This is a genomic window from Ancylobacter gelatini, from assembly GCF_022601675.1.
Lineage (GTDB): Bacteria > Pseudomonadota > Alphaproteobacteria > Rhizobiales > Xanthobacteraceae > Ancylobacter > Ancylobacter gelatini.
On sequence record NZ_JAKVIL010000001.1, the window covers coordinates 114,698 to 169,690 of the forward strand.

Consider the following 54,993-nt stretch of genomic DNA (forward strand, 5'->3'; position numbering starts at 1 on the left):
TCTCCGACCCCAAGGGCGTCACCAAGGCGGCGAAGGCCTCGATGGCGGTGCATGTGAAGGCGATGCTGGACTTCTTCCACGCCGGCATCCCGACGGTCGACTACGGCAACAATATCCGCCAGATGGCGCTGGAGGAGGGGGTGGCGAACGCCTTCGACTTCCCCGGCTTCGTGCCGGCCTATATCCGCCCGCTGTTCTGCCGGGGCATCGGCCCGTTCCGCTGGGCGGCGCTCTCGGGCGACCCGGAGGACATCTACAAGACCGACGCCAAGGTGAAGGAACTGCTCCCCGATAACACGCACCTGCACAACTGGCTGGACATGGCGCGCGAGCGCATCCACTTCCAGGGTCTGCCGGCGCGCATCTGCTGGGTGGGCCTGGGCGACCGCCACCGGCTCGGCCTCGCCTTCAACGAGATGGTGCGCAACGGCGAACTCAAGGCGCCGATCGTGATCGGCCGCGATCATCTGGATTCCGGCTCGGTCGCCTCGCCCAATCGCGAGACCGAGGCGATGCAGGACGGCTCGGACGCGGTGTCCGACTGGCCGCTGCTCAATGCGCTGCTCAACACCGCCTCCGGCGCGACCTGGGTCTCGCTGCACCATGGCGGCGGCGTCGGCATGGGCTTCTCGCAGCATTCCGGCATGGTGATCTGCTGCGACGGCTCGGCGGATGCCGATGCGCGCCTCGCCCGCGTGCTGTGGAACGACCCGGCGACCGGCGTGATGCGTCACGCCGATGCCGGCTACCAGATCGCCATTGACTGCGCGAAGGAGCACCAGCTCAACCTGCCGGGCATTCTCGGGTGATGCGGGTCCTGCGCGCGAGCGGCCATCGCGTGATGCCCTGGAAGAACGGTGGCGGCTCGACCACGCAGATCGCCGTCGCGCCGGAAGGGGCGGGGCTGGAGGCCTTCGACTGGCGCGTCAGCATGGCGGATGTGGCGGGCGACGGACCGTTCTCGTCGTTTCCCGGCATCGACCGCACGCTGGCGATCCTGAGCGGGGCGGGGATGCGGCTCGACATTGCCGGCCGCGCCTCGCTGGAACTGAAGGCGGCCAGCGCGCCGGCAGCGTTTCCCGCCGACGTGCCGACCGCGGCGACGCTGATCGACGGACCGATCCGCGACCTCAACGTGATGACCCGGCGCGGCGGGTTCGCGCACAAGGTGACGCGGCATGAGGCGCGCGCGGTGGTGAGCGCGCCCGCGGGCGGCTTCACGCTGGTCCTGTCGCGCATGGCGGGGCTGGTGGTTGCGGAGGCTGCGGGCGCGGCTGTGGAACTCGGGCTCGACGACGCCGTGCGGCTCGACGGCCCGGCGACGCTTACACCGGGCGGAGACGGCGCGTTCTTCGTCATCGAGCTGTGGCCGGTTATCGCGAGCGCTCGACTTTAAGGTCTATACAAATCAAGATCGACGCATCGTTCTTGGAGGGAAGAGATGCGCCGCTCGGACAAGCTGAAGCTGGGAACCTTCGTCTATACATTCGGCTACAACCCGGCCGCTTGGCTGCATCCGGGCTGCGACGTCAATGGCGCCAATCACTTCTCCCATCTGCTCAAGGTCGCGCAGATGTCGGAAGCGGCGAAGTTCGACTTCATGTTCCTCGCCGATTCACCGGCCGCCGCCATCGGCGATCCCGAGGGTCTCTCGCGTTCGCCGACCAAGATGAACCGCTTCGAGCCGCTCTCGCTGCTCTCGGCGCTGGCGGTCTCGACCTCGCGGCTCGGGCTGGTGGCCACCGCCTCCACCTCCTATTACGAACCCTTCAACCTCGCGCGTATCTTCGCGTCCATCGACCATCTCAGCGGCGGGCGGGCGTGCTGGAACGTCGTGACCTCCGACCATGACGAGACCGGCTACAACTTCAACCGCGAGGGGCTGGACCCGCATGCGCTGCGCTATGAGCGCGGCAAGGAGTTCGTCGATGTCGTGTTCGGGCTGTGGGACAGCTATGAGCACGACGCGCTCAAGCTCGATCGCGAGAGCGGGGTCTATTACGACAAGGACAAGCTCCACACGCTGAACCACAAAGGCAAGCACTTCCAGGTGCGCGGCCCGCTCAACATCGCCTCCACCCCGCAGGGCCGCCCGGTGATCGCGCAGGCCGGCGGCTCGGAGGCCGGCATCGAGCTGGCGGCGGAGACGGCCGAGGTGGTGTTCTCGCTCGCCTCCAACCTCCAGCGCAGCCAGGCGTTCTACGCGACGCTGAAGGAGCGCATGGCCAAGTTCGGCCGCGCGCCGGACGAATTGAAGGTGATGCCGGGCGTCGTCATCAATGTCGGGCGCACCGAGGACGAAGCGCGCGAGAAGGTGCGCTTCCTCGCCGACAAGCTGCACCCCGATGTCGGCCGGCTGATGCTGGCGGAATTCCTCGAAGCCGACCTCACCGGCGTGCCGCTCGACGCGCCGTTCCCCAAGGACCGGCTGCCGGCGGCGGCCAAGGGCTCCAAGGCGCTGTTCGACGAACTGACCGACTTCGTGATGAAGGGGCATACGGTCGGCGAACTCATTCGCCTGTTCAGCGAGAAGCACACCGGCAACGGCATCACCGGCACGCCGGCGATGGTCGCCGACTTCATGGAAGAGTGGTTCGAGACCCGCGCCGCTGACGGCTTCATCGTGATGTGCCCGACGCTGCCCTCGGCGCTGGAAGACTTCACCGAGCTGGTGGTGCCGGAGCTGCGCCGTCGCGGCCTGTTCCGCGACGAGTACGAGGGCACGACGCTGCGGGACAGTCTCGGCATTCCCGTGCCGGAGAACCGCTACGCGCGGGCGCGCCGTCAGGCCGGGTGAGGGGGCTCAGGCGGCGCGGGCCTTGGCGAGCCAGCCCAGCCCCTCCAGCGTCCCGGCGCGCGGGGTGTATTCGCAGCCGATGAGGCCGTCATAGCCGGCCTCATCGAGCGTGCGGTAGAGGCGCGCGAAATCGATGGTGCCGGTGCCGGGCTCGTGGCGGCCGGGATGGTCGGCGATGTGGATATGGTAGATCAGCTCCACATGGTCGGCGATGAAGGCGAACGGGTCCGAGCCGATCATGGTGGCGTGGAACACGTCGTAGAGCAGGCGCACATTGGGCGCGCCGATCTCGGCGATCGCCCGGACCGCGTCGGCCGGATCCTCGATGAAGTAATCGGCGATGCTGCCGCTGCTGATGGGCTCGATCAGGAGCAGCAGGCCGCGTTCGGCGGTGGCCTTGGCGGCAAGGCGCATATTGGCGATGTAGGTGTCCCACATGCGCGCGGGATCGGCGCCGACCGGTCGCACGCCTGCCATGCAGTGCAGGGCGGGGATGCCGGCCTCTTCCGCATAGTCGAGGCTGGGCGCGAGGCTGGCACGGAAGCGCTCGATCTGATCGGGCAGGGCGGCAAAACCCTTCTCGCCGCGCGAGATTTCGCCGGCGGGAAAGCTCGACTGCACGATCGGCAACCCGCACGCGTCGAGGAGCTGCTTCACGCGGGCGGCCGGCAGCCCGTAGAGCGCTGGATGCTCCACGGCATCGAAGCCGGCCTCGCGGGCGGCCGCGAAGCGCTGTTCCAGCGGCATTTCGTTGAAGAGATAGCCGATATGGCCGCTGAAACCCTTGATCATGGTGCGTCTTTCGCTGGTCGGGCGGCGGGTTGGCTCAGGAGGCGGCGAGCCATGAGGCGAGCTTGCCGTCGCGCCGTTCCAGTCGCTCCAGCAGATAATCGACCTCGGCGCGGGCCTTGGCGGTCAGCGTCGAGCCGGGCTGGCGCTGGGCGTCGCAGCTGAGAATGCCGCGGCGCATCAGCACGTATTTGCGCACGGAAAGGCCGACGCCCTGCTGCTGCTCGTAGCGCAGCAGCGGCAGATGGGCGTCGAACAGGTCGTGCGCCTCGTCACGCCGGCCTTCCTTCTGCAACCGCACCACGGCGGACAGCATTTCCGGGAAGGCATAGCCGGTCATGGCACCATCCGCGCCGCGCTCCATCTCGAAATCGAGGAACAGGCCGCCATTGCCGGTGAGGATGGAAATCTCCCGCATCGAGCCTTCCTTCTGGAAGCCGCGCAGGGCGGTGATCTTCTCCAGACCCGGCCAATCCTCATGCTTGAGCATGACGCAGGACGGGTTCTCGGTGACGATCTGCCGGATCACCTTCGGCGTCATCTGCACGGTGAGGGTGAGCGGATAATCCTGCAGCACGAAGGGGATATCGGCGCCGATGGCCTGCACCGCCTGCCGGAAATAGCCGGTGATCTGCTCGTCGGTGCGCAGCGAGGGCGGGGGCGCGATCATCACGCCCGCCGCGCCGCGCTCCATCACCGCATGGGCGAGCGCGCGCATGGCGGCAAAGCCGGGCGCGGAGACGCCGACGATGACGGGAAGCGCGCCGAAACCGTCGATGAAGCGCGCGGTGATCGCCAGCGATTCGGCGGCGTCGAGCTTGGGCGCCTCGCCCAATATGCCGAGCACGGTGACGCCGTTGGAGCCGGCGGCGAGATAGCGCTCGATCAGCCGGTCGATCGACGCCTCGTCGATGCGGCCGTCGGCGTGGAACGGGGTGGGGGCGATCGGAAAGACGCCGGCGGCGCTGGAATCGAGTTTCATGAGCGGGTTCCTGTGCGTTCGAGGGTCGAGGCCTGCGCGGCGCGGGCGAGGTAGTCGCTCTTGCTGGCCTGCATGTGTTCGATATTGAGCTGCGCGAGTGCCCAGGCATCGCTGCCCCGGAGCAGCGCGATCATGTGATCGTGCTCGCGCAACGAGCGTTGCAGCCCCTCGCCATCGGCGAGATTCGTGGCGCGGACCGGCAGCGAGAGCCGCATGTAGTCCTTGGCGGTGCGGACCAGATAGGGATTGCCGCAACCCTCCAGCATGGCGAGGTGAAAGGCGTCGTTGATCTCATGCAGCCGCCGCAGGTTCGGGGCGGCGGCCTCGCGGCGATACTCGGCCTGGATCGCCTCAAGACGAGCGATCAGCGCCTCGGGCGCGGGCAGCGGGATCATGAGCACGATCTGGCGGGTGAGCATCTCCCGCGCCTCGTAGATCTGGCGCACCTCTTCCGCCGTGAAGGAGCAGACCGTCGCGCCGATATTCGCGACGTGCCGCACCAGCCCGTCGCGCTCCAGCGCGGCCAGCGCCCGGCGGACATAGTGCCGGCTGGTGGCGTAGCGCTCCATCATCGCGTCCTCGACCAGACGCGCGCCGGGCGCGAGCCGGCCGAAGATGATGTCGTCCTCAAGCTGGCGCAGCACGTCCATGGGCGCGTGCGACGCGGCGGGCGGCGAGGCTCTCGTGCGCATGGAAGATTCCGGAGCGTCAGGGTCCATTGGCCTCGCATAGTGGATCCATCGGCATCATTGTCAATAATGATAGACAAAAATGGCGGATAATTGCCTGATATGGCCAAAATTATTGACAATGAGGCGCTCGGTCTCCATCCTGCCTCGTCCGCATGAGCGGGGCGTTTCAAAGGGAGGCCGGGATGGCCAAAGGTTTGAGCAAGGGGCTCACCAGCTATGGCGACGACGGGTTTTCCCTGTTCCTGCGCAAGGCCTTCATCAAGGCCATGGGCTATTCGGACGACGCGCTGAGCCGCCCGATCGTCGGCATCACCAACACCTACAGCGACTACAACCCCTGCCACGGCAATGCGCCCCAGCTCATCGAGGCGGTGAAGCGCGGCGTGATGCTGAGCGGGGCGATGCCGATGGTGTTCCCGACCATCTCCATCCATGAGAGCTTCGCCCACCCCACCTCCATGTTCCTGCGCAACCTGATGGCGATGGACACTGAGGAGATGATCCGCGCGCAGCCCATGGACGCCGTCGTGGTGATCGGCGGCTGCGACAAGACGCTGCCGGCGCAGATCATGGCGGCGGCGAGCGTCGACCTGCCGACCGTGGTGGTGCCGGTCGGCCCCATGGTGGTCGGCCATCACAAGGGCGAGGTGCTCGGCGCCTGCACGGATTGCCGGCGGCTGTGGGCCGCGCACCGGGCGGACACGATCGATGCCGAGGAGATCGAGGTCATCAATGGCCGCCTCGCGCCTTCGGTCGGCACCTGCATGGTGATGGGCACGGCGAGCACCATGGCGTGCATCACCGAGACGCTCGGCCTCTCGCTGCCGATGAGCGCCACCGTTCCCGCGCCCCATGCCGAGCGGATCCGGATCGCCGAGGCCAGCGGGCGGGCGGCGGCGCGGATGGCGGTGGAGGGCGGGCCGCGCCCGAGCGAGCTGCTGACGCCGCGCTCCCTGCGCAATGCGGCGGTGGTGATGCAGGCGATTGGCGGCTCCACCAACGGCGTCATCCACCTCGCCGCCATCGCCAACCGCACGCCGCACGCCTTCGACCTCGCCGAACTCGACGAGATCGGCCGCCGCGTGCCGGTGCTGGTCGACCTCAAGCCGTCCGGCGCCCACTATATGGAGCATTTCCACCATGCCGGCGGCGTGCCGAAGCTGCTGAAGGAGCTTGGCGACCTGGTGGACCTCGACACGCCCACCGTCACCGGCGCCACGCTGCGCGAGATCGCGCTGGCGGCCGAGGACGTGCCGGGACAGGACGTCATCCGCCCGCGCTCGTCGCCGATCAAGGCGGAAGGCTCGATGGCGGTGCTTACCGGCAATCTGGCGCCGGGCGGGGCCATCATCAAGCAGGCCGCCGCCTCGCCGGGACTGCTGACCCATACCGGCCGCGCGGTGGTGTTCCGCTCGGTGCCGGACATGATCGCCCGCATCGACGATCCCGACCTCGATGTCGCGGCCGAGGATGTGCTGGTGCTGCAGAATGCCGGCCCCAAGGGCGCGCCGGGCATGCCCGAAGCCGGCTATCTTCCGATACCGAAGAAGCTGGCGCGGCAGGGCGTCAAGGACATGGTGCGCATTTCCGACGCGCGGATGAGCGGCACGGCCTTCGGCACCATCGTGCTGCATGTGACGCCGGAGGCGGCGGTGGGCGGACCGCTCGGACTGGTGGAGACCGGCGACATGATCCGGCTCGACACGGCGGGGCGGCGGATCGACCTTCTGGTCGACGATAAGGAGCTGGAGCGGCGCCGGGAACTTCTGGATGCGCAGCCGGCGCGCGTGGCGCCGTCGCGGGGCTATGCGCGGCTCTACCAGGCCAGCGTGCTGCAGGCGGATGAGGGGTGCGATTTCGACTTCATGCGCCATCCCTCGCGCCTCCCCGCCGAGGACTGAAAGAAAGCCGCCCGGTGGAAGGCCACCGGGCGGCTTCGGGCTGTCTGCTGTCGTCATCGCGTGCCACCCTTCCGCTGCGAGTGGGTGCCCGGACGCCGGCGCGGCGCGACAGGCGGGGCGGGGCCGCGTGACGGCGTTCACGCCGCCAAGAGTTGCTGCATCAGGTCGACGGCGGCGTCGGGAGCGGTCAGCACCGGCACATCAACCACCGCCCGCACGGCTTCGGCCGCGCGCGAGGTGGAGAAATGCGCGAGCATGATGGCGTCGGAAGTCTTCAGCTCCGGCGCGCGGGCCGCGACCAGCTCGTTATGCGTCGCCGCGTCGCCCTGGCGCAGCAGATCGATCGCCCGGTCGACGACGATGGTGGTGAGCGAGGCGTCGCTCGCCGCCTGCCGCACGAATTCGTCGAACTCCTCGCGCATGGTCACCACGGCCGGGGCGAAGGTGGCAAGCATGCCGATCCGGCGGCCCTGGCTGATGGCCGCGCGGAACATCGCCTCATTCGGCTTGAGCACCGGGATCGGCAATTCGTCGATCAACCGGTCGATGGCCGGGCCGAAGGCGGAGCAGGTGATGAGGATGCCGTCCGCCCCGCTGCGATGGGCGTAGCGGCCGAAGGCGACGAAACGCTCGATCAGATTGTCCGTCAGCTCGGGCTCGCGTGCGCGGTCGACCGACAGGCTGTCGTCGAGCAGGTTCACCGTCTCGGCGGTGGGCCATCGCCGGGCAAAGGCATTGCGGATCGGCTCCATCGCCACCGGCGTGGCGTGAAGCAGGACGATGCGGGGACTGGCGGCCATGAAAACCTCCTGGGATGCGGATCAGGCGGCCGAAGGCGCGCGCACGAGGGAGGAGAGGCCGCCCTTCTCATAGGCGCCCACCGCCTCGTCCGAGCCGAGACTATCGAGGAAGGCCTGCGCCGCCTCCGGGTTGCGGGCATCGGTGAAGATGGCGGCGGAGAAGTCGGTGAAGGCCTGTATCGCCTCCGGGAACGGGCCGACGACATCGACGCCCTCGACCGACATCAGCTCGCTGATCTGCTGCACCGCATATTCCGCCTCGCCGCTGGCGACCTTGGTGGCGGTGAAGCCGGCGGGAATGGTGACGCCCCGTGCCTTCACCTCATCGGCGATACCGAGCTGCTCGATCAGGCGCTGAAAGTAGATGCCGCTGGCGCCGCCCAGCGAATAGGCGACCGACGGCGCGGCCAGCAGCGTGGCCTTCAGCGCCTCGACCGTGGAGATGTCCGGGCGCGGCGCGCCCTTGCGGACCGCGAGGCCCACCATGGCGCGCGCGACCGGAATCCGGGTGTCCCGGCGGACGATATCGTCCTGTACCAGTTGGTCCATCGCGTGGTCGATGGCGAGGATGATGTCGGCACGCTCGCCGCTTTCGACCCGGCGCATCAGGACCGTGGTCGGATCCCAGACGATGCTGGCGCGGATGCCGGTCTGCTGTTCGAAGCTCGGCACGATCCAGCGCTTGAACGCCACCTCGACGGCGAGGGCGCTCATGATGGAGACGGTCTTGGCGTCGGTGCTCATCGGGGTTCCTCCCTCTCCGCGCAGGCCGGTTCCCGGCGGCGCATGTGCGTCGACCGCACCATGTCCGGGGTGAGTTCCGCCAGCGTCCGCAGCCCCATCAGGGCCATGTCGCGATGGATTTCCTCGGCCAGAAGCCGGATCGCGTGCTGCACGCCTTCGGAGCCGCCGAGCGAGGCGGCATAAAGGAAGGGGCGGCCGAGGAAGACGAAATCAGCGCCGAGCGCGAGCGCCTTGAGCACATCGGTGCCGCGACGGATGCCGCCATCAACCATCAGCGTCATGCCCCGGGCTTCGGCGCGCGCATCCTGCAGCGCCTCAATGGGCGCGAGGGCGTAATCCAGCTGCCGCCCGCCGTGATTGGACACGATCACGCCGTCGGCGCCGACCTCGCGGGCCATCGCCACGTCAGCGGCGGCAAGCAGGCCCTTGACCACCAGCTTGCCCTTCCAGCGACGGCGGATCGCCTCGACATGGCGCCAGGCGAGCTGGTCGCGGCTGTTCATGTTGCGCACGAAGTCGCGGGAGAACATCGGGGGGCCCTGCGCGGCGTCCATGTTCTCGAAATGGGGAACGCCGTGCCGCAGGAAGGTGCGGCCCACCGTGCCGAGCAGCCAGCGCGGGTGCAGCGCGCTGTCGAGCGCGACCTTGGGCGTGATGCGCAGGGGCATGCTGAAGCCGCTGCGGGTGTTGTTCTCGCGATTGCCGGGAACCGGCGTGTCGGCCGTGACCACCAGCGTGCCGAAGCCGGCCGCGGCCACGCGGTCGATCATCGCGTCGATGCGCGGCTGGTGGCCGGCGAGATAGGCCTGGAACCAGGCATCGGGGTTCTCGCGGTGGACCTCTTCCAGCTTGATCAGCGAAGAGGCGCTCAGAATCATCGGCACCTGCGTCGCGCGGGCAGCCGAAGCCAGCTCGATATCGGCGCGATAGGCCACCATGGCGGCACCGCCCAGGGGCGCGATGCCGAACGGGCTGGCGTAGGAGGTGCCGAACAGGTCGCGCGTCTGCTGGCGGCCGGCGACGTCCATCAGCGTGCGCGGCACCAGCGCGAGATCGGCATAGGCCTGCCGCGCCTGCCGGACGCCGGAGCCGGTCTCGACCGCGCCGGACACATAGCCGTAGATCATGCGCGGCAGCATGCGCCGCGCCGCCTTTTCGAAATCGTCGAGCGCCAGATAGTTGCGGAACCGGCGCGGCACGCTCGGCGCCGCCGGGCGCACCGCGGCCTGGATGGGCGGCGCCTGGACAGGTGCGGCCTCGGCGGCGCTCTCCCGCGCCTCGGGCGGCAGCGACATGGAACCTGCGTCGCTCATCACTCAAGCCCCGTCGACGTTGTACGCAAGTGATGATTGAAGTTTAGCATGATATCGCAACTACATAATTTGTTGTGATTCTTGTTCTTCTGAAGTTTTCCAAAAGAAAATCACATTCGGCTCGACGAGAGCAGCCAAGGCGTCTCGTTGGCCTCGTTGTGGAAGATGTACATAGCTCGCACAGCTTAATCGCCCTGTCAATGCCGTCAAACATGGGCGGTTTCGGTCATCAACATACTGAAAAATAACAATATATATGATTTCAGTTATGATGTAGAAATTACATAACAATCGAGTTTCAGGGGTGCGTTCTGGCCGTGACGGGGTGCGGTGAGGCGAGGAAGGTGGTGGTGCGGCGGATCGATGCTGCCGTCTGGTGGGCTGTTCGCGGTCGATTATGGGTAATTTTGGTATACGTAATATGGAAAGGGTCGAACAAATACATGGAGTAGCGGCAATGTTCGGGGCGGTTGCCGGGTATTGTAAAATTTACACGCTAAAATAATATCTAAGTTATTGATTTATAAGCATAATAAAATGAATTGCCGCACTTGACGGATGGAATTTGACTGAAATAATGTAAGCGTAATCACAAAAAAGGGTGCTCGTCGCCCACATTCAGGGAGAAGACAATGAAGGGCTGGACAGCGCATCTCCGCGCGTTCGTGGCTGCCGGGGCAATGGGTGTCAGCGCACTCATGGCGTCGAGCGCGGCCTCGGCGGTCGAGATCAAGATCGGCTACATGAAGCATCCGATTCAGGAGGCTTCCATCGCCATCATGGAGAAATGGGCCGCCAAGAACGGCGTGACCATCATCAAGATCCCGATGGCCTACGAGATCTTCATGGAGAAGGTCACGGCCACCCTGACCTCGGGCGGCGACCAGTACGACATCATCTGGCACAATGACGACTGGGGGCAGCTCTGGAAGAACTGGCTGACGCCGACCAATGACGTACCCGGCATGGACACCGTGCTGAAGCAGACCGTCGACGTCGCGTTCCTCAACACCGACGGCAAGCCGACCGTGGTGCCGATGGCCCACACCTTCGGCGTGTTCTACTACCGCACCGACCTCATCGACGAGGCGCACCTGCCTAAGACCTGGGACGAGCTTTCCACCATCTCCCAGAAGCTGCAGCAGGAGGAAAAGGTGAAGTGGGGCTTCGTCGGCTCCATGGCGATGAACCACAGCTGGTTCAGCTGGTTCTGGGCCAACTGGACGAATAATTGCGACGTGCTCGCCCCCGCTTACGAGCGCGACAACAAGGTGCTGGCCGCCAATGGCTGGAAGCCGATGATCGCGGACAAGTGCTCGCAGCAGGTGGTCGAATATTGGTGGGATGCCATCAACAAGACCAAGATCAGCCCGCCGGCGATGATCTCCTACACCCGCAACGACGCCAACGCGATCTTCCAGGCCGGTGATGCCGCGTTCACCGTGGCCGACCTGACCCTTTACGGCCAGTTCAACGACCCCAAGAAGTCCAAGGTCGCCGGCAAGATCAATATCGGCTTCCTCCCGCTTGGTCCGTCCCGCACGGAGCCGGTGGCCTGGAACGACATCTGGGGCTGGGCCATCCCGAAGGGCGTGCCCGCCGAGCGCAAGGAGGCCGCCAAGAAGATGCTCGGCGCCATGCTGCTCGACAAGGAAGGCCAGATCGACCTGTGGAAGGCGACCGGTGGTCCGCCCCCGAACACCGAAGTGTGGAAGACGCTGGCCGAGACCGACCCGCTGTTCCGCCGCGCCGACGAAGTGGTCTTCAAGGTCATGAAGGTCATTGCCGGCGGCTACTACACCCCGGAATGGCCGGCGATCCACAAGGCCTACAATGACGGCGTCGTCGGGGCCCTGAACGGCTCCCGCGAGGATATCCCGAAGAAGCTGGAAGCGGCCGCACCCGCCATCCATGCCGCCGCGGCCCGTACGAACTGACCCTCCTCGAGGCCCAAACTGGGCGGAAGCCGCGAATGGCTTCCGCCTCCCTTTCCGCGCAGGGACAGCAACATATGAGACGCCTTGCCTCGTACTTCGGTGAGAAGGAGCGCTTCATGCTGGCGCTCATCGCGCCGGCCGCCGTCACCATGGCCCTGTTCCAGGTTGTGCCCATCATTCTGGGTGCCAACGCCTCGTTCCGGGACTGGACGCTCTACGACCCCAAGAAGACCTGGGTCGGCCTCAAGCACTATATCGAGGTCATCACCGACCCGGCGTTCTTCGGGCTTGCGATTCCCAATACGCTGCTGTTCCTCGTGCTCAGCGTCTCGCTGTCGCTGACCTTCGGGCTGGGGCTCGCGCTGCTGCTCAACCGCAGCTTCGTCGGCCAGTCGGTCGTGCGCACCATCGTCCTGCTGCCGCTGATGGTCGCCCCGGTGATCGCCTCGATCATGATGCGCTGGATGTTCAACGACCAGTTCGGCATCGTGAACGTGGTGCTGGAAGGCGTCGGCCTGCCGCCCGTGGCCTGGCTCGCCTATCGCTGGACCACCATGATGGTGATCGTCCTTGCCGATGTCTGGCTGTGGACGCCCTGGTTCGCCGTTCTCCTGCTCGCCGGCCTGCAGAGCCTGCCCAAGGAGCCATTCGAGGCGGCCGCCATCGACGCCGCCGGCCCGTGGCGCGTGTTCCGCTCGCTCACCCTGCCGATGCTGCGCCCGGTGATCGTGGTGTGCGTCGTCATCCGCTCGATCGACGCGTTCCGCGTGTTCGATCAGGTCTGGGTCATCTCCGGCGGCGGCCCGGCCCGCACCACCGAGATGTTCAGCATCTACGCCTATGTCGAAGCCTTCCAGCGCATGAATTTCGGCAAGGGTTCCGCGGCCGCGCTGGTTGGCGGCGCCGTGATCGTGGTCTTCGGCCTGGTGCTCTACCGGCTGCTCAACCGTGCCGTGGAGGTATCGAAATGACTGTCGCCACCCTCGACACACGAACCCCCATGCCCCACAAATCCGAGCGCGGCTTCTTCAGCCTGATGGCACCGGGCGCGCGCCGGGCCTTCTTCTACCTCTTCGTCATCGGCGTCGGCTTCATCATCGCCTTCCCGGTGCTGTGGCTGGTCCTGACCTCGCTGCGCCCGGCCTCCGGCATGTTCTACGTGCACCGCGGCACGGAGTTCACCCTCGACAACTTCTTTGAGGTTTTCGAGAACCGCATCGTGATCAAGGCCTATATCAACAGCGCAATCATCGCCACGCTGGCGACCGTGCTCTCGCTCGGCATCACCGTGACCTCGGGCTACATGCTCTCGCGTTTCCGCGGTCCGATCGCCAGCGGCTGGTTCTCGATCATCTATGTGTTCCGCTGCGTTCCCTACATCTCCTGGGTGCTGCCGCTGTACATCCTGACGCAGAATCTGGGTGTCTACGACACCTATCTCGGCCTGCTGCTGCCCCACATCGCCGTACATATCTGCTTCTTCTCGTGGCTGATGAAGGGCTTCTTCGACGGCATCGACCCGTCGATGGAATATGCGGCGCTGATCGATGGCTGCACCCGCTGGGGCGCTTTCGTCCGGGTGGCGCTGCCCTCCGCCGTGCCGGGACTCGCGGCGCTCGCCGTGCTGTGCTGGCTGTGGACCTGGAACGAGTTCCTGTTCGCGCTGCTGCTCACCAGCCACCAGACCCCGGTGCTCACCGTGGTGATGGCGCAGTTCGTCCACGAACTCGGCATCGAGTGGAACCTCATGAGCGCCACCGCCGTCATGGCGCTTGGCCCGGCCCTGCTCATCACCTTCTTCGGCCAGAAATACGTCATCACCGGCCTGAAGATCTGATCACGCGCACCTCGTTGCGAATTCTGGAGTTTTCCGATGGCGGAAGTCGTTCTTAACCAGCTCGTCAAGAGCTATGGCGGCATGGCCGCGGTGCGCAGCATCGATCTGACGATCCCCGATGGCGCGTTCGCCGTTCTGGTCGGCCCGTCCGGCTGCGGCAAGTCCACGACGCTGCGCATGATCGCCGGCCTCGAAGAAATTAGCGGTGGCACGATCAGCATCGGGGGGCGGGTGGTGAACGACCTGCCGCCCAAGGATCGCGACATCGCGATGGTGTTCCAGAACTACGCGCTCTACCAGCACATGACGGTCTACGACAATCTCGCCTTCGGCCTGCGCAACCGCAAGGAAAGCGAGGCCAGGATTGCCGAGAAGATCGCTCATGCCGCCTCGATCCTCAGCATCGAGCCGCTGATGCAGCGCCGTCCCAAGCAGCTTTCCGGCGGCCAGCAGCAGCGCGTGGCGCTCGGGCGCTGCATCGTGCGGCACCCGCAGGTCTTCCTGTTCGACGAACCGCTGTCCAACCTCGATGCCAAGCTGCGCGCGCAGATGCGCATCGAGCTGAAGCGCCTGCGCGAGCGCGTGCCGGCGACCTCGGTCTATGTGACCCACGACCAGGTCGAGGCCATGACCCTCGGAGATATCGTGGTGATCATGAAGGACGGGCTCATCCAGCAGGTCGGCACGCCGCTGCAGGTGTATAACGACCCCGCCAATTTGTTCGTCGCAGGCTTCATCGGCGCGCCGGCCATGAACGTGTTCAAGGGCAAGCTCGACGCGGCGGGCGAGAAGGTGATGGTCGAGGGCGTCGCGCTCTCGGTGGGCGAGCGCAACCGGGCGGCCCTGCGCGGCCATGCCGGCCGCGAGGTCATGGTCGGCATCCGCCCCGAGCACATCGCGCTCGGCTCGCACGGCAACCAGCTCGAAGGCTCGGTCGACGTGATCGAGCAGCTCGGCTCGGAAATGCACCTCGACCTGAAGATGGGCAATGCGGCCTTCACGGTCGCCCGCGTCGCGCCGGACGCACCGATCCGCCTGCACGAGAAGGTGACGGTCTCGATACCCGCCGAGCGCCTGCACTTCTTCGACGCCGACAGCCAGCAGGCGATCCGCCCGGCGTCGCTGAGCGGCGCGCTGGCGGCCTGAGGATGCAGGGGAGTTCGCGTATGCGCGTATTGATGACGGGGGCCGGCGGTCTCATCGGCAAGGAGGCGCGGAGCCAGCTTGCCGGCCGATATCCGCTGCTGCGCCTCACCGACATGGTGGATGTCTCGCCGGCCGGGCCGGGCGAGGAGTGCGTCACCGCCGACATCTGCGATCTGGCGGCGATGGAACAGGCGATGCAGGGCATTGACTGCGTGGTGCATCTCGCCGGCATGTCGGTGGAGCCGGAAAGCAATGCCTGGGAACAGGTGCTGCCGGCGAACATCGTCGGCACCTACAATGTCTTCGAGGCCGCGCGGCGCGCCGGCGTGCGCCGGGTGGTCTATGCCTCCAGCCACCACGCGGTCGGCTATCATCGCCGCGCCCACGTTCTTGATGGATCGGCCCTCCCGCGGCCGGACAGCTTTTACGGCGTCAGCAAGGTGGCCGGCGAGGCGCTCGGGCGGCTCTATGCCGACAAATACGGGCTGAGCGTGGTCAGCCTGCGCATCGGCGCCTATCGGCCCAAGCCCATGGATGTTCGGCACCTGTCGGTGTGGATCAGCCCGCGCGACATGGTGGAATTGCTGCGCTGCTCGATCGAGGCGCCGCTGCTGCATTATGTCGTCGCCTATGGCATGTCCGCCAATACGCGCTCGATCTGGGACAACCGCGACGCGGCTGTTCTCGGCTATCGCGGGCGCGACAATGCCGAGGACTACGCCGAAGAGGTGCTGACCAGCGGGGCCCCGGAACTGGAAGGGGCCAAGCCGTTCCACGGCGGGTGGTATTGCGGCTGGGACCTCGGCGGGCACGGTCTGTTCATCGATTGACACGGCTTCCGCGCTTCCTCCAAGGTCGACGCGAAATTCATGGGGGAACCTCGATTGCGGCCCAAGCGTACGCCTTCAGGTCGAGTTCGCGTGGAGGACATTGCGCGGGCGGTCGGTGTCTCGGGCGCCACGGTTTCGCGTGCGCTGAACGGCACCGGCCCGGTCGCTCCCGAGGTCAAGAGCAGCATCGAGGCGGCGGCGGCGCGGCTTGGCTACGTGCCGCAGGGCGGTGCCCGGGCGGGGCTGTCGCGCCAGCTCCCGGTGATCGGGGCGATCATCCCGCATCTGGAGAACCCCAATTTCGCCGCGGGCGCGGAGGCGATGCAGAACCGCCTGCGCGAGTCGGGTTATGGTTTCGTGCTCGCCAGCAGCGGCTATGACCGCAAGAACGAGCTGGAAAAGGTGATGGCGCTGGTCGCACATGGCGCGCTCGGCATGATGCTGGTCGGTGCCGAGCACGACCCGGAGACCATCCAGTTTCTCAAGCAGCGCAACATTCCCTTCGTCGTCACCTGGGTGCTGTCGACGGAAGTGCCGAGCGTCGGCTTCGACAATGTGGAGGCGGCGGGGCGGATCGCCACCCATCTCCTCGACCTCGGCCATACACGGATCGGCGCCATCGCCGGCATCACCCGCGACAATGACCGCGCGCGCGGTCGCCTCGAAGGCATGCGCCGCGTGCTGGCGGATCGCGGGCTGACACTGGGCCAGGAGGCGCTCATAGAGCGCCCGTACCGCATCGTCGAGGGACAGCTCGCGTTGCGCGCGCTGCTGGGCACGCCCAACCCGCCGACGGCGGTCTATTGCGGCAACGACATGCTGGCCTTCGGCGCGCTCATCGAATGCGCGCGGCAGGGCATTCGCGTGCCGCAGGACATCTCGATCGCCGGCTTCGACGATCTCGACTTCGCCTCGCAGATCCGGCCGGCGCTGACCACGCTGCATGTTCCGGCACGGGAAATCGGCATCCGCACCGCCGAATATCTGCTGGCACGGCTGGCGGGCGAACCGGCGCCGCCGACCATCGAAATTCCCGTCGGCCTGATGGTGCGCGACACGACCGCGCCGCCGCGCAAGGGCTGATCCATCCTTCCTACCGGGTGACCTCTTCCATGTATGCACCGCCTCCCGTCGTCGAGACCGAAATCTTTGCGCGCGTCCCCGAGCATTTCCGCATTCACGGCCGCAGCTCGAAATGGGCGCAGGTCCAGCGCGGCGGCCGGCCGACGCCGGTGTTCCTCGAAGGCCCGTCCTTCGACCGGGCCGGCAATCTCTATGTCGTGGATGTCGCGTGGGGCCGCATTTTCCGCATCTCGCCGGCCGGCGAATTCACGCTGGTCATCGAGTATGACGGCGAGCCGAACGGGCTGAAGATCCACCGCGACGGGCGCATCTTCGTGGCCGATTTCCGCCACGGCATCCTGCTGCTCGACCCCGAGCGCGGCGCGGTCGAGCCGGTGGTGCAGGCCTCCGAGTTCGGGCCGTTCAAGGGAGTGAACGACCTGTTCTTCGCATCCAATGGCGATCTCTATTTCACCGATCAGGGCCTGACCGGCTTTCAGGACCCGAGCGGCCGGCTCTATCGGCTCAAGGCCGATGGGCGACTCGACATGCTGGTGCAGGGCATTCCCAGCCCGAACGGGCTCGTGCTCAATCTCGACGAGGACATCGTGTTCGTGAACGTCACCCGCGACAATGCGGTGTGGCGGGTGCCGATGAACCAGGCCGGCGCGGCGTTCAAGGTCGGCGCCTATATCCGGCTTTCGGGCGGAAACGGTCCCGATGGCCTCGCCATCGACGAGACCGGCGGCCTCGCCATCGCCCATCTTGGCCTCGGCAGCGTCTGGATCGTCAACGCGATTGGGGAGCCGGTGGCGCGGGTGAAATCCTGCGCGGGTCTCGCCACCACGAATCTGGCTTATGGCGGCGATGATCTGCGCTCGCTCTACATCACCGAATCCGAAACCGGGCAGATCCTGAAGGCGAGGGTACCCACGCCCGGACGCCTGATGTATTCGCATAGCTGAACAGGCGCGGGGCATGCGCCCGCCGCGACAGGAGCGAGAGACGATGGTTATCGAGATTGCCGAGATCGAGGTGAAGCCGGGTGCGGAAGCGGCGCTGGAGGCCGCGGTAACGGAAGCGGCACCGCTGTTCAAGCGGGCGAAGGGCTGCCTCAGCCTGAAGCTGGAGCGCGGCATCGAGCGGCCTTCCATCTACCGGCTCGTGGTCGGCTGGGAGACCGTCGAGGACCACATGGTGCATTTCCGCGAATCGGCGGACTTCCAGGAGTGGCGGCGGCTCGCCGGCCCCCATTTCGCCGCGCCGCCGCGCATGGAGCACGTCGCGGTGGCGGTCGAGGGGTTCTGACGCCGAGCCCAGCCGCCGCCGCGCCGGGCGATCCCGGAACGCCGGCGGCCCTTCGGCGCGACGGCCCTTACCGGAACCGCCCCGCAAGCACGCAGAGCAGCTCGAACATGATGGTCGCGCCGGTGAGCGCGGTCAGGCCGGAGGGGTCGAAGGGCGGGGAAACCTCGACCACATCCGCGCCGATGATGTTGAGGCCGTCGAGGAGGCGCACCATCTGTTGCGCCTCACGGGTCGAGACACCGCCGATCTCCGGCGTGCCGGTGCCCGGCGCCTGCGAGGGGTCGATCACGTCGATGTCGAACGAGACATAGGTCGGCCGGTCGCCGACCAGGGCGCGGGCTTCCGCCATCACGTCCTTCACGCCGCGATCAGTGAATTCCTCGATGAACAGAAGCCGGATGCCGGCCTCGCGCGCCCAGTCGTAATTGGTCGCGTCGGAAATCGCGCCGCGCAGGCCGATCTGGATCACGCGCCTGGGGTCGAGCAGACCCTCCTCGATGGCGCGCCGGAACGGGGTGCCGTGAGTGTAGCGGTTGTCGCCGAAAAAACTGTCATAGGTGTCGGTGTGGGCATCGAAATGGATCATGCCCACCGGGCCATCCTTGACGAGGCCGCGCAGGATCGGCAGCGAGACCAGATGGTCGCCGCCGGCCGCCAGCGGGAGCGCGCCGGCGCGGCGGATGCCGTCGAAGAAACCCTCGATTTTCGCGAGCGAATCCATCAGGTCGATGGGGTTGACCGGGGCGTCCCCGCAATCGGCGATGCGTGCGACATCATAGGGCGACAGGCCGGTGACGTGGTGCACGCGGCGCATCAGGCTGGACTGGTTGCGCAATTCGCGCGGCCCGTGGCGTGGCCCCGGCCGATTGGTGGTGCCGCCGTCGAACGGCACGCCGACCAGCGCGATATCCACCTCTTCCGGGCTCGCCTGCGGCAGGCGCATGAAGGTGGGGATGCCGGAAAAGCGCGGCGTGATGCCGGAATCGATGGGCTGGTAACGCTCGATCGGGGTGGTCTTGGTCACGGGGCGTATCCTTCGCGATAGAACCCCCAAGTGGTCGGCGCGAACGCCCGTCCTGTCAATCAGCGGCGCAATATTGTCTATACATATTTGCCGTGTTACTCACCCGGGGTCGTCGTGCGCGGAGCGGGCCCCGATGCCGACTGGCGGGGAACTTGCAACGGACCGCGCGAACCCGCGGGGCGCTTGCGCGCGACCTGCAGGAGCGGACAATGCCCCGCCGCGACGGCGATGGCACTGGCCGGGTGGTGGACACACAGAGACAACCGCATGTTCAGTATCGACGTCGCGCTGAAATCCTTGCCGCTGCTGCTCGGGGCGTCCGTGTGGACGATCGTCTATTCGCTGTCCTCGGTCGCCATCGGCTTCTGCATCGGCACGCTGATGTGCGCGGCCGGGCTCTCGCAGTCGCCCGTGCTGCGCGGCATTGCCGCTTTTTATGTCAGCTTCTTCCGTGGCGTCCCGCTGCTCGTGCAGCTTCTGCTCTCCTATTACTGCCTGCCGCTGATCGGCATCAACGTGCCCTCGTCGGTCGCGGCGGTGGGCACGCTCGCGCTGTGCACCGGCGCCTATATTGCGGAAATCCTGCGCGGCGGCTTTCTCGGCATTCCCGCCGGCCTGATCGAGGCGGCGCGCATGGTCGGCCTGTCGCGCGCGCAGATACTGACGCGCATCGAGGTGCCGATGGCGGTGCGCTTCACGCTGCCCTCGCTGGTGAACGAGACCACGATGATGGTGAAGGCTTCCTCGCTGATCTCGGTGGTCGGCGTGCTGGAGTTGACCCGGCTTGCCCAGAACATCGCCACCTCGACCTTCCAGCCGCTGGAAATCTATCTCACCGCCGGCGTGATCTATTTCGTGATCAATGCCGCTATCACCTTTGTCGGCTCGCTGGTCGAGCGGGGCTTCCGCGCGGAGAAGGCGGCATGACGTTCAACCTCGCCATCCTCACCGACAATTGGCCGCTGCTGCTGGACGGCATGCTGCTGACCATCTTCATCTGGGTGGTGGGCACCGCGATCGGGCTTGCCATCGGGCTGGCGGTGGCGGTGCTCCAGCTCTTCACCAATCGCTGGCTCGCCGCGCCCCTGACCTTCTATGTCGCGGTGATGCGCGGCACGCCGTTCCTGATCCAGCTCTTCGTGATTTATTATGGCGGCCCGTTCTTCGGGCTCGACCTGACGCCGCTGGTCGCCGGTGTCGGCGGGCTGGCGCTCTATGGCGGGGCGTATTTCTCGGAAATCTTCCGCGCCGGCTTCCTGTCGGTGCCGCCCGGCCAGATCGAGGCGGCGCGCATGATGGGTATCTCGCGCCTCGCCATCATCCGCCACGTCCAGCTGCCGCAGATGCTGGTCATCATCCTGCCGGCGCTGGCGAACATGACGGTGCTGCTCTCCAAGGAGACCGCCGTGCTCTCGGTGATCACGGTGAACGAGATGACCTCGGTGGTGCAGTCGATCGGCTCTACAACCTTCGCCTTCGCCGAGACGCTGCTGTTCCTGGCGGTGGTGTACTGGGCCTTCCTGGAAATCGTCACCGCTCTCGCCCGGCGCCTTGAAAAGCGCGTCGGCCGCTTCACGCTGCGCAATCAGCATTGACCTCACATCAACTGACTTCGCAGCAACTGACCTCGCAGCACGGACTTCGCGAAAGGGACCGCCACATGAGCGAACAGACGGCCGCGGGAGGCCGCCCGATCATCGATGTGAAGGGCGTGTGGAAGCGCTTCGGCACGGTGGACGTGCTGAAGGGCATCGACCTGTCGATCCAGAAATCGGAAGTCACCTGCATCATCGGGCCCTCAGGCTCGGGCAAGTCGACCCTGCTGCGCTGCATCGCATTCCTGGAGGAATACAGCGAGGGCGAAATCTATATCGAGGGCGAACTTCTCGGCTTCTCGCTTGAGAACGGAAAGCGCCGGCGTGTCTCGGACGCCGAGGTGGCGCGGGTGCGGCGCAATGTCGGCTTCGTGTTCCAGCAGTTCAATCTATGGCCGCACATGACGGCGCTGGAGAACGTCGCGGCGCCGCTTCGCCTCGCCCGTGGCATACCGCGCGAGGATGCCGCCAAGCGCGCGCGGGCCATGCTCGACAAGGTGGGGCTTTCCGCGCGGGCGGATGCCTATCCCAGCCAGCTCTCCGGCGGCCAGCAGCAGCGCGTCGGCATCGCCCGCGCGCTGGCCATGGAGCCGCATATCATGCTGTTCGACGAGCCGACCTCGGCGCTCGACCCGGAGCTGGTGGGCGAGGTGCTGCAGGTGATGCGCGACCTCGCGCGCGAGGGCATGACCATGGCGGTTGTGACCCACGAGATGGGCTTCGCCGCGCAGGTGGCCGACAAGGTGGTGTTCATCGACCGCGGCGTGATCGCCGTGAGCGGCTCGCCCGAGCAGGTGTTCCGCGACAATGACAATCCGCGGCTGCGCCAGTTCCTGCAGAACTATTTCGAGCGTAACGTCTTCTGGCAGTCGGGCGACGAGACGCCGGCCGACGCGCCGGCCTTGTGATGTCTGCTGTCTGTGAAGTTTGCCTGCGTTTGCGGCATGGCGCGTTGCGCGGCACCCGGAGTTATGTCTAGATTTAATCGACAAGGCGCCGGCTGCCCGTAGAGGCTTCCGAAGCGCACGGATGGGAACAGGAGACCACATAATGAGCATGATTACCCGGCGTTCCGCCGTCACCCGTACCCTCCGGCTCGCCGCGTTCGGCGTCGCGGCCTCGCTGGCCTTTGCCGGCGCCGCCAAGGCCGAGGATCTGCTCGCCAAGGTCAAGGCCAAGGGCGAGCTCACTGTGGGCACCGAGCTGCAGTTCGCGCCGTTCGACTTCGTCGAGGACGGCAAGCAGGCCGGCCTCAACAAGGAACTGTTCGAGCTGATCGGCAAGGAGCTCGGCGTCAAGATCACCTTCCTCGACCTGCCGTGGCCGAGCGTGCTGCCGGGCCTTGAGGCCGGCAAGTTCGACATGGTGGCTGGTCCCGCGACCATCACCAACGCCCGCATGGAGCGCTACCGCTTCTCGACCCCGATCGCCGACGCCACCGTCGCGATCCTGAAGAAGAAGGGCGACGCCTCGATCACCAAGCCGGAAGACATCGCCGGCAAGAAGGTGGGCAGCGCCAAGGCGACGGCCCAGCTTGCCCAGCTCCAGGAATTCGCCAAGACCCTGCCGAGCGCGCCGACCATCCAGGAATATGTCGACTTCAGCCAGTCCTATGCCGATCTCGGCGCCGGCCGCGTCGTCGCGGTGGCGAACTCGCTGCCGAACATCGCCTATCTCGCCAAGCAGAAGCCCGACGTGTTCGAGGTGGTGCAGCCGCCCTTCGGCAAGCCGGTCTATTTCGGCTTCATCGGCACCAAGGCCCCGGAAGCGCAGTCACTGATGGACGCCGTGGACGCGGTGATCATCAAGGCGAAGAACGACGGCACGCTCGGCAAGATGCAGGAGAAGTGGTTCGGCACCGCGATGAAGACCCCCGACCACGTCACCAAGGCCAGCTTCTGAGCTGCGCCCCTGCCGGGCCATGCGCCCGCGCCCAAGGCTCTTCAGTCCCGGAGCGGTCCGCCGCTCCGGGACTTTTTGTTTCCCAAGCGCGGGAGGTTCACCCCTGCGGGGAGAAGCGGGCGACGAGATCGTAGAGATCGCCGCGGAAGATCTGGCGCACATACGTAATGGTGGCGTTGGCGCGCCAGGTGCGGCGCTCCAGGCACAGGCAGGCCGCGCCCTTGGCGACCGAGAGGCCCTCGGCCATCCGCGCCGTGGCGTTGAGCGCGCTGATGCGGTGTTCCGCTTCGGTCCACGGCACGTGGTTGAGCAGCCATGTGCCGGGCGGCACCGTGGAGAAATCCGCGTCGGCGGCTTCCGGCACCACGGAAAGCCCTATCAGCCGCTCTTCGAGCGCGAGCGGGCGACCGCCGGCGAAATGGCGGCAGCGTATGTCCAGCACGTCGGCACCATCGGCGAGAGCGGATTCGAGCGGATCATCGGCGTTCGCCAGACGGCGCCGGCAATGGATCAGCTCATAGCCATAGGTTTCGCCCCGCGCCGGGATCTCGACCTGGATGTCCGGGATCTGCAGCACCGCCGAATGGATGCGCGGCTGGGCGACGAAAGAACCGGCCCGGCGCCGCCGCTCGATGAGGCCCGCTGCGGCGAGGCCGGCAATGACCTTGTTCACGGTCATGCGCGCGCAGCCATATTGCGCCATCAGCTCGTGCTCGAACGGGATGCGGTGGCCGGGCGGCCATTCGCCCGAGAGGATGCGGTTCTCAATATCCGCGCGGATGCGCTGGTGGAGCGTGAGACTCGCCTCAGTGGTCGCCTTGAGTGTCGCGGATGCTGCCACGCCGGAACGCACTCCGATGCATGTGTGTCGCGCCGATGCGCCTCCATGACGCCGGTCCTCGAACTATAATCGCATCGAATCTTTATGTATATACATAATGTTAGCCAATTCGGTGCTCCGACGCGCGGGCGCGCCAATGCCGAGGCTGCGGGCAGGGCAGCCGGCGAGGATGGCGCATGATGGCGAATCGGAGAGTTTGGTGCCGGCGGAGAGGATCGAACTCCCGACCTTCGGTTTACAAAACCGCTGCACTACCGCTGTGCTACGCCGGCCCTGACAGGGAGGTAGCAGCGCCGCGCCGGACCCGCAAGCCGGTAGCGCGCCGGGCGGGCAAAGTCTCTGGCGGAACGGGCAACCGAACGGCGCGGCTTTATTTTCCGGGTCGGACAGATTCAGCCTAATTCCGCCATTGCGCCTTCCGCTGGGTTCTGCGAGACGAGTCAGGCGGTAATGCCGTGCATATGGTGACGCGTTGCCGTTGGGGGGCTGCCGGTGCTGCACCGGCCGCCGATGTGCTCGCATAGGAGGCGGGAGACTATGAAACGACACCTGATCGGACTTGCTGCGCTGCTGACCATCGGCGCCAGCGGCGCCGCATCGGCGCAGACCATGAGCTATGCCGAGGCCGGCGCGCTCATCGCCAAGAGCTGCGGCCCTTCCATCGAGAAATACTGCTCCAAGCTCAACATTGGCAGCGGGCAGGTGCAGCAGTGCCTGCAGGACAACAAGGCCAATGTCCCGGCGCAGTGCTTCACCGACTACACCGCCGTGGTGGCCTCGATCCAGAAGCGCGTGGCGGCACAGCACGGCGCCTACAAGATCTGCGAAGCTGACATCCGCCAGTTCTGCAAGGGCGTGAAGCCGGGCGACGCCAATATCCTCGATTGCCTGCTCGCCTCCGTGAAGGTGGTCAACGCCGCCTGCAAGCAGGTCATCGCCGATGCCGGCTGGCAGTGACGGCGCGCAAAGCACGCTCAAGGGAAGGATGACGACAATGAGCCGTACCGTTCGCTTTGCCGCGCGCCTCGCCGGGGGCATTGCCCTCGCCGCCGTGCTGGCCGGCCCGCTGGCCTCCGGCGCCAGCGCCCAGACCAATCTGAGCAACGCCCAGATCCTTCAGGGTCTGACCATGACCACGGCCGACGAGCCGACCATCACCGCGCAGATCCTGAAGCAGATGGCGCAGACCGCGGTCGCCAACAATATCGCGCTGCCGCTCGACAAGTCCGAGATCGCCAAGCAGCTCGACCAGCTGGCGCAGATCACGGTTCAGATCCAGTTCTCGCTGAACTCGGCGATCATCAAGCCGGAATCCTACGCCACAATCGGCTCTATCGCCGATGCGCTGCACCACCCGATCCTGTGGGGCTATCGCTTCCTGGTTGTCGGCAACACCGACACCACCGGCAACCGCAAGGATAATCTCGAACTCAGCCAGAGGCGTGCCGACGCGGTGATGGAAGCGCTGGTGACCCTCTACAAGGTCGACCCGGCCCGCCTCGAAGCCGTCGGCCTCGGTCAGGAAGCGCTGCAGACGCCGAACGACCCGACCAATCCGGTCAATCGCCGGGTTCAGATCTTCAATATCGGCAAGGAGTGAGCGTATAGCTCTCCCATTGCGGGCCGGGCGTCGAGCGGCGCCCGGCCCTTTTTCGTGACCGAAGCAGAGCGAGTTTTTCAAGATGAGCATCAAGAGAATCGATCCCGGCGCGCGCATGAGTCAGGCCGTCGTCCACGGCTCCATGGCCTATCTGGCCGGCCAGGTGGCGCTGGGCGACGGCGTTGCCGCGCAGACCCAGGCCGTGCTCGACCAGATCGACGCGCTGCTGACGCAGGCGGGGACCGACAAGTCGAAGATCCTCACGGCGACGATCTACCTCGCCGACATCTCCACCTTCGGCGAGATGAACGCGGTGTGGGACAACTGGGTCTCGGCCGGCAATCCCCCGGCCCGCGCCACGGTCGAGGCCAAGCTTGCCACGCCCGACTACAAGGTCGAGATCGTGGTGACCGCCGTCATCTGACGCGCGCGCCCTCCGAACCTTTTCCGCACGAAAAAAGGCCCCGCGATGCTGTCGCGGGGCCTTTTCTGTTGCAGCACCGAACCGCCGCGCCGTGACGCGGCGGTCGGGCAGGGCTCAGTGCCAGTCGTCGATATTGCGGTCCTTGGTCTCCGGCGCGAGCAGGAGGCCGATCACGAAGGTCATCAGCGCGACCACGATCGGGTACCAGAGGCCGTAGTAGATGTCGCCGGTCGCGGCCACCATGGCGAAGGCGGTGGTGGGCAGGAAGCCGCCGAACCAGCCATTGCCGATGTGATACGGCAGCGACATGCCGGTGTAGCGGATGCGGGTTGGGAACAGCTCCACCAGCCAGGCCGCGATCGGGCCGTAGACCATGGTCACGAACAGCACCAGCACGGTGAGCAGCACCACCACCATCGGCGTGTTGATCTGCGCCGGGTCGGCCTTGGCCGGATAGCCGGCGGCGCGGATGGCGCCCGTTATCTCGGCGGTGAAGGCGTCCGACTGGGCCTTGAACGTCGCCGCGTCCAGGCTGGCGCCGGGGAACGAGGAGATCACCTTGTCGCCGACATGAATGGTGGCGACGGTGCCGGCCGGGGCCGCCTCGTTCGAGTAGTTCACCGAGTTACGCGACAGGAACGACTTGGCGATGTCGCACGAGCTCACGAACTTGGAAGTGCCGACCGGGTTGAACTGGAACGAGCATTCGGCCGGATCGGCGACCACGCGCACCGGCGAGGTGGCCTGGGCCTGTTCCAGTGCCGGGTTGGCGAAGTGGGTGATGGCGGCGAAGATCGGGAAATAGGTCAGCGCCGCGATCAGGCAGCCGCCGAGGATGATCGGCTTGCGGCCGATCTTGTCGGAGAGCCAGCCGAAGATGATGAAGAACGGCGTGCCGATGAGCAGCGAGACCGCGATCAGGATGTTCGCGGTGGCGCCATCGACCTTCAGCGTCTGGGTGAGGAAGAACAGCGCATAGAACTGGCCGGTGTACCAGACCACGGCCTGACCGGCGGTGCCGCCGAACAGGGCGATGAGGCCGATCTTGGCATTTTCCCACTTGCCGAAGGCTTCGGTCAGCGGCGCCTTCGAGGTCTTGCCCTCTTCCTTCATCTTCTTGAAGGCGGGCGATTCGTTGAGGGTCAGGCGGATCCAGACCGAAACAGCGAGCAGCAGGATCGACACCAGGAACGGAATGCGCCAGCCCCAGGCGGCAAATTCGGCCTCGCCGAGATAGGTGCGGGTGCCGAGAATCACCAGCAGCGACAGGAACAGGCCCATCGTCGCGGTGGTCTGGATGAACGAGGTGTAGAAGCCGCGGCGGCCCTGAGGTGCGTGCTCGGCCACATAGGTCGCCGCGCCGCCATACTCACCGCCCAGCGCCAGGCCCTGGAACAGGCGCAGCACGACCAGGATGATCGGCGCCGCCATGCCCCAGCTCGCATAGTTGGGCAGGATGCCGACGATGAAGGTCGAGGCGCCCATCAGCAGGATGGTGATGAGGAAGGTGTATTTGCGGCCGACCATGTCGCCGAGGCGGCCGAACACGATGGCGCCGAAGGGTCGCACCGCGAAGCCGGCGGCGAAGGCCATGAGCGCGAAGATGAAGGCGGCGGTGGGATTAACGCCCGAGAAGAACTGCGCGGCGATGATCGCCGAAAGCGAACCGTACAGATAAAAATCGTACCATTCAAAGACGGTACCGAGAGAAGAGGCGATAATGACCTTTCTCTCTTCGCGCGTCATCGGCGCGTGTTGTGCGGCGGAGCCGGCCGTCGTTACGCTCATCGTCGTTTCCCTTCCCCGGAATAGAGTGCGTGCGAATCCATCGGCCCGCATGAGGACATGCGTGCTGATAGCCACGGGCGCCTTCACCGGCGCTCGCTGTTGATGTTCGATCGAGTTTTGGGAGTTCGCTTGGAACGCCTTCCGCTCGGACTGTTTCCTCCCGGAGGTCGCCCGCGCTTATGTGTCGCGGTGTCTTTCCCCGGATGACGGCGCGCGGGACTCGTGAGGTTCCGTCTTAGCCTTGGGGAAGCTTGACGAAATTGCCCGATCTTGACGATTGGCAATTGGTCGTAACCCATAAGACGCCTGAGCGCGGGCAGGGCCGACGCGCGCGCGGAGGCACCCACGCGCCCTTTCGCTCGTGGGGCGGAGCGTTCCGACGGCGTTAAACGTTACGCGGCGTTATTTCGAGGTGGTCTCGGCGGTCTTTGAGGCAATGGCGCGCCGGGCGATGTGCAGCGCAAGCACCGCCGCATTCGAGACGTTGAGGCTGACGATCGCGCCGGGCAGGTCGATTCGCGCCAGCGTGTCACAGGTCTGGCGGGTGAGTTGGCGCAGGCCCTTGCCCTCGGCACCGAGCACCAGCGCGACCGGCGCGCGCAGCGGCGTGTCGACCAGATCGGCCGACCCTTCGCTGTCGAGCCCGACCACCTGCACGCCACTGTTCTTCATCTCCTCCAGCGCGCGGGCGAGATTGCCGACGAAGCAGAACGGCACATGCTCCAGCCCGCCGCTCGCCGCCTTGGCCAGCACGCCGGTCGCCGCCGGGCTGTGGCGCGCGGTGGTCACGATAGCTCCGACCTTCAGCGCGGCGGCCGAGCGCACGATGGCGCCGACATTGTGCGGATCGGTGATCTGGTCGAGCACGAGAATCAGGTCGTTCTCGGCGGCTTCCGCGAGGCTGGGCGAGCGCAGCGGGTCACATTCGACCAGCAGGCCCTGATGCACGGCATCGGGCTCCAGCAGGCGGTCGATCTCGCTCGGCCGCACGATCTCCGGCTGGAAGGGCAGGGGCACGGCTTCCTCGACCAGGCGCTTCATCGCGTTCTCGGTCGCCATCAGGCGGCGCAGCTTGCGGCGCGGGTTGCGCAGGGCCTCCGCCACGCTGTGCCAGCCATAGAGAATCGCCACGTCCTCCGGCCACTCGCCAAAGGGCCGGCCGGCCGGGCGCTCGCGGCGTTGCGACGCGCCGCCGGAGCGGAAGGGACGGGAAGGGCGCTTGGGCGTATGGGGCGGTCGCTCGTTCATGTGCTGGTTAATCTCACGCCGTCGCGCGATTGCAAAGAGCGCCCGCGCAGGGCTCCGGACAGAGCCGCCCACAAAAGTCATCCACATCACCACGGTGGGCGGCGGCGCATGCGGGGTTGACACGTCACGGGCACGTCACCATAAAGCGCGCCGCAACGGGAGCGCCGATGTTGTTCATTCGCGCTTCCCGGTCAGGCAAGACCGGCCGTGCCGAATTCAGGGCGGCCGGGCTGAGCGACGTGCGAGGGGGAGTGTCCCGAGCGGCAAAGGGGGCGGACTGTAAATCCGCTGGCTATGCCTTCGTAGGTTCGAGTCCTACCTCCCCCACCACGTCTCTTTCGATCGGCGGAGCCGGTCGGCGACCGCCTTGCGCGCGACTGCGATCTGTTCCAGAAAGCTCAGGTCCCCGGCGGCGCCGAGACTCTCCGCCTGACGGCTTTCGTGCCGTACCCGGATGCGGGTGTAGCTCAATGGTAGAGCAACAGCCTTCCAAGCTGATGACGAGGGTTCGATTCCCTTCACCCGCTCCAGCCGGCGCACTCCGTCGCCGGTCGGCCGAATCCACCTTGCGGAGCGGCCCGAAACCGCCTATCCACGCCCCGATTTGCGGCCCCCGAAAGTCGCTGAGGGAAGAGAGTTATGGCCAAAGAGAAATTCAACCGTTCGAAGCCTCACTGCAACATTGGCACGATTGGTCACGTTGACCACGGCAAGACGTCGCTGACGGCTGCGATCACGAAGGTTCTGGCGGAAGCCGGCGGCGCGACGTTCACGGCGTACGACCAGATTGACAAGGCGCCGGAAGAGAAGGCGCGCGGCATCACGATCTCGACGGCGCACGTCGAGTACGAGACGCCGAACCGTCACTATGCGCACGTCGACTGCCCCGGCCACGCCGACTATGTGAAGAACATGATCACCGGCGCGGCGCAGATGGACGGCGCGATCCTGGTTGTGTCGGCGGCGGACGGCCCGATGCCGCAGACCCGCGAGCACATCCTGCTCGCCCGTCAGGTCGGCGTTCCGGCTCTGGTGGTGTTCCTGAACAAGTGCGACATGGTCGACGACGAGGAACTGCTGGAGCTGGTGGAACTCGAGGTTCGCGAGCTTCTGTCGAAGTACGACTTCCCGGGCGACGACATTCCGATCATCCGCGGCTCGGCGCTTGTCGCGCTGGAGAACGGCGATGCCAAGCTCGGCCATGACGCGGTGCTGGAACTGATGAAGGCGGTCGACGCCTACATCCCGCAGCCGGAGCGTCCGGTTGACCTGCCGTTCCTGATGCCGATCGAGGACGTGTTCTCGATCTCGGGTCGTGGCACGGTGGTGACGGGCCGCGTCGAGCGCGGGATCATCAAGGTCGGCGAGGAAGTCGAGATCGTCGGCATCCGCCCGACCATCAAGACGACGGTTACCGGCGTCGAGATGTTCCGCAAGCTTCTCGACCAGGGCCAGGCCGGCGACAATGTCGGCATTCTGGTTCGTGGCACGAAGCGCGAGGACGTGGAGCGCGGCCAGGTCGTGTGCAAGCCGGGTTCGGTGAAGCCGCACACGAAGTTCAAGGCCGAGGCGTACATCCTGACGAAGGAAGAGGGCGGCCGCCACACGCCGTTCTTCACCAACTACCGTCCGCAGTTCTACTTCCGCACGACGGACGTGACGGGCATCGTCACGCTTCCCGAAGGCACGGAAATGGTGATGCCGGGCGACAACATCTCGGTTGACGTGGCGCTGATCGTTCCGATCGCGATGGAAGAGAAGCTCCGCTTCGCCATCCGTGAAGGCGGTCGCACCGTCGGCGCCGGCGTCGTCGCCGCCATCATCGAGTGATGGAGGGGCCGGCACGTCCGGCCCTCCGCTGAGGCGAACGATAAGGGAGCGCGCCTACGCGCTCCCTTTTTGTTTGTCCGGTCTGCATGACCAGACGCGGGCGCGCGTAACCCTCGGTGCGCTAGCGTATATCAACCACACGTATTGCGTGTATGGTTGACGGAAATGCGTGTGCATCCGACCTCCCGTTTTCACGTCCTGATGTGGCTTGCCGTCATGCTTGCCACCGCCATCGGCATGGCGCGGCCGGCAGTGGCCGCGTGTCCCGATCGCCCCGCCTGCCGGGGCTGCGGGTGCAAGGGTGGGCCGGGTTATCGCGGACCGGACGGGAAATGCGTCGGCTTCGGCAATCTTGTCCGCGTGTGCGGCGATCCGCCGACGACGCGGTGCGTGTTCGAGAACGCACCCGGGACCGCCGCAAACCGGGACTGCGTCCTCGGCCGTTCACCACCCGTCGTGCTTCCGGACGGTGCGGCCGTCGGGGCGTCGGGCGCCGACGCGAGCGCGGGTGTGGAGTGATCGGCAAGTGCCGATTCCCGCTCTTTACATCTTGGGGTCGCCACACTAGGAAGTGCCTCGCCTGCTTCGCAGGCCATAGGAGTGTAGCTCAACTGGTTAGAGCACCGGTCTCCAAAACCGGGGGTTGGGGGTTCGAGTCCCTCCACTCCTGCCATTCTTACTGATGAATGGCGGGCAGGGCCCATAAATCGTCCTTTGACGCGAGGCGGCTTTGCGGGCTATACGCCCGCATCGCGCGTTCGGGGGAACCTGGGCGTTTGGACGGCAAGGTGTGGGCCTGATCCCGTACTACGGCATTTGCGTGAAGGACGGCGCCGGCGGCGCGGGCCCTCTCGCAATCAGAGGCGTTTCGAGACGAGCATGGCTAAGACGAACCCGGTCGAGTTCTTTCAGCAGGTCCGCGCGGAAGCCCGCAAGGTGTCCTGGCCGACCCGTCGCGAGACGCTGATCACCACGGCGATGGTGTTCGTCATGGTGGTGCTGGCCTCGCTGTTCTTCCTGGTCGCCGACCAGATCCTGAGCTTCGCCGTGGCGCAGCTCCTCCAGATCGGCCGCTGAGGGGGACCAATCGATGCCGATGCGCTGGTACATCGTCCACGCCTATTCCAACTTTGAGAAGAAGGTCGCCGACTCCATCAAGGAGCAGGCCGCGCAGCGCGGGCTCACCGACCTGTTCGAGCAGGTGCTCGTGCCGACCGAGAAGGTCGTCGAGGTGCGCCGCGGCCGCAAGGTCGACGCCGAGCGCAAGTTCTTCCCCGGCTATGTGCTGGTGAAGATGGACCTGACCGACGAGGCCTTCCACCTCATCAAGAACACGCCGAAGGTGACCGGCTTCCTGGGCGCCGACAACAAGCCTATGCCGATCGCCGAGAAGGAGGCCATGCGCATCCTTCAGCAGGTGCAGGAAGGCATCGAGCGGCCCAAGCCCTCGATAACCTTCGAGATCGGCGAAACCGTCAAGGTTTCCGACGGACCGTTCGCCTCGTTCAACGGCATCGTCGAGGAAGTGGACGAATCGCGCTCCCGCCTCAAGGTCGCGGTGTCGATCTTCGGCCGCGCTACCCCGGTCGAGCTGGAATTCGGGCAGGTCGAGAAGGTCTGATCCTTTCCTCCCATCTTGCTTCAAAAGGCGCGGCATGGTCCGCGCCTTTTTCGTTGGTGGACGCGTTAGCCCGATAACACCCGGCGCCCGCCGCGCGGCCCTATCCTGCCTCCCGACCCGCCCGGCACAGGGCGGCAACCGGGAGGAGACGGACATGACCGGCAAGCGCATCCTGATGATCGTCGGCGACTTCGCTGAGGACTACGAGACCATGGTGCCGTACCAGACCCTGTTGGCGGTGGGCCATACCGTCCATGCCGCGTGCCCCGGCAAGAAGGCGGGCGATTCGGTGGCGACCGCGATTCATGATTTCGAGGGCCAGCAGACCTATTCCGAGAAGCGCGGCCACAATTTCGCGCTCAACGCCACTTTCGCCGACATCGACCCGGCGCGATACGACGCGCTCGTCATTCCCGGCGGGCGGGCGCCGGAATATCTCCGGCTCGACGCCAAGGTGATCGAGGCGGTGCGCCACTTCTTTGACGCCGACAAGCCGGTGGCGGCCGTGTGCCATGGCGCGCAGGTGCTCGCCGCCGCGAAGGTGCTGGAGGGCAGGACCTGCTCGGCCTATCCGGCCTGCCGGCCGGAAGTGGAACTGGCGGGCGGCACCTATGCCGACATCGCCATCGATGCGGCCGTGACGGACGGCAACCTGGTGACCGCGCCGGCCTGGCCCGCGCATCCGGCGTGGCTGTCGCAGTTCCTCGCCGTGCTCGGCACCTCGATCAGCCACGGCGCGACCGCGAAGGCGGCCTGACACGCTTCGCCCCAGGCGCCATCGACGCTATGATGGCGCCATGACGCCAGCGCCCGAGCGCTCCGCAGGGGAGGGCTCGGGCCGAACATGGGGAGACGCGGCATGTGCAAGCTCTTCATCGAGGCCGATTCCCGGCTGTGGCAGACGCGGCTGAAATCGGTGCGCCTCAACGGCTATTCCACCAGCGTGCGGCTGGAGAATCTGTACTGGCAGGTGCTCGAGGAAATCGCCGGTCGCGACGGCATGAGCCTGCCGCAGTTGCTGGCGCGGCTTCATGAGGAACTGCTGTTTGCCCATGGCGGGGTGGAGAATTTCGCCTCCTTCCTGCGGGTATGCTGCGGGCGCTATCTGGCGCTCCAGCTCGAAGGTGACGTGCCGCGCGATCTTGGCACGCCGATCCGCGACCTCGATGCCGACGCCATCCTTGCGAGGGAAGCACGACGCAACGGCCGCAAGCGGAGCCTCTCGACGGCCGCGTAACCGCCTTCGCGCTTTCCTTTTCGCCGGATCTGGTGTATGGCCACGGCCGCATCACCCATGTGACGCCCCATCCGCGGGAGGCATGCCCGGTTCGCCAGCCGGGACCTACCATGCCGCACCGCGACCCCTTACACGCGCCGGCCGTGGAATTTCCATGCCGGCGTGCTTGGCGTTTGCGGCCGGCAGCCGCACGCGCCCAAGGAGCCTTTCATGGCGAAGAAGATTACCGGCTATGTGAAACTGCAGGTGCCTGCCGGCTCGGCGAACCCCGCCCCGCCGATCGGCCCCGCGCTCGGCCAGCGCGGCCTGAACATCATGGAGTTCTGCAAGGCGTTCAACGCCCAGACCTCCCAGATGGAAAAGGGCATGCCGATCCCGGTGCTGATCACCGCGTATCAGGACCGTTCCTTCACCTTCGAGCTCAAGACCCCGCCCGTCTCCTACTTCCTGAAGAAGGCGGCCGGCCTCGAGACCAAGAAGAAGCCCGGCTCGGGTTCGAAGACCCCCGGCAAGGGCGGCTTCGTCGGCAAGATCTCGCAGGCGCAGATGCGCGAGATCGCCGAAAAGAAGATGAAGGATCTGAACTGCGAGACCGTCGAATCGGCGGTGCGCATGATCGAAGGCTCCGCCCGTTCGATGGGCCTCGAGGTGGTGGGTTGAGCTGATGGCTAAAATTGCAAAGCGTGTTCGCGACACCCGCGAAGGTATTGACCGCACCAAGCTGTATGGCCTCGACGAGGCGATCGGCCTGGTGAAGGAGCGGGCCACCGCCAAGTTCGACGAGACCATCGAGGTCTCGATCAATCTCGGCGTCGATCCCCGTCACGCCGACCAGATGGTCCGTGGCGTGTGCAACCTGCCGAACGGCTCGGGCCGCACCGTGCGCGTCGCCGTGTTCGCGCGCGGCGCCAAGGCCGACGAGGCCAAGGCCGCCGGTGCCGACATCGTGGGCGCCGAGGACCTGCTCGAAATCGTCCAGGGCGGCACGATCGACTTCGATCGCTGCATCGCGACCCCGGACCTGATGCCGCTGGTCGGCCGTCTCGGCAAGGTGCTCGGCCCGCGCGGCCTGATGCCGAACCCGAAGGTCGGCACCGTGACCATGGACGTCAAGGGTGCCGTGGAAGCTGCCAAGGGCGGCGCGGTCGAGTTCCGCGTCGAGAAGGCCGGCATCATCCATGGCGGCATCGGCAAGGCCTCGTTTCCGGCCGACAAGCTGGCCGAAAACATCCGCGCCTTTGTCGACGCGGTGGTTCGCGCCAAGCCGACCGGCGCCAAGGGCACCTACGTCCAGCGCATCGCCGTTTCCTCGACGATGGGCCCGGGCGTGAAGGTCGAGCCGGGCACGGTCGTCTCGGCGGCGTGATCGCCGGGTGGTGGATTTGTCAAGCCCATGGTGCTATCAGGGGCTGACAAATCTCATGCGACCCACTATATGGACAGTTTCGCGGCCGGCGATGAGTCGGCCGCGTGTTGATTTTGATTCCAGGCTTTCGCCCGTTAATTCGGGTGAAGAGGCCGGTGGGGCTCGCCCTACCGGCTTAATCCTGTCCGAGACTGCCGGTGCTAAGCCGTTACAGGTTCAGCTTAATCCCACTTCGGGGCCAGCATAGACGGGGGACGACCGAGAGAAGGGGCGGGCTTTGCCGCGCCTTGGATTTCGGCTCGAACCAGCGCCTTGGCCGGTTTCGGTCCCAGGGGACAGGATACTAACCGTCGTTTTTCCTTCCCGGAGAAACGGCAAGGCGCAAACCGGCGGGGTGGATTTTCCTCCTCGCCACCGGAGAGCAAGTGAAGTGGATCGAGCACAAAAAGAAGAGCTCGTCACGTCGCTGTCCGAGGTGTTCCAGAACACTTCGGTCGTCGTCGTGGCCCACTATTCCGGCCTCACCGTCGCCCAGCTGCAGACCCTGCGTCGGCAGATGAAGGCGAACGGCGCGACCGTGAAAGTGGCGAAGAACCGCCTCGCAAAGATCGCTCTCGAAGGCTCGGACGTCGCTCATGTCGGCACCCTCCTGAAGGGTCCGACCATCATCGCTTATTCCAGCGATCCTGTCGCGGCCCCGAAGGTCGCCGTCGACTTCGCCAAGGCGAATGACAAGTTCGTCATTCTCGGCGGAGCGTTCGGCAAGACTGCCCTGAACGTGGATGGTGTGAAGGCTCTGGCCACCATGCCGTCCCTCGATGAACTGCGTGCGAAGCTGGTCGGCCTCATCCAGGCCCCGGCGACCAAGATCGCGCAGCTCAGCACCGCGCCGGCTGCGAAGCTCGCCCGCGTGTTCGGGGCTTATGCCAGAGAGAACGAAGCCGCGTGAGGCTTCCCGGTTGATACTGGTTCGAACCTAAATCCAAGGACTGTATAAAATGGCTGATCTGTCGAAGCTCGTTGACGAGCTGTCCTCCCTGACCGTTCTCGAGGCTGCCGAGCTCGCGAAGCTCCTCGAAGAGAAGTGGGGCGTTTCCGCCGCGGCCGCCGTGGCCGTGGCTGCCGCTCCGGCGGGCGCTGCCGCTCCCGTTGCTGAAGAGCAGACCGAGTTCACTGTTGTCCTGGCCGCGGCCGGCGACAAGAAGATCGAAGTGATTAAGGAAGTCCGCGCCATCACCGGCCTGGGCCTCAAGGAAGCCAAGGACCTGGTCGAAGGCGCTCCGAAGCCCGTCAAGGAAGGCGTGGCCAAGGACGAAGCCGAGAAGCTCAAGGCCCAGCTCGAGAAGGCTGGCGCCAAAGTCGAGCTCAAGTGATCTCTTGAGATCATCGGGAGCCACCGGTCTGCCGGCGGCTCCCTTTTCGCCGTTGGCGCAAGGCCGGCGGCATCTTGGAAGCCTCGACGGCTTCCCCGGCCATCCGGGCGGACAGGGTCCGCAGGATGGCCGGGCGAGTCGTCGGGCGCGGGCGGGTCGGAAAATCGGCGCATTGGCGTCGTATCGCTTTCCGGACGTTCCGCGACACGCGCTTCAGGCCTTAGGGGTGGGATGACCCGCCGCGGGACCTGAAGGGTGCAGACGTATACTCGGACGGAGCGAGGAGCGACATGGCGCAGACGTTCACCGGTCGTAAGCGGGTCCGCAAGTTTTTCGGCAAGATCCAGGAAGTGGCCGAGATGCCGAACCTCATCGAGGTTCAGAAGGCATCCTATGACCAGTTCCTGCAGATCGTCGAGCCGAAGGGCGGGCGTGCGGACGACGGCATTCAGGCGGTTTTCAAGTCGGTGTTCCCGATTTCGGACTTTTCGGGCGCTGCCATGCTCGAATTCGTCCGCTACGAGTTCGAACCGCCGAAATATGACGTGGACGAGTGCCGCCAGCGCGGCATGACGTTCGCGGCGCCGCTGAAGGTGACGCTGCGGCTGATCGTGTTCGATGTGGACCCGGATACCGGCTCGAAGTCCGTCAAGGACATCAAGGAGCAGGACGTCTACATGGGCGACATCCCGCTCATGACGATGAACGGCACCTTCATCGTGAACGGCACCGAGCGCGTTATCGTCTCGCAGATGCACCGTTCGCCGGGTGTGTTCTTCGACCACGATAAGGGCAAGACGCACTCCTCGGGCAAGCTGCTGTTCGCGGCGCGCATCATTCCTTATCGCGGCTCCTGGCTGGACATCGAGTTCGACGCCAAGGACATCGTGTTCGCGCGCATCGACCGTCGCCGCAAGATTCCGGTGACCAGCCTGCTGTTCGCGCTGGGTCTGGCCGGCGAGGAGATCCTCAACACCTTCTACGAGACCATCACCTTCGATCGCACGAAGGATGGATGGCGCATGCCGTTCGATCCGAAGCGGATGCGCGGCTACAAGGCGGTTTCCGACCTCGTCGACGCCGACACCGGCGAAGTCGTGATCGAGGCCGGCAAGAAGGTGACCGTGCGCCAGGCGCGCCAGCTCGCCGAGAAGGGCCTCAAGGCGCTCAAGATTTCCGACGAGGAAATGATCGGCCAGTATGTGGCTGAGGACCTCGTGAACCCGCAGACCGGCGAAATCTACGTCGAGGCGGGCGAGGAAGTCAGCGATAAGATGCTGAAGCAGCTCGCGGAACTCGGCTATGACGAGCTCCCGATCCTCGACATCGACCATGTGAATATCGGCGCCTATATTCGCAACACCCTCAGCGTCGACAAGAACGTGACGCGCGAGGACGCGCTGTTCGACATCTACCGCGTGATGCGTCCCGGTGAGCCGCCGACCCTCGATTCGGCGCAGGCCATGTTCCATTCGCTGTTCTTCGACAGCGAGCGTTACGACCTCTCCGCGGTTGGCCGCGTGAAGATGAACATGCGCCTCGACCTCGACGCCGAGGACACCGTGCGCGTGCTGCGCCGTGAGGACATTCTCGCGGTCATCAAGACGCTGGTGGAACTGCGCGACGGCAAGGGCGAGATCGACGACATCGACCATCTCGGCAACCGCCGCGTGCGCTCGGTCGGCGAGCTGATGGAGAATCAGTACCGCGTCGGCCTGCTGCGCATGGAGCGTGCCATCAAGGAGCGCATGTCCTCGGTCGACATCGACACCGTGATGCCGCAGGACCTGATCAACGCGAAGCCCGTGGCTGCCGCCGTGCGCGAGTTCTTCGGCTCTTCGCAGCTCTCGCAGTTCATGGACCAGACCAACCCGCTGTCGGAGATCACCCACAAGCGCCGTCTCTCGGCGCTTGGCCCGGGCGGCCTGACGCGCGAGCGCGCCGGCTTCGAGGTGCGCGACGTGCACCCGACGCATTACGGCCGCATCTGCCCGATCGAGACGCCGGAAGGCCCGAACATCGGCCTTATCAACTCGCTGGCGACCTTTGCGCGCGTCAACAAGTACGGCTTCATCGAGGCGCCGTATCGCCGCGTGCGCGACAGCCAGGTGCAGGACGAAGTGGTCTATCTCTCCGCCATGGAGGAGGGGAAGTACTACGTCGCGCAGGCCAACATTCCGCTCGACGCCGAAGGCCGCTTCACCGAGGACCTGATCGTCTGCCGTCACGCCGGCGACGTGCTGCTCGTGACGCCGGATCGCGTGGACTTCATGGACGTGTCGCCGAAGCAGCTCGTTTCGGTCGCGGCCGCGCTCATCCCGTTCCTTGAGAACGACGACGCGAACCGCGCCCTGATGGGCTCGAACATGCAGCGCCAGGCGGTGCCGCTGGTTCGCGCCGATGCGCCCTTCGTCGGCACCGGCATGGAAGCTGTGGTCGCCCGCGACTCCGGCGCTGCCATCGCCGCGCGCCGTACCGGCGTGATCGACCAGGTGGATGCCACCCGTATCGTTATCCGCGCGACGGAAGAGGCCGATGCCTCCAAGTCGGGTGTCGATATCTACCGGCTGCAGAAGTTCCAGCGCTCCAACCAGTCGACGTGCATCAACCAGCGTCCGCTGGTGCGTGTCGGCGACTGGGTGAAGAAGGGCGACATCATCGCGGACGGTCCCTCGACCGATCTCGGCGATCTCGCGCTCGGCCGGAACATCCTCGTCGCGTTCATGCCGTGGAACGGCTACAACTTCGAGGACTCGATCCTGCTGTCCGAGAACATCTCGAAGGGCGACATCTTCTCGTCGATCCATATCGAGGAGTTCGAGGTGATGGCCCGCGACACCAAGCTGGGCCCCGAGGAAATCACCCGCGACATTCCGAACGTCTCGGAAGAGGCGCTGCGGAACCTGGACGAAGCCGGCATCGTCTATATCGGTGCCGAGGTCCAGGCGGGCGACATCCTGTGCGGCAAGATCACCCCGAAGGGCGAAAGCCCGATGACTCCGGAAGAAAAGCTGCTTCGTGCCATCTTCGGCGAGAAGGCGGCCGACGTGCGCGACACGTCGCTGCGCGTTCCCCCGGGTGTCACCGGCACGGTGGTCGAGGTGCGCGTGTTCAACCGCCACGGCGTGGACAAGGACGAGCGCGCCCAGGCGATCGAACGCGAGGAGATCGAGCGTCTCGCCAAGGACCGTGACGACGAGCAGGCGATCCTTGACCGTAACGTCTTCGGCCGCCTCGCCGAAATGCTGGACGGCAAGACCGTCGTCGCCGGCCCGAAGGGCTTCAAGAAGGACACGGTGCTGACCCGCTCGCTGATGACGGATTATCCGCGCAGCCAGTGGTGGCAGTTCGCCGTGGCCGACGACAAGCTGATGAGCGAGCTGGAGGCGATCCGCAACCAGTACGACGAGTCGAAGAAGCGCCTTGAGCAGCGCTTCCTCGACAAGGTCGAGAAGCTGCAGCGCGGTGACGAACTGCCGCCCGGCGTGATGAAGATGGTCAAGGTCTTCATCGCGGTGAAGCGCAAGATCCAGCCGGGCGACAAGATGGCCGGCCGGCATGGTAACAAGGGCGTGGTCTCGCGCATCGTCCCGGTCGAGGACATGCCGTTCCTTGAGGACGGTACCCCGGTCGACATGGTGCTCAACCCGCTCGGCGTGCCCTCGCGCATGAATGTGGGGCAGATCCTCGAGACCCATCTCGGCTGGGCCTGCGCGGGCCTTGGCAAGGTGATTGACCGTGCGATCGAACAGTATCGCGCGGCCAACGAGATCGCCCCGCTCAAGGACGCGTTCGCCAAGATCTACGGCGCAGACGAGACCATCGAGTCGCTCGATGAGGAAGGTCTGGTCGAGCTGGGATCGAACCTGCGCCGCGGCGTGCCGATCGCCACTCCGGTGTTCGACGGCGCCCGCGAGGCGGATATCGAGCGCATGCTGGAACTGGCCGGCCTCGACAAGTCCGCGCAGTCGACCCTGTTCGATGGCCGTACTGGCGAGCAGTTCGACCGTCGGGTGACCGTCGGCTACATCTACATGCTGAAGCTGCATCATCTTGTCGACGACAAGATCCATGCGCGCTCGATCGGCCCGTACTCGCTCGTGACCCAGCAGCCGCTGGGTGGCAAGGCACAGTTCGGCGGCCAGCGCTTCGGCGAAATGGAGGTGTGGGCGCTGGAAGCGTATGGCGCGGCCTATACGCTGCAGGAGATGCTCACCGTGAAGTCGGACGACGTCGCCGGCCGCACCAAGGTCTACGAGGCGATCGTCCGCGGCGACGACACCTTCGAGGCGGGCATTCCCGAGAGCTTCAACGTTCTCGTGAAGGAAATGCGCTCGCTGGGCCTGAACGTGGAGCTGATGAACTCCAAGACGCAGAGCGCGGTGCCGGGCGCGGGCGAGAGCCTGCCGGCGGCCGAGTAAGCCACCACTGACACGAGGCGCGCGACGGGCTTTGCTGCCCATCGCGCGCCACGACCGCGCCAAACGACCAGACTTTTCCGTGACCTCGATCACCCGCGATTTGCGGGGTTCGGGTCCAGCCGAAGGAGACGGCGATGAATCAGGAGATGATGAATCTCTTCAACCCGGCGGCGCCTGCGCCGACCTTCGATCAGATCAAGATCTCGATCGCGAGCCCGGAAAAGATCCAGTCCTGGTCGTTCGGCGAGATCAAGAAGCCCGAGACGATCAACTACCGGACCTTCAAGCCTGAGCGCGACGGCCTGTTCTGCGCGCGCATCTTCGGCCCGATCAAGGATTACGAGTGCTTGTGCGGCAAGTACAAGCGCATGAAGTACAAGGGCATCATCTGCGAGAAGTGCGGCGTCGAGGTCACCCTCTCGCGCGTGCGCCGCGAGCGCATGGGCCATATCGAGCTGGCCGCCCCGGTCGCCCATATCTGGTTCCTGAAGTCGCTCCCGAGCCGCATCGGCCTGCTGCTCGACATGACGCTCAAGGACCTCGAGCGCATTCTGTACTTTGAATATTACTGCGTCATCGAGCCGGGCCTCACCCCGCTGAAGGAGCGTCAGCTCCTCTCGGAAGAGGACTATCTGCGCGCGCAGGAAGAATATGGCGACGACTCGTTCACCGCGCTGATCGGCGCGGAGGCGATCCGCGAGCTGCTGCGCGGCATGGACCTCGAGAAGATCGCCGGCAACCTCCGCAAGGAGATCGCCGAGGCGACCACCGAGCTCAAGCCCAAGAAGCTCGCCAAGCGCCTGAAGATCGTCGAGGCCTTCCAGCTTTCCGGCAATAAGCCGGAATGGATGATCCTGACCCATGTCCCGGTCATCCCGCCGGACCTGCGTCCGCTGGTGCCGCTGGACGGCGGCCGCTTCGCGACCTCGGATCTGAACGACCTGTACCGCCGCGTCATCAACCGTAACAACCGTCTCAAGCGGCTGATCGAGCTGAAGGCGCCGGACATCATCATCCGCAACGAGAAGCGCATGCTTCAGGAAGCGGTCGACGCGCTGTTCGACAACGGCCGTCGCGGCCGCGTCATCACCGGCGCCAACAAGCGCCCGCTGAAGTCGCTCGCCGACATGCTGAAGGGCAAGCAGGGCCGGTTCCGTCAGAACCTGCTCGGTAAGCGCGTCGACTATTCCGGCCGTTCGGTGATCGTGGTCGGTCCCGAGCTGAAGCTGCACCAGTGCGGCCTGCCGAAGAAGATGGCGCTGGAGCTGTTCAAGCCCTTCATCTATTCGCGTCTCGACGCGAAGGGTCTCTCCGCGACCGTGAAGCAGGCCAAGAAGCTGGTCGAGAAGGAGCGTCCCGAGGTGTGGGACATCCTCGACGAGGTGATCCGCGAGCATCCGGTGATGCTGAACCGCGCCCCGACGCTGCACCGCCTCGGCATCCAGGCGTTCGAGCCCGTGCTGATCGAGGGCAAGGCGATCCAGCTTCACCCGCTGGTCTGCTCGGCCTTCAACGCGGACTTCGACGGCGATCAGATGGCGGTCCATGTGCCGCTGTCGATCGAGGCGCAGCTCGAAGCGCGCGTGCTGATGATGTCGACCAACAACATCCTGCACCCCGCGAACGGCGCGCCGATCATCGTGCCGTCGCAGGACATCGTGCTCGGCCTGTATTATCTCACCATGCTGCGCGAGGGTGAGCCCGGTGAGGGCATGGCTTTCGCCAATATGGGCGAGATCGATCACGCTCTGGCCGCCAAGGTGATCACGCTGCACACCAAGGTGCGCGGGCGCTATATCGGCGTCGACGAGGAAGGTAACGAAGTCTCGAAGATCTACGAGACCACGCCCGGCCGCATGAAGCTCGGCGAACTGCTGCCCAAGACCGCGAAGACTCCTTACGACGTCGTCAACAAGCTGATGACCAAGAAGGAAATCTCGAACATGATCGACACCGTCTACCGCCATTGCGGTCAGAAGGAGACGGTCATCTTCTGCGATCGCATCATGACGCTCGGCTTCTCCAATGCGTTCCGCGCCGGCATCTCCTTCGGCAAGGACGACATGGTGGTGCCCTCCAAGAAGTGGGACATGGTCGAAGAGACCCGTGCGCTCACCAAGGAGTACGAGCAGCAGTACAATGACGGCCTGATCACCCAGGGCGAGAAGTACAACAAGGTCGTCGACGCGTGGGGCAAGTGCTCCGCCCGCCTCGCCGACGAGATGATGGCCGAGATTTCGGCGGTGAAGAAGGACCCGGTGACGGGCCGCGAGAAGCAGATCAACTCGATCTACATGATGGCGCATTCCGGCGCGCGTGGTTCGCGTGAGCAGATGCGCCAGCTTGCGGCGATGCGCGGCCTGATGGCCAAGCCGTCGGGCGAGATCATCGAGACTCCGATCATCTCGAACTTCAAGGAAGGCCTGTCCGTGCTCGAGTACTTCAACTCGACCCACGGCGCCCGTAAGGGTCTGGCCGACACCGCGCTGAAGACCGCGAACTCGGGCTACCTGACCCGTCGTCTCGTCGACGTGGCGCAGGACAGCATCATCACGTTGCGCGACTGCGGCACGACCAACGGCATCGCGATGCGGGCGATCATCGACGCCGGCAACATCGTCGCGACGCTGGGCTCGCGCGTCCTCGGCCGCACCGCGGCGGAAGACGTGATCGAGGGCGGCACGGGCAATGTGCTGGTTCCGGCCGGCCACATGATGGACGAGGCGGATGTCGAGCGCATCAGCAAGGCTGGCGTGCAGGAGATCAAGATCCGCTCCGTGCTGACCTGCGAAGCCAAGAGCGGCGTCTGCGGCACCTGCTATGGCCGCGACCTGGCGCGCGGCACGCCGGTGAACATGGGTGAGGCGGTCGGCGTCATCGCGGCGCAGTCCATCGGCGAGCCGGGCACCCAACTCACCATGCGCACCTTCCACATTGGTGGTGCGGCGCAGCTCTCCGAGCAGTCCTTCATCGAGGCCTCGTTCGAAGGCACGGTGAAGATCCGCAACCGCAACGTGGTGCGCAACTCGGACGGCGAACTGATCGCGATGAGTCGCAACCTGTCCGTCCTGATCATCGATCACGACGGTTCGGAAAAGGCGGCGCACCGTATCCAGTTCGGCGCCAAGCTGAAGGTGGACGACGGCGACGCGATCAAGCGCGGCCAGCGTATCGCGGAGTGGGACCCCTATACCCGCCCGATCCTCACCGAAGTCGAGGGCACGGTGGCGTTCGAGGACCTGGTGGAAGGCGCCTCGCTGAGCGAGACGGTCGACGAATCGACGGGCATCGCCAAGCGCGTCGTCACCGACTGGCGCACGGGCCGCGCGTCCGAACTGCGCCCGGCCATGATCGTGCGCGGCGCGGACGGCAAGATCGCCAAGCTGCCGCGCGGCGGCGAGGCTCGCTACACCCTTCCGGTGGACGCGATCATCTCCGCGGATCCTGGCGCCATGGTGAAGGCAGGTGACGCTCTCGCCCGCGTGCCGATGGAAAGCGCCAAGACCCGCGACATCACGGGCGGTCTGCCGCGCGTGGCGGAGCTGTTCGAGGCGCGTCGTCCGAAGGATGCGGCGATCATCGCCGAGATCGCCGGCACGATCCGCTTCGGCAAGGACTACAAGAACAAGCGTCGTCTCACGATCGAGCCGCAGGACTCGACCGACGATGCTGCCGAGTACCTGATCCCGAAGGGCAAGCACATCCATCTGCAGGATGGCGACCTCGTCGAGAAGGGCGACTTCATCGTCGACGGCAACCCCGCGCCGCACGACATCCTGGCGATCAAGGGCGTCGAAGAACTCGCCGCCTATCTCGTGAACGAGATCCAGGAGGTCTACCGTCTGCAGGGCGTGCTCATCAACGACAAGCACATCGAGGTGATCGTCCGCCAGATGCTGCAGAAGGTCGAGATCGACGACGCCGGCGAAAGCGACCTGCTCACCAATGAGCAGATCGACGTCTCGGAGCTGAACGAGATCAACGAGGTGTTGATCGCGGAAGGCAAGAAGCCGGCGTCCGGTCATCCGGTGCTGCTCGGCATCACCAAGGCCTCGCTGCAGACGCGTTCGTTCATCTCGGCGGCCTCGTTCCAGGAGACCACCCGCGTCCTTACCGAGGCGGCGGTCAACGGCAAGTCCGACGACCTGGGCGGCCTGAAGGAGAACGTGATCGTCGGCCGGCTCATCCCGGCGGGTACCGGCGCGCAGATGTCCAAGCTGCGCGTGACCGCGACCTCGCGCGACGATCTCATCGTGGCGCAGAACGAGCAGGAAATGGCGCCGGCCAACGTGCCGGCCCTTGAAGGGCCGACCCCGGCGGAGTGATCCGCCCGCGTTACCCGCGCTCTGAGTTGAAGAAGGCCGCTCCTTTCGAGGAGTGGCCTTTTTTCTGTGCTGAACGTCGCTCTCCGGGAGGGGCGCACGAAAAAAGGGCCGCCCGGCGAGGGCGGCCCTTTTGATCATCCCGTCGAATGCCGAGGCTCAGGCGACGGAGAGCCGGACGTCCAGGCTGCCCTTGGTGGCGTGCGAATAGGGGCAGACGACGTGGGCGCGCTGCACCAGGTCTTCGGCCACCGAGCGCTCGATGCCGGGCAGGGCGATGGTCAGTGCCACATCGAGCCCGAAGCCCTGGCCATCATCACGCGGGCCGATGCCGACGTCGGCGGTGACGGTGCTGTCGTCGGCAACCTTGATCTTGAGCTGGCCGGCCACGAACTTGATGGCGCCGAGGAAGCAGGCGGAATAGCCGGCTGCGAAGAGTTGCTCGGGATTGTTGCCGGCGCCGCCCGGCCCGCCGAGTTCCTTCGGTGTCACCAGCTCAACCTTGAGCGCGCCGTCATAGGTGGCGGCGGAGCCGGTGCGTCCGCCCGTGGCCGTGGCTTGGGTCTTGTAGAGAACCTTCATGATCAGCACTCCTGCTAGGCGCCTGGGCGCCGGATAACTGCCCGATTAAATATCGTGCGCGATGTAATTTCGTATCGATGTCCAGCGCGGCTGTCTAGCGAAAAGTTATCGCGATAACTATTATTGTGCGATAATCGGGAGCTGAGGGAGTTATGGGAGAGCCACATGACCGATGCGCGCGACCTGCTGCGGCTGGAGAGCCAGTTCTGCTTCAGCCTGTATTCCGCCGCCCATGCGGTGATGCGCGCCTACCGGCCGCTGCTGGAGGCGCTTGGGCTGACCTATCCGCAATATCTCGTCATGCTGGTGCTGTGGGAACAGCCGGAGCAGACGGTGGGTGGCATCGCCGACCGGCTGCTGCTCGAATCGAGCACGCTGACGCCGCTTTTGAAGCGGCTGGAGGCGATGGGGCTCATCAACCGCCGGCGCAATCCTGCCAATGAACGCCAGCTCATCGTGACGCTGACCGGGCAGGGCAGGGAGCTGCGCGCGAAAGCCGAATCGATTCCCGCCGCGATTCTCTGTGCCTCGGGCCACGATTTGCCGAATCTCCTGCGTCTGCGCGATGAGTTGGTCGTCACCCGCGATTCTTTTGCCGGCGCCACGGGTGACGAACATTCGCTAACGGCTATGGTTACCGCCAGCGGACCGGACGAGGAGGCCTAAAGGGCTGCCGTTTCGGCAGGAAAGCGCGTTTAGGGGGCTCCTGCGGACGGGGCGACCCTTCACGAACCCGCAAGGTTGCTCGCTTTCCCGCTTGACTTGGGCCGAGTCGGCGCGTAGAAGGCGCCTACTTTCACGGCAGGCGGTTGGATTTACCGCGTTCGGGCGCCATACCCAGACACAGAAATCCAAGACGCTGCCGGAACGCAAGCATGACCATATCCGGCGCATGATCGCGCAGTGACAGTCTGACTGTCCGTGTGATCCTCTGAACGTTAGCGCCCTCGGCCAAAGACTGGCCGGCGGCGCGATTTCGTTCGTAGTCAATCCCGGTCGGGCCGGTTCGCCGGTTTCATGCTCACTGTTCCGAACCGTCGAGAGATCCATGCGGTTGCGGCCGCGGAATTTGGTTCGCGAAGGGGCGCTCTTGCCCTGATCGCAAGCGAGACGAAGGCGAGAAGAAGTGCCGACGATCAACCAGCTGATCCGCAAGCCGCGGGATGCCCAGAAGGCGCGGAACAAGGTTCCTGCGCTGCAGGCCAGCCCGCAGAAGCGCGGCGTTTGCACCCGCGTCTACACCACGACCCCGAAGAAGCCGAACTCGGCGCTTCGTAAGGTCGCCAAGGTTCGTTTGACCAATGGCTATGAAGTCATCGGTTACATCCCTGGCGAAGGTCACAATCTTCAGGAGCACTCCGTGGTGATGATCCGCGGCGGCCGCGTGAAGGACCTTCCGGGCGTGCGCTACCACATCCTGCGTGGCGTGCTCGATACCCAGGGCGTCAAGAATCGCAAGCAGCGCCGGTCGAAGTACGGCGCGAAGCGGCCGAAGTGAGGATCTGAACGATGTCCCGTCGCCACCGTGCAGAGCGCCGCGAAGTTACCCCGGATCCGAAGTTCGGCTCCGAGGTTCTGAGCCGCTTCATGAATGCCGTCATGTATGACGGCAAGAAGTCGGTCGCCGAGCAGATCGTCTACGGCGCGCTCGATATCGTCGAGAGCCGTGCGAAGTCCGAGCCGCTGGGCGTGTTCACCCAGGCTCTCGACAATGTCAGCCCGGCCATCGAAGTGCGTTCGCGCCGCGTCGGCGGTGCCACCTACCAGGTGCCGGTCGAAGTTCGCCCCGAGCGTCGTCAGGCGCTGGCGATCCGTTGGCTGATCATTGCGGCCCGTGCCCGCAACGAGAAGACCATGGTCGAGCGCCTGTCGGGCGAACTGCTCGATGCTTCGAATAATCGCGGCACCGCCGTGAAGAAACGTGAAGACACCCACCGCATGGCGGAGGCGAACCGCGCCTTCTCTCACTACCGTTGGTGATGAAGAGAGCCGGGACGAGGATCTGATATGTCGCGCATTAATGCCATCGAAGACTACCGTAATTTCGGCATCATGGCCCACATCGATGCCGGGAAGACCACGACCACTGAGCGGATCCTCTATTACACCGGCAAGAGCCACAAGATCGGTGAAGTCCACGATGGCGCTGCCACCATGGACTGGATGACCCAGGAGCAGGAGCGCGGCATCACCATCACGTCCGCCGCGACGACCGCTTTCTGGCACGGCAAGCGTCTGAACATCATCGACACCCCCGGCCACGTCGACTTCACGATTGAAGTCGAGCGTTCGCTGCGCGTGCTCGACGGTGCCGTCTGCGTGCTCGACGGCAACCAGGGCGTCGAGCCCCAGACCGAGACCGTGTGGCGTCAGGCCGACAAGTACAACGTGCCGCGCATCGTGTTCGTCAACAAGATGGACAAGACCGGCGCGGACTTCTTCCGCTGCGTGGAGATGATCATCGACCGCGTTGACGGCAAGCCGGTGTGCTGCCAGCTGCCGATCGGCTCGGAGAGCAACTTCAAGGGCATCATTGACCTCGTCCGCATGAAGGCGGTCGTGTGGGACAATGAAGAGCTCGGCGCGAAATATCACGACGAAGAAATTCCGGCGGAACTGCTCGACCAGGCGGTCGAGTATCGCGGCAAGCTGCTTGAGGCGGCCGTGGAACTCGACGACGACGTTCTGTCGGCCTATCTCGATGGCGTGGAGCCGGATGAGCAGACCCTCAAGGGCCTGATCCGCAAGGCCGTCATTGGTCGCGTGTTCAACCCGGTCTTCTGTGGTTCGGCCTTCAAGAACAAGGGCGTGCAGCCTCTGCTCGACGCCGTGTGCGATTTCCTGCCGAGCCCGATCGATCGTGGCGCCATCAAGGGCATCGATTTCGACACCGAGGAAGAGACCGTCCGCAACCCCAGCGACACCGACCCGCTGTCGGTGCTGGCGTTCAAGATCATGGACGACCCCTTCGTCGGCACCATCACTTTCTGCCGCGTCTATTCGGGCAAGCTGGAGACCGGCATGGGTCTCCTCAACTCGACCCGCGACAAGAAGGAGCGCGTCGGCCGCATGCTTCTGATGCATGCGAACAACCGCGAGGACATCAAGGAAGCCTATGCGGGCGACATCGTCGCTCTCGCCGGCCTCAAGGAAGTCCGCACCGGCGACACGCTGTGCGACCCGGCAAAGCCGGTGATCCTCGAGAAGATGGAGTTCCCGGAACCCGTCATCGAGATCGCGATCGAGCCGAAGTCGAAGGCCGACCAGGAGAAGCTGGGCCTGGCGCTGGCCAAGCTCGCTGCCGAGGATCCGTCCTTCCGCGTGTCGACCGATCACGAGAGCGGCCAGACCATCCTCAAGGGGATGGGCGAACTGCACCTCGACATCAAGGTCGACATTCTGAAGCGCACCTACAAGGTCGATGCGAATATCGGCGCTCCGCAGGTGGCTTATCGCGAGACGATCACCCGCAAGACCGAAGTCGACTACACCCACAAGAAGCAGACCGGCGGTACCGGCCAGTTCGCGCGGGTGAAGTTCACGGTCGAGCCGAACGAAGTCGGCAAGGGCTTTGCGTTCGATAGCGCGATCGTCGGCGGCGCGGTGCCGAAGGAATACATTCCCGGCGTCAACAAGGGTCTGGAAAGCGTGCTCGGTTCGGGCGTGCTGGCCGGCTTCCCGGTGGTCGACGTCAAGGTGACCCTCACCGACGGCGCGTTCCACGAAGTCGACTCGTCGGCCCTGGCCTTCGAAATCGCCTCGCGTGCGGCGTTCCGCGAAGCCCTGCAGAAGGGTGGCGCGGTGCTCCTCGAGCCGATCATGAAGGTCGAGGTTGTCACGCCGGAAGATTACACCGGCTCGGTCATCGGCGACCTCAACTCCCGCCGCGGCCAGATCCAGGGTCAGGACATGCGTGGCAATGCGAATGTCGTGAACGCGATGGTGCCGCTGGCCAACATGTTCGGCTACGTCAACACGCTCCGGTCCTTCTCGCAGGGCCGCGCGACCTTCACCATGCAGTTCGACCACTACGAGCAGGTGCCGTCGAACGTCGCTCAGGAGGTTCAGGCGAAGTACGCCTGATAACAGAAGCCAAGGTGTTCAATGCCTTGGCGCCTGCCTTTCGAGTGATTTCGTATCAACATTGAATACAAGACCGACGGAGAGCCCCGTGGCCAAAGAGAAATTCAACCGTTCGAAGCCTCACTGCAACATTGGCACGATTGGTCACGTTGACCACGGCAAGACGTCGCTGACGGCTGCGATCACGAAGGTTCTGGCGGAAGCCGGCGGCGCGACGTTCACGGCGTACGACCAGATTGACAAGGCGCCGGAAGAGAAGGCGCGCGGCATCACGATCTCGACGGCGCACGTCGAGTACGAGACGCCGAACCGTCACTATGCGCACGTCGACTGCCCCGGCCACGCCGACTATGTGAAGAACATGATCACCGGCGCGGCGCAGATGGACGGCGCGATCCTGGTTGTGTCGGCGGCGGACGGCCCGATGCCGCAGACCCGCGAGCACATCCTGCTCGCCCGTCAGGTCGGCGTTCCGGCTCTGGTGGTGTTCCTGAACAAGTGCGACATGGTCGACGACGAGGAACTGCTGGAGCTGGTGGAACTCGAGGTTCGCGAGCTTCTGTCGAAGTACGACTTCCCGGGCGACGACATTCCGATCATCCGCGGCTCGGCGCTTGTCGCGCTGGAGAACGGCGATGCCAAGCTCGGCCATGACGCGGTGCTGGAACTGATGAAGGCGGTCGACGCCTACATCCCGCAGCCGGAGCGTCCGGTTGACCTGCCGTTCCTGATGCCGATCGAGGACGTGTTCTCGATCTCGGGTCGTGGCACGGTGGTGACGGGCCGCGTCGAGCGCGGGATCATCAAGGTCGGCGAGGAAGTCGAGATCGTCGGCATCCGCCCGACCATCAAGACGACGGTTACCGGCGTCGAGATGTTCCGCAAGCTTCTCGACCAGGGCCAGGCCGGCGACAATGTCGGCATTCTGGTTCGTGGCACGAAGCGCGAGGACGTGGAGCGCGGCCAGGTCGTGTGCAAGCCGGGTTCGGTGAAGCCGCACACGAAGTTCAAGGCCGAGGCGTACATCCTGACGAAGGAAGAGGGCGGCCGCCACACGCCGTTCTTCACCAACTACCGTCCGCAGTTCTACTTCCGCACGACGGACGTGACGGGCATCGTCACGCTTCCCGAAGGCACGGAAATGGTGATGCCGGGCGACAACATCTCGGTTGACGTGGCGCTGATCGTTCCGATCGCGATGGAAGAGAAGCTCCGCTTCGCCATCCGTGAAGGCGGTCGCACCGTCGGCGCCGGCGTCGTCGCCGCCATCATCGAGTGATGGACTGAATAATCCGGGGGGCGCCGGTTCGCCCGTGCGCCCCTTTTTCGTGGAGCTCGTCATAGAGCCCTGTTGGCGAGCCCCAAGCGGCCACCCTCTGGGAGCCTGAAGTCAGATGAACGGCCAGAACATTCGAATCCGCCTCAAGGCGTTCGACCACCGGATACTCGACGCTTCGACGCGTGAGATCGTCTCCACTGCGAAGCGCACCGGCGCTCAGGTTCGCGGGCCCATCCCGCTGCCGACTCGCATCGAGAAGTTCACGGTCAATCGTTCGCCTCACGTGGACAAGAAGTCTCGTGAACAGTTCGAAATGCGGACGCATAAGCGTCTGCTGGACATTGTCGACCCGACGCCCCAGACGGTGGACGCGCTGATGAAGCTCGACCTCGCCGCCGGCGTTGACGTCGAGATCAAGCTCTGAGAAGGCGAGGGGACACGGCCATGCGGTCAGGCGTCATCGCCCAGAAGGTCGGAATGACCCGCATCTTTACCGATGCAGGCGAGCATATTCCGGTCACTGTGCTGAAAGTCGATAATTGTCAGGTGGTTGCCCACCGGACCCTGGACAAGAACGGTTATGTGGCTGTGCAGCTCGGCGTCGGCCGGGCCAAGCCGCAGAACACGACGCGCGCCATGCGCGGGCACTTCGCCGTTGCGAAGGTCGAGCCCAAGCGCAAGCTCGCGGAGTTCCGCGTCGAGGAAAACGAGCTCATCCCCGTCGGGGCCGAGCTGACGGTGGACCATTTCGTGGTCGGCCAGTTCGTCGATGTGACGGGTACTTCCACCGGTAAGGGTTTTGCCGGCGGTATGAAGCGTCACAACTTCGGCGGTCTGCGTGCCACGCACGGCGTGTCGGTGTCGCACCGTTCGATCGGTTCGACCGGCGGCCGTCAGGACCCCGGCAAGACGTTCAAGAACAAGAAGATGCCCGGTCACATGGGCGTCGAGACCGTGACCACGCAGAACCTCAAGGTTGTGCACACCGATGTCGAGCGCGGCCTGATCGCGGTCGAGGGCGCGGTTCCCGGGCACAAGGGCGGCTGGATCCTGGTCGCTGACGCGGTGAAGAAGAAGCTGCCGGCGGAAGCGCCGAAGCCGGGCAAGTTCCGCCTTCCGGGCGAAGCTGACGAGGCTCCGGCTGCCGACGTCGCTCCCGCGGCCGAGGTTGCGGCTGAGGAGAACGTGTGATGGAACTCGCCGTCAAAACGCTTGAAGGGGCCGAAGCCGGCTCCGTGACGCTCTCGGACGAGATTTTCGGCCTTGAGCCCCGGCAGGACATCCTGCACCGCATGGTGGTGTGGCAGCTCGCCCGCCGCCAGGCTGGCACGCACGAGACGCTGTCGCGCGCCGACGTCAACCGCACGAAGCGGAAGATGTACAAGCAGAAGGGCACCGGCGGCGCTCGCCACGGTGCGGCTTCCGCTCCGCAGTTCCGCGGCGGCGCCAAGGCGTTCGGCCCGGTGCAGCGCAGCCATGCGTCGGACCTTCCCAAGAAGGTCCGTGCGCTCGCGCTCAAGCATGCGCTGTCGACCAAGGCGAAGGATCAGCAGATCTTCGTTCTGGACGATGCCACGCTGGCCGAGCCGAAGACCAAGCTGCTCAAGGAGCGTCTGGCGGGCCTCGGCCTCGACAACGCCCTCGTGATCTCGGGTGCCGAAGTCGATGCCAATTTCGGCCTCGCCTCGCGCAACATCAACCACCTCGACGTGCTGCCCGTGCAGGGCATCAACGTCTACGACATCCTGCGCCGTCGCACCCTGGTGCTGACGAAGGCGGCTGTCGACGCTCTGGAGGCGCGCTTCAAATGAGTCTGGATCCGCGCCACTACGACGTCATCGTGTCCCCGGTGATCACCGAGAAGGCCACGGTCGCGTCCGAGCACAACAAGGTCGTCTTCAAGGTTGCTCTGACGGCTACCAAGCCGCAGATCAAGGAAGCGGTCGAGAAGCTCTTCGACGTCAAGGTGAAGAGCGTCAACACGCTGGTCCGTAAGGGTAAGACGAAAGTCTTCAAGGGCCGCAAGGGTGTGCAGAACGACGTGAAGAAGGCGGTTGTGACCCTCGCCGAGGGGCACTCCATCGACATCACGACCGGTCTGTGAGCCTGGCATAGGGGATCAGAGACATGGCGCTCAAAACCTTCAAGCCGGTAACGCCGAGCCTTCGCCAGCTCGTCATCGTCGACCGCTCGGCCCTGTACAAGGGCAAGCCGGTCAAGACGCTGACCGAGGGCAAGTCGGAGTCCGGCGGCCGCAACAACACCGGCCGGGTCACCGTTCGCTTCCGCGGCGGCGGCCACAAGCAGGCCTATCGCCTGGTCGACTTCAAGCGCGCCAAGCGTGACATGCCGGCCGTGGTCGAGCGTATCGAGTACGACCCGAACCGGACCGCGTTCATCGCCCTCATCAAGTATGAGGACGGCGAGCTGTCCTACATCCTGGCCCCGCAGCGCCTCGCCGTCGGCGACAAGGTGATCTCGGCCAAGAGCGTGGACGTGAAGCCCGGCAACACGGCTCCGCTCGGCAACCTGCCGGTCGGCACGATCGTGCACAATGTCGAGCTCAAGATCGGCAAGGGCGGCCAGATCGCCCGCTCCGCCGGCGCCTACGCGCAGATCGTGGGTCGCGACCAGGGTTACGTGATCCTGCGTCTCAACTCCGGCGAGCAGCGCCTGGTGCATGGCGAGTGCTGCGGGACGGTCGGCGCGGTGTCGAATGCCGACCACATGAACACCAATCTCGGCAAGGCCGGCCGCAGCCGCTGGCTGGGCCGCATGCCGCATAACCGTGGTGTCACGATGAACCCGGTTGACCATCCGCATGGTGGCGGCGAAGGCCGCACGTCCGGCGGCCGTCACCCGGTCACCCCCTGGGGCTTCCCTACCAAGGGCAAGAAGACCCGGAAGAACAAGTCGACCGGAAAGTTCATCCTGTCGAGCCGTCACGCCCGCAAGAAGTGAGCGAGGGAATCTGAATTATGTCTCGATCGGTCTGGAAAGGTCCGTTCGTCGACGGCTACCTCCTCAAGAAGGCGGAAGCCGCGCGCAGCTCGGGTCGTCACGACGTCATCAAGATCTGGAGCCGCCGCTCCACGATCCTGCCCCAGTTCGTTGGGGTTACCTTTGGCGTTTACAACGGCAACAAGCATGTCCCGGTCTCGGTGAGCGAGGACATGGTCGGCCACAAGTTCGGCGAGTTCGCCCCCACCCGTACCTATTACGGGCATGCGGCGGACAAGAAAGCCAAGCGGAAGTAGAGGCAGGGTCATGGGTAAGGCAGCTCGTCCGCGCACGCTCGCGGATACGGAAGCCAAGGCGGTTGCGCGTAATCTTCGCGTCAGCCCCCAGAAGCTCAATCTCGTCGCCGGCCTGATCCGGGGGAAGAAGGTCGCGACCGCTCTGGCCGACCTGCAGTTCTCTCGCAAGCGGATCGCGGGCGATGTGAAGAAGTGCCTGGAATCGGCGATCGCCAATGCCGAGAACAATCATGAGCTGGACGTCGACGATCTGATCGTCGCGGAAGCCCATGTCGGCAAGGGTCTGGTGATGAAGCGCTTCGCGGCTCGCGCCCGTGGTCGCGCCAGCCGGATCGAGAAGCCGTTCTCGCATATCACCATCGTGGTGCGTGAAGTCGAGGAGAAGGCCTGATGGGTCAGAAGGTCAACCCGGTCGGGCTTCGGCTCGGCATCAACCGCACCTGGGATTCGCGCTGGTTCGCCGGCAAGAGCGAATACGGCCAGCTGCTGCATGAAGACATCAAGATCCGCGAGATGCTGCTGAAGCTGCTCAAGCAGGCGGCCGTCTCCAAGATCGTGATCGAGCGCCCGCACAAGAAGTGCCGCGTGACCATCTACTCGGCGCGTCCGGGCGTGGTGATCGGCAAGAAGGGCGCGGACATCGACAAGCTGCGCAAGAAGGTCTCCGAGATGACCAACTCGGAAGTCTTCATCAACATCGTCGAGATTCGGAAGCCGGAAATCGATGCGCGCCTGGTCGCCGAATCGATCGCCCAGCAGCTCGAGCGCCGTGTGGCATTCCGTCGCGCCATGAAGCGCGCCGTGCAGTCCGCGATGCGTCTGGGCGCTGAAGGCATTCGGATTAACTGCGCTGGCCGCCTCGGCGGCGCGGAAATCGCGCGTCTCGAATGGTATCGTGAAGGGCGCGTGCCGCTTCACACCTTGCGCGCGGACGTGGATTACGGTACGGCCACCGCCTTCACCACCTACGGCACCTGCGGTGTCAAGGTTTGGATCTTCAAGGGCGAAATTCTTGAGCACGATCCGATGGCGCAGGATAAGCGCCAGGCGGAGCAGGAGCCC

The 54,993-nt window shown here is 65.3% G+C and carries 54 protein-coding genes and 4 tRNA genes (2 of these 58 only partly in view); 46 read left to right on the forward strand and 12 right to left on the reverse strand.

Annotation, left to right across the window (positions count from 1 at the left end; all coding sequences use genetic code 11):
- The 3 genes in view from hutU to MKI84_RS00500 are tightly spaced (at most 45 nt apart) and all read left to right on the forward strand, a layout consistent with a single transcriptional unit that may run on beyond the window.
- Positions 1–809 carry the 3' portion of a urocanate hydratase gene (gene hutU / locus MKI84_RS00490; RefSeq protein WP_241616019.1) on the forward strand. 859 nt of this gene lie to the left of the window's left edge, so only the last 809 of its 1,668 coding nucleotides appear in the window; its start codon lies off the left edge, out of view; the stop codon is at positions 807–809.
- A complete protein-coding gene (locus tag MKI84_RS00495) occupies positions 809–1,396 on the forward strand; it encodes a HutD/Ves family protein (RefSeq protein ID WP_241616020.1) in 588 nt (195 codons plus the stop codon). The genes hutU and MKI84_RS00495 overlap by 1 nt, the downstream gene beginning before the upstream one ends.
- Before the next feature lie 45 nt (positions 1,397–1,441).
- Positions 1,442–2,797, forward strand: coding sequence for an LLM class flavin-dependent oxidoreductase (locus MKI84_RS00500; RefSeq protein WP_241616021.1), 1,356 nt, complete (start codon positions 1,442–1,444; stop codon positions 2,795–2,797).
- A gap of 6 nt (positions 2,798–2,803) precedes the next feature.
- Here the strand turns inward: MKI84_RS00500 and MKI84_RS00505 are convergent, their stop codons facing one another.
- Genes MKI84_RS00505 through MKI84_RS00515 form a run of 3 tightly spaced genes read right to left on the reverse strand, consistent with a single transcriptional unit; the run spans position 2,804 to position 5,260 of the window.
- Positions 2,804–3,589 (reverse strand): hydroxypyruvate isomerase family protein, encoded by a 786-nt coding sequence (locus MKI84_RS00505; RefSeq protein ID WP_241616022.1) that lies wholly within the window; start codon positions 3,587–3,589, stop codon positions 2,804–2,806.
- Between the two features lie 34 nt (positions 3,590–3,623).
- The gene (locus MKI84_RS00510; RefSeq protein WP_241616023.1) at positions 3,624–4,568 is read right to left on the reverse strand and encodes a dihydrodipicolinate synthase family protein; all 945 of its coding nucleotides are present in this window, start codon (positions 4,566–4,568) and stop codon (positions 3,624–3,626) included.
- Positions 4,565–5,260 (reverse strand): GntR family transcriptional regulator, encoded by a 696-nt coding sequence (locus tag MKI84_RS00515; RefSeq protein ID WP_241616024.1) that lies wholly within the window; start codon positions 5,258–5,260, stop codon positions 4,565–4,567. The genes MKI84_RS00510 and MKI84_RS00515 overlap by 4 nt, the downstream gene beginning before the upstream one ends.
- 182 nt (positions 5,261–5,442) lie before the next feature.
- Between MKI84_RS00515 and MKI84_RS00520 the strand changes: the two genes are divergently transcribed.
- A complete protein-coding gene (locus MKI84_RS00520; RefSeq protein WP_241616025.1) occupies positions 5,443–7,161 on the forward strand; it encodes an IlvD/Edd family dehydratase in 1,719 nt (572 codons plus the stop codon).
- 137 nt (positions 7,162–7,298) lie between these two features.
- Here the strand turns inward: MKI84_RS00520 and MKI84_RS00525 are convergent, their stop codons facing one another.
- The 3 genes from MKI84_RS00525 to MKI84_RS00535 are packed head-to-tail and all read right to left on the reverse strand — an operon-like array spanning position 7,299 to position 10,018.
- Complete coding sequence (locus tag MKI84_RS00525) at positions 7,299–7,961, reverse strand: aspartate/glutamate racemase family protein (RefSeq protein WP_241616026.1); 663 nt, start codon at positions 7,959–7,961, stop codon at positions 7,299–7,301.
- A 21-nt stretch (positions 7,962–7,982) separates the two neighbouring features.
- Positions 7,983–8,705 carry a molybdate ABC transporter substrate-binding protein gene (locus MKI84_RS00530; RefSeq protein WP_241616027.1) on the reverse strand — a complete coding sequence of 241 codons (723 nt, stop codon included), beginning with the start codon at positions 8,703–8,705 and terminating at the stop codon, positions 7,983–7,985.
- Positions 8,702–10,018 carry an alpha-hydroxy acid oxidase gene (locus MKI84_RS00535; protein WP_241616028.1) on the reverse strand — a complete coding sequence of 439 codons (1,317 nt, stop codon included), beginning with the start codon at positions 10,016–10,018 and terminating at the stop codon, positions 8,702–8,704. The genes MKI84_RS00530 and MKI84_RS00535 overlap by 4 nt, the downstream gene beginning before the upstream one ends.
- Positions 10,019–10,650: 632 nt before the next feature.
- Between MKI84_RS00535 and MKI84_RS00540 the strand changes: the two genes are divergently transcribed.
- The 8 genes from MKI84_RS00540 to MKI84_RS00575 all read left to right on the forward strand — a co-directional run bounded on the left by MKI84_RS00540 (position 10,651) and on the right by MKI84_RS00575 (position 18,138).
- Entirely contained in the window at positions 10,651–11,955 is a 1,305-nt protein-coding gene (locus MKI84_RS00540) for an ABC transporter substrate-binding protein (protein WP_241616029.1), read from the forward strand.
- A gap of 74 nt (positions 11,956–12,029) precedes the next feature.
- The gene (locus MKI84_RS00545; protein WP_241616030.1) at positions 12,030–12,926 is read left to right on the forward strand and encodes a carbohydrate ABC transporter permease; all 897 of its coding nucleotides are present in this window, start codon (positions 12,030–12,032) and stop codon (positions 12,924–12,926) included.
- Positions 12,923–13,792: a carbohydrate ABC transporter permease gene (locus tag MKI84_RS00550; RefSeq protein WP_241616031.1), complete on the forward strand. Its 870-nt coding sequence runs from the start codon at positions 12,923–12,925 to the stop codon at positions 13,790–13,792. The genes MKI84_RS00545 and MKI84_RS00550 overlap by 4 nt, the downstream gene beginning before the upstream one ends.
- Positions 13,793–13,828: 36 nt before the next feature.
- Positions 13,829–14,938, forward strand: coding sequence for an ABC transporter ATP-binding protein (locus tag MKI84_RS00555; protein WP_241616032.1), 1,110 nt, complete (start codon positions 13,829–13,831; stop codon positions 14,936–14,938).
- A gap of 20 nt (positions 14,939–14,958) precedes the next feature.
- On the forward strand, positions 14,959–15,768 hold the full coding sequence (locus tag MKI84_RS00560; protein WP_241616033.1) for an NAD-dependent epimerase/dehydratase family protein: 810 nt from the start codon (positions 14,959–14,961) through the stop codon (positions 15,766–15,768).
- Positions 15,769–15,858: 90 nt separating this feature from the next.
- Positions 15,859–16,851 carry a LacI family DNA-binding transcriptional regulator gene (locus tag MKI84_RS00565; RefSeq protein ID WP_241616034.1) on the forward strand — a complete coding sequence of 331 codons (993 nt, stop codon included), beginning with the start codon at positions 15,859–15,861 and terminating at the stop codon, positions 16,849–16,851.
- A gap of 29 nt (positions 16,852–16,880) precedes the next feature.
- Positions 16,881–17,795 (forward strand): SMP-30/gluconolactonase/LRE family protein, encoded by a 915-nt coding sequence (locus MKI84_RS00570; RefSeq protein WP_241616035.1) that lies wholly within the window; start codon positions 16,881–16,883, stop codon positions 17,793–17,795.
- Positions 17,796–17,838: 43 nt separating this feature from the next.
- The gene (locus MKI84_RS00575) at positions 17,839–18,138 is read left to right on the forward strand and encodes an antibiotic biosynthesis monooxygenase family protein (protein WP_241616036.1); all 300 of its coding nucleotides are present in this window, start codon (positions 17,839–17,841) and stop codon (positions 18,136–18,138) included.
- A gap of 67 nt (positions 18,139–18,205) precedes the next feature.
- On the opposite strand, the gene speB is transcribed toward MKI84_RS00575, so the two are convergent.
- Positions 18,206–19,081, reverse strand: a complete 876-nt coding sequence (speB, locus tag MKI84_RS00580; protein ID WP_241616499.1) for an agmatinase — start codon at positions 19,079–19,081, stop codon at positions 18,206–18,208.
- Positions 19,082–19,429: 348 nt separating this feature from the next.
- On the opposite strand from speB, the gene MKI84_RS00585 reads away from it, so the two are divergent.
- The 4 genes from MKI84_RS00585 (at position 19,430) to MKI84_RS00600 (ending at position 22,659) form a co-directional block, all read left to right on the forward strand.
- On the forward strand, positions 19,430–20,089 hold the full coding sequence (locus tag MKI84_RS00585; RefSeq protein ID WP_241616037.1) for an amino acid ABC transporter permease: 660 nt from the start codon (positions 19,430–19,432) through the stop codon (positions 20,087–20,089).
- Entirely contained in the window at positions 20,086–20,757 is a 672-nt protein-coding gene (locus MKI84_RS00590; protein ID WP_241616038.1) for an amino acid ABC transporter permease, read from the forward strand. The genes MKI84_RS00585 and MKI84_RS00590 overlap by 4 nt, the downstream gene beginning before the upstream one ends.
- Positions 20,758–20,822: 65 nt before the next feature.
- Complete coding sequence (locus MKI84_RS00595; protein ID WP_245404590.1) at positions 20,823–21,665, forward strand: amino acid ABC transporter ATP-binding protein; 843 nt, start codon at positions 20,823–20,825, stop codon at positions 21,663–21,665.
- A gap of 148 nt (positions 21,666–21,813) precedes the next feature.
- Complete coding sequence (locus MKI84_RS00600; RefSeq protein ID WP_241616501.1) at positions 21,814–22,659, forward strand: transporter substrate-binding domain-containing protein; 846 nt, start codon at positions 21,814–21,816, stop codon at positions 22,657–22,659.
- Between the two features lie 97 nt (positions 22,660–22,756).
- Here MKI84_RS00600 and hutC read toward each other — a convergent pair whose 3' ends face one another.
- Both hutC and MKI84_RS00610 read right to left on the reverse strand, forming a co-directional pair.
- Positions 22,757–23,500: a histidine utilization transcriptional repressor HutC gene (hutC, locus tag MKI84_RS00605; RefSeq protein WP_241616039.1), complete on the reverse strand. Its 744-nt coding sequence runs from the start codon at positions 23,498–23,500 to the stop codon at positions 22,757–22,759.
- A gap of 197 nt (positions 23,501–23,697) precedes the next feature.
- Positions 23,698–23,772, reverse strand: a tRNA-Thr gene (locus MKI84_RS00610).
- Between the two features lie 265 nt (positions 23,773–24,037).
- Between MKI84_RS00610 and MKI84_RS00615 the strand changes: the two genes are divergently transcribed.
- From MKI84_RS00615 to MKI84_RS00625, 3 genes are all read left to right on the forward strand, one after another.
- Complete coding sequence (locus MKI84_RS00615) at positions 24,038–24,457, forward strand: cysteine rich repeat-containing protein (protein ID WP_241616040.1); 420 nt, start codon at positions 24,038–24,040, stop codon at positions 24,455–24,457.
- Positions 24,458–24,494: 37 nt separating this feature from the next.
- Complete coding sequence (locus MKI84_RS00620) at positions 24,495–25,100, forward strand: OmpA family protein (RefSeq protein ID WP_241616041.1); 606 nt, start codon at positions 24,495–24,497, stop codon at positions 25,098–25,100.
- Between the two features lie 82 nt (positions 25,101–25,182).
- Positions 25,183–25,524: a RidA family protein gene (locus MKI84_RS00625; RefSeq protein ID WP_241616042.1), complete on the forward strand. Its 342-nt coding sequence runs from the start codon at positions 25,183–25,185 to the stop codon at positions 25,522–25,524.
- A gap of 114 nt (positions 25,525–25,638) precedes the next feature.
- Here the strand turns inward: MKI84_RS00625 and MKI84_RS00630 are convergent, their stop codons facing one another.
- Positions 25,639–27,312: an MFS transporter gene (locus tag MKI84_RS00630; protein ID WP_241616043.1), complete on the reverse strand. Its 1,674-nt coding sequence runs from the start codon at positions 27,310–27,312 to the stop codon at positions 25,639–25,641.
- 402 nt (positions 27,313–27,714) lie between these two features.
- A complete protein-coding gene (rlmB, locus tag MKI84_RS00635; RefSeq protein ID WP_241616044.1) occupies positions 27,715–28,560 on the reverse strand; it encodes a 23S rRNA (guanosine(2251)-2'-O)-methyltransferase RlmB in 846 nt (281 codons plus the stop codon).
- A gap of 245 nt (positions 28,561–28,805) precedes the next feature.
- Between rlmB and MKI84_RS00640 the strand changes: the two genes are divergently transcribed.
- From MKI84_RS00640 to rpoC, 14 genes are all read left to right on the forward strand, one after another.
- Positions 28,806–28,890, forward strand: a tRNA-Tyr gene (locus tag MKI84_RS00640).
- A 126-nt stretch (positions 28,891–29,016) separates the two neighbouring features.
- Positions 29,017–29,090 (forward strand) — tRNA-Gly (locus MKI84_RS00645).
- Positions 29,091–29,199: 109 nt separating this feature from the next.
- Positions 29,200–30,390: an elongation factor Tu gene (tuf, locus tag MKI84_RS00650; protein ID WP_241616045.1), complete on the forward strand. Its 1,191-nt coding sequence runs from the start codon at positions 29,200–29,202 to the stop codon at positions 30,388–30,390.
- 596 nt (positions 30,391–30,986) lie between these two features.
- Positions 30,987–31,063 (forward strand) — tRNA-Trp (locus MKI84_RS00655).
- A 206-nt stretch (positions 31,064–31,269) separates the two neighbouring features.
- Positions 31,270–31,467: a preprotein translocase subunit SecE gene (gene secE / locus MKI84_RS00660; protein ID WP_241616046.1), complete on the forward strand. Its 198-nt coding sequence runs from the start codon at positions 31,270–31,272 to the stop codon at positions 31,465–31,467.
- 13 nt (positions 31,468–31,480) lie between these two features.
- On the forward strand, positions 31,481–32,011 hold the full coding sequence (nusG, locus tag MKI84_RS00665) for a transcription termination/antitermination protein NusG (RefSeq protein WP_241616047.1): 531 nt from the start codon (positions 31,481–31,483) through the stop codon (positions 32,009–32,011).
- Positions 32,012–32,165: 154 nt separating this feature from the next.
- Positions 32,166–32,768, forward strand: coding sequence for a DJ-1/PfpI family protein (locus tag MKI84_RS00670; RefSeq protein ID WP_241616048.1), 603 nt, complete (start codon positions 32,166–32,168; stop codon positions 32,766–32,768).
- Between the two features lie 102 nt (positions 32,769–32,870).
- Positions 32,871–33,248 (forward strand): ribbon-helix-helix domain-containing protein, encoded by a 378-nt coding sequence (locus tag MKI84_RS00675; protein ID WP_241616049.1) that lies wholly within the window; start codon positions 32,871–32,873, stop codon positions 33,246–33,248.
- 210 nt (positions 33,249–33,458) lie between these two features.
- Positions 33,459–33,908, forward strand: coding sequence for a 50S ribosomal protein L11 (gene rplK, locus MKI84_RS00680; RefSeq protein ID WP_241616050.1), 450 nt, complete (start codon positions 33,459–33,461; stop codon positions 33,906–33,908).
- Between the two features lie 4 nt (positions 33,909–33,912).
- Positions 33,913–34,614 carry a 50S ribosomal protein L1 gene (gene rplA, locus MKI84_RS00685; protein WP_241616051.1) on the forward strand — a complete coding sequence of 234 codons (702 nt, stop codon included), beginning with the start codon at positions 33,913–33,915 and terminating at the stop codon, positions 34,612–34,614.
- A 430-nt stretch (positions 34,615–35,044) separates the two neighbouring features.
- A complete protein-coding gene (rplJ, locus tag MKI84_RS00690) occupies positions 35,045–35,563 on the forward strand; it encodes a 50S ribosomal protein L10 (RefSeq protein ID WP_241616052.1) in 519 nt (172 codons plus the stop codon).
- A 49-nt stretch (positions 35,564–35,612) separates the two neighbouring features.
- On the forward strand, positions 35,613–35,987 hold the full coding sequence (rplL, locus tag MKI84_RS00695; protein WP_241616053.1) for a 50S ribosomal protein L7/L12: 375 nt from the start codon (positions 35,613–35,615) through the stop codon (positions 35,985–35,987).
- 290 nt (positions 35,988–36,277) lie between these two features.
- Entirely contained in the window at positions 36,278–40,408 is a 4,131-nt protein-coding gene (gene rpoB, locus MKI84_RS00700; RefSeq protein ID WP_241616054.1) for a DNA-directed RNA polymerase subunit beta, read from the forward strand.
- 134 nt (positions 40,409–40,542) lie between these two features.
- Complete coding sequence (rpoC, locus tag MKI84_RS00705) at positions 40,543–44,733, forward strand: DNA-directed RNA polymerase subunit beta' (protein ID WP_241616055.1); 4,191 nt, start codon at positions 40,543–40,545, stop codon at positions 44,731–44,733.
- Between the two features lie 156 nt (positions 44,734–44,889).
- On the opposite strand, the gene MKI84_RS00710 is transcribed toward rpoC, so the two are convergent.
- Positions 44,890–45,312 (reverse strand): organic hydroperoxide resistance protein, encoded by a 423-nt coding sequence (locus MKI84_RS00710; protein ID WP_241616056.1) that lies wholly within the window; start codon positions 45,310–45,312, stop codon positions 44,890–44,892.
- Between the two features lie 165 nt (positions 45,313–45,477).
- Here MKI84_RS00710 and MKI84_RS00715 point away from each other — a divergent pair, with 165 nt between their 5' ends.
- The 13 genes from MKI84_RS00715 to rpsC form a co-directional block, all read left to right on the forward strand.
- Positions 45,478–45,978 (forward strand): MarR family winged helix-turn-helix transcriptional regulator, encoded by a 501-nt coding sequence (locus MKI84_RS00715; RefSeq protein WP_241616057.1) that lies wholly within the window; start codon positions 45,478–45,480, stop codon positions 45,976–45,978.
- Positions 45,979–46,438: 460 nt separating this feature from the next.
- Positions 46,439–46,810 carry a 30S ribosomal protein S12 gene (gene rpsL, locus MKI84_RS00720; protein ID WP_241616058.1) on the forward strand — a complete coding sequence of 124 codons (372 nt, stop codon included), beginning with the start codon at positions 46,439–46,441 and terminating at the stop codon, positions 46,808–46,810.
- 11 nt (positions 46,811–46,821) lie between these two features.
- Positions 46,822–47,292: a 30S ribosomal protein S7 gene (gene rpsG, locus MKI84_RS00725; protein ID WP_241616059.1), complete on the forward strand. Its 471-nt coding sequence runs from the start codon at positions 46,822–46,824 to the stop codon at positions 47,290–47,292.
- Positions 47,293–47,319: 27 nt separating this feature from the next.
- Entirely contained in the window at positions 47,320–49,395 is a 2,076-nt protein-coding gene (gene fusA, locus MKI84_RS00730) for an elongation factor G (protein WP_241616060.1), read from the forward strand.
- A gap of 88 nt (positions 49,396–49,483) precedes the next feature.
- Complete coding sequence (gene tuf, locus MKI84_RS00735; protein WP_241616045.1) at positions 49,484–50,674, forward strand: elongation factor Tu; 1,191 nt, start codon at positions 49,484–49,486, stop codon at positions 50,672–50,674.
- A gap of 115 nt (positions 50,675–50,789) precedes the next feature.
- Positions 50,790–51,098: a 30S ribosomal protein S10 gene (rpsJ, locus tag MKI84_RS00740; protein WP_013166261.1), complete on the forward strand. Its 309-nt coding sequence runs from the start codon at positions 50,790–50,792 to the stop codon at positions 51,096–51,098.
- A 20-nt stretch (positions 51,099–51,118) separates the two neighbouring features.
- Entirely contained in the window at positions 51,119–51,865 is a 747-nt protein-coding gene (gene rplC / locus MKI84_RS00745; RefSeq protein ID WP_241616061.1) for a 50S ribosomal protein L3, read from the forward strand.
- Positions 51,865–52,485: a 50S ribosomal protein L4 gene (gene rplD, locus MKI84_RS00750; RefSeq protein WP_241616062.1), complete on the forward strand. Its 621-nt coding sequence runs from the start codon at positions 51,865–51,867 to the stop codon at positions 52,483–52,485. Before rplC ends, rplD begins: the two co-directional genes overlap by 1 nt.
- Positions 52,482–52,778 carry a 50S ribosomal protein L23 gene (locus tag MKI84_RS00755; RefSeq protein WP_241616063.1) on the forward strand — a complete coding sequence of 99 codons (297 nt, stop codon included), beginning with the start codon at positions 52,482–52,484 and terminating at the stop codon, positions 52,776–52,778. Before rplD ends, MKI84_RS00755 begins: the two co-directional genes overlap by 4 nt.
- Positions 52,779–52,801: 23 nt before the next feature.
- Positions 52,802–53,635, forward strand: a complete 834-nt coding sequence (gene rplB / locus MKI84_RS00760) for a 50S ribosomal protein L2 (protein ID WP_241616064.1) — start codon at positions 52,802–52,804, stop codon at positions 53,633–53,635.
- A 17-nt stretch (positions 53,636–53,652) separates the two neighbouring features.
- A complete protein-coding gene (rpsS, locus tag MKI84_RS00765; RefSeq protein ID WP_241616065.1) occupies positions 53,653–53,931 on the forward strand; it encodes a 30S ribosomal protein S19 in 279 nt (92 codons plus the stop codon).
- Between the two features lie 10 nt (positions 53,932–53,941).
- Positions 53,942–54,322, forward strand: coding sequence for a 50S ribosomal protein L22 (rplV, locus tag MKI84_RS00770; protein WP_018390605.1), 381 nt, complete (start codon positions 53,942–53,944; stop codon positions 54,320–54,322).
- Positions 54,322–54,993 carry the 5' portion of a 30S ribosomal protein S3 gene (gene rpsC / locus MKI84_RS00775; protein WP_241616066.1) on the forward strand. The gene runs 36 nt beyond the window's last position, so the window shows 672 of its 708 coding nt (coding positions 1–672); its start codon is at positions 54,322–54,324; its stop codon lies off the right edge, out of view. Before rplV ends, rpsC begins: the two co-directional genes overlap by 1 nt.

Coding starts and splice junctions, on each gene's coding strand:
- MKI84_RS00495 (WP_241616020.1), top strand. CDS start 809: ATGCGGGTCCTGCGCGCGAGCGGCCATCGCGTGATGCCCTGGAAGAAC.
- MKI84_RS00500 (WP_241616021.1), top strand. CDS start 1,442: ATGCGCCGCTCGGACAAGCTGAAGCTGGGAACCTTCGTCTATACATTC.
- MKI84_RS00505 (WP_241616022.1), bottom strand. CDS start 3,589: ATGATCAAGGGTTTCAGCGGCCATATCGGCTATCTCTTCAACGAAATG.
- MKI84_RS00510 (WP_241616023.1), bottom strand. CDS start 4,568: ATGAAACTCGATTCCAGCGCCGCCGGCGTCTTTCCGATCGCCCCCACC.
- MKI84_RS00515 (WP_241616024.1), bottom strand. CDS start 5,260: ATGCGCACGAGAGCCTCGCCGCCCGCCGCGTCGCACGCGCCCATGGAC.
- MKI84_RS00520 (WP_241616025.1), top strand. CDS start 5,443: ATGGCCAAAGGTTTGAGCAAGGGGCTCACCAGCTATGGCGACGACGGG.
- MKI84_RS00525 (WP_241616026.1), bottom strand. CDS start 7,961: ATGGCCGCCAGTCCCCGCATCGTCCTGCTTCACGCCACGCCGGTGGCG.
- MKI84_RS00530 (WP_241616027.1), bottom strand. CDS start 8,705: ATGAGCACCGACGCCAAGACCGTCTCCATCATGAGCGCCCTCGCCGTC.
- MKI84_RS00535 (WP_241616028.1), bottom strand. CDS start 10,018: ATGAGCGACGCAGGTTCCATGTCGCTGCCGCCCGAGGCGCGGGAGAGC.
- MKI84_RS00540 (WP_241616029.1), top strand. CDS start 10,651: ATGAAGGGCTGGACAGCGCATCTCCGCGCGTTCGTGGCTGCCGGGGCA.
- MKI84_RS00545 (WP_241616030.1), top strand. CDS start 12,030: ATGAGACGCCTTGCCTCGTACTTCGGTGAGAAGGAGCGCTTCATGCTG.
- MKI84_RS00550 (WP_241616031.1), top strand. CDS start 12,923: ATGACTGTCGCCACCCTCGACACACGAACCCCCATGCCCCACAAATCC.
- MKI84_RS00555 (WP_241616032.1), top strand. CDS start 13,829: ATGGCGGAAGTCGTTCTTAACCAGCTCGTCAAGAGCTATGGCGGCATG.
- MKI84_RS00560 (WP_241616033.1), top strand. CDS start 14,959: ATGCGCGTATTGATGACGGGGGCCGGCGGTCTCATCGGCAAGGAGGCG.
- MKI84_RS00570 (WP_241616035.1), top strand. CDS start 16,881: ATGTATGCACCGCCTCCCGTCGTCGAGACCGAAATCTTTGCGCGCGTC.
- MKI84_RS00575 (WP_241616036.1), top strand. CDS start 17,839: ATGGTTATCGAGATTGCCGAGATCGAGGTGAAGCCGGGTGCGGAAGCG.
- speB (WP_241616499.1), bottom strand. CDS start 19,081: ATGCGCCTGCCGCAGGCGAGCCCGGAAGAGGTGGATATCGCGCTGGTC.
- MKI84_RS00585 (WP_241616037.1), top strand. CDS start 19,430: ATGTTCAGTATCGACGTCGCGCTGAAATCCTTGCCGCTGCTGCTCGGG.
- MKI84_RS00590 (WP_241616038.1), top strand. CDS start 20,086: ATGACGTTCAACCTCGCCATCCTCACCGACAATTGGCCGCTGCTGCTG.
- MKI84_RS00595 (WP_245404590.1), top strand. CDS start 20,823: ATGAGCGAACAGACGGCCGCGGGAGGCCGCCCGATCATCGATGTGAAG.
- MKI84_RS00600 (WP_241616501.1), top strand. CDS start 21,814: ATGATTACCCGGCGTTCCGCCGTCACCCGTACCCTCCGGCTCGCCGCG.
- MKI84_RS00615 (WP_241616040.1), top strand. CDS start 24,038: ATGAAACGACACCTGATCGGACTTGCTGCGCTGCTGACCATCGGCGCC.
- MKI84_RS00620 (WP_241616041.1), top strand. CDS start 24,495: ATGAGCCGTACCGTTCGCTTTGCCGCGCGCCTCGCCGGGGGCATTGCC.
- MKI84_RS00625 (WP_241616042.1), top strand. CDS start 25,183: ATGAGCATCAAGAGAATCGATCCCGGCGCGCGCATGAGTCAGGCCGTC.
- MKI84_RS00630 (WP_241616043.1), bottom strand. CDS start 27,312: ATGAGCGTAACGACGGCCGGCTCCGCCGCACAACACGCGCCGATGACG.
- rlmB (WP_241616044.1), bottom strand. CDS start 28,560: ATGAACGAGCGACCGCCCCATACGCCCAAGCGCCCTTCCCGTCCCTTC.
- tuf (WP_241616045.1), top strand. CDS start 29,200: ATGGCCAAAGAGAAATTCAACCGTTCGAAGCCTCACTGCAACATTGGC.
- secE (WP_241616046.1), top strand. CDS start 31,270: ATGGCTAAGACGAACCCGGTCGAGTTCTTTCAGCAGGTCCGCGCGGAA.
- nusG (WP_241616047.1), top strand. CDS start 31,481: ATGCCGATGCGCTGGTACATCGTCCACGCCTATTCCAACTTTGAGAAG.
- MKI84_RS00670 (WP_241616048.1), top strand. CDS start 32,166: ATGACCGGCAAGCGCATCCTGATGATCGTCGGCGACTTCGCTGAGGAC.
- MKI84_RS00675 (WP_241616049.1), top strand. CDS start 32,871: ATGTGCAAGCTCTTCATCGAGGCCGATTCCCGGCTGTGGCAGACGCGG.
- rplK (WP_241616050.1), top strand. CDS start 33,459: ATGGCGAAGAAGATTACCGGCTATGTGAAACTGCAGGTGCCTGCCGGC.
- rplA (WP_241616051.1), top strand. CDS start 33,913: ATGGCTAAAATTGCAAAGCGTGTTCGCGACACCCGCGAAGGTATTGAC.
- rplL (WP_241616053.1), top strand. CDS start 35,613: ATGGCTGATCTGTCGAAGCTCGTTGACGAGCTGTCCTCCCTGACCGTT.
- rpoB (WP_241616054.1), top strand. CDS start 36,278: ATGGCGCAGACGTTCACCGGTCGTAAGCGGGTCCGCAAGTTTTTCGGC.
- rpoC (WP_241616055.1), top strand. CDS start 40,543: ATGAATCAGGAGATGATGAATCTCTTCAACCCGGCGGCGCCTGCGCCG.
- MKI84_RS00710 (WP_241616056.1), bottom strand. CDS start 45,312: ATGAAGGTTCTCTACAAGACCCAAGCCACGGCCACGGGCGGACGCACC.
- MKI84_RS00715 (WP_241616057.1), top strand. CDS start 45,478: ATGACCGATGCGCGCGACCTGCTGCGGCTGGAGAGCCAGTTCTGCTTC.
- rpsG (WP_241616059.1), top strand. CDS start 46,822: ATGTCCCGTCGCCACCGTGCAGAGCGCCGCGAAGTTACCCCGGATCCG.
- fusA (WP_241616060.1), top strand. CDS start 47,320: ATGTCGCGCATTAATGCCATCGAAGACTACCGTAATTTCGGCATCATG.
- rpsJ (WP_013166261.1), top strand. CDS start 50,790: ATGAACGGCCAGAACATTCGAATCCGCCTCAAGGCGTTCGACCACCGG.
- rplC (WP_241616061.1), top strand. CDS start 51,119: ATGCGGTCAGGCGTCATCGCCCAGAAGGTCGGAATGACCCGCATCTTT.
- rplD (WP_241616062.1), top strand. CDS start 51,865: ATGGAACTCGCCGTCAAAACGCTTGAAGGGGCCGAAGCCGGCTCCGTG.
- MKI84_RS00755 (WP_241616063.1), top strand. CDS start 52,482: ATGAGTCTGGATCCGCGCCACTACGACGTCATCGTGTCCCCGGTGATC.
- rplB (WP_241616064.1), top strand. CDS start 52,802: ATGGCGCTCAAAACCTTCAAGCCGGTAACGCCGAGCCTTCGCCAGCTC.
- rpsS (WP_241616065.1), top strand. CDS start 53,653: ATGTCTCGATCGGTCTGGAAAGGTCCGTTCGTCGACGGCTACCTCCTC.
- rplV (WP_018390605.1), top strand. CDS start 53,942: ATGGGTAAGGCAGCTCGTCCGCGCACGCTCGCGGATACGGAAGCCAAG.